The 57,671-nt window shown below is 41.8% G+C and carries 52 protein-coding genes and 2 pseudogenes (2 of these 54 running past the window's edge); 14 read left to right on the top strand and 40 right to left on the bottom strand.

What is annotated here, in order from left to right; genetic code table 11:
- Positions 1 to 1,565: the 3' portion of an SIS domain-containing protein gene (locus BLT94_RS01210; RefSeq protein ID WP_092229621.1), read on the top strand. It extends 2,146 nt beyond the left edge of the window; the window shows 1,565 of its 3,711 coding nt (coding positions 2,147-3,711); the start codon falls outside the window, past its left edge; it ends in the stop codon at positions 1,563 to 1,565.
- A gap of 22 nt (positions 1,566 to 1,587) precedes the next feature.
- On the opposite strand, the gene BLT94_RS01205 is transcribed toward BLT94_RS01210, so the two are convergent.
- On the bottom strand, positions 1,588 to 2,802 hold the full coding sequence (locus BLT94_RS01205; RefSeq protein WP_092229619.1) for a PAS domain-containing sensor histidine kinase: 1,215 nt from the start codon (positions 2,800 to 2,802) through the stop codon (positions 1,588 to 1,590).
- Between the two features lie 548 nt (positions 2,803 to 3,350).
- Here BLT94_RS01205 and BLT94_RS01200 point away from each other — a divergent pair.
- Both BLT94_RS01200 and BLT94_RS01195 read left to right on the top strand, forming a co-directional pair.
- The gene (locus BLT94_RS01200) at positions 3,351 to 4,292 is read left to right on the top strand and encodes a glycine cleavage system protein H (protein WP_092229617.1); all 942 of its coding nucleotides are present in this window, start codon (positions 3,351 to 3,353) and stop codon (positions 4,290 to 4,292) included.
- Positions 4,293 to 4,403: 111 nt separating this feature from the next.
- The gene (locus BLT94_RS01195; RefSeq protein WP_092229615.1) at positions 4,404 to 5,339 is read left to right on the top strand and encodes a glycine cleavage system protein H; all 936 of its coding nucleotides are present in this window, start codon (positions 4,404 to 4,406) and stop codon (positions 5,337 to 5,339) included.
- Here BLT94_RS01195 and BLT94_RS01190 read toward each other — a convergent pair.
- Together BLT94_RS01190 and BLT94_RS01185 are read right to left on the bottom strand one after the other, a co-directional pair.
- Positions 5,320 to 5,898: an archaemetzincin family Zn-dependent metalloprotease gene (locus BLT94_RS01190; protein WP_139168957.1), complete on the bottom strand. Its 579-nt coding sequence runs from the start codon at positions 5,896 to 5,898 to the stop codon at positions 5,320 to 5,322. The two genes, BLT94_RS01195 and BLT94_RS01190, sit on opposite strands and share 20 nt — an antisense overlap.
- Positions 5,899 to 5,939: 41 nt before the next feature.
- A complete protein-coding gene (locus tag BLT94_RS01185) occupies positions 5,940 to 7,283 on the bottom strand; it encodes a sigma-54-dependent transcriptional regulator (RefSeq protein ID WP_092229611.1) in 1,344 nt (447 codons plus the stop codon).
- 404 nt (positions 7,284 to 7,687) lie between these two features.
- Here BLT94_RS01185 and BLT94_RS01180 point away from each other — a divergent pair, with 404 nt between their 5' ends.
- Complete coding sequence (locus BLT94_RS01180; protein WP_014956827.1) at positions 7,688 to 8,290, top strand: PEP-CTERM sorting domain-containing protein; 603 nt, start codon at positions 7,688 to 7,690, stop codon at positions 8,288 to 8,290.
- Positions 8,291 to 8,445: 155 nt separating this feature from the next.
- Here the strand turns inward: BLT94_RS01180 and BLT94_RS01175 are convergent, their stop codons facing one another.
- Genes BLT94_RS01175 through modA form a run of 3 tightly spaced genes read right to left on the bottom strand, consistent with a single transcriptional unit; the run spans position 8,446 to position 11,035 of the window.
- Positions 8,446 to 9,510: an ABC transporter ATP-binding protein gene (locus BLT94_RS01175; RefSeq protein WP_092229609.1), complete on the bottom strand. Its 1,065-nt coding sequence runs from the start codon at positions 9,508 to 9,510 to the stop codon at positions 8,446 to 8,448.
- Entirely contained in the window at positions 9,507 to 10,229 is a 723-nt protein-coding gene (locus BLT94_RS01170; RefSeq protein WP_245742918.1) for an ABC transporter permease, read from the bottom strand. Before BLT94_RS01170 ends, BLT94_RS01175 begins: the two co-directional genes overlap by 4 nt.
- Before the next feature lie 47 nt (positions 10,230 to 10,276).
- Positions 10,277 to 11,035 carry a molybdate ABC transporter substrate-binding protein gene (modA, locus tag BLT94_RS01165; RefSeq protein WP_092229605.1) on the bottom strand — a complete coding sequence of 253 codons (759 nt, stop codon included), beginning with the start codon at positions 11,033 to 11,035 and terminating at the stop codon, positions 10,277 to 10,279.
- 613 nt (positions 11,036 to 11,648) lie between these two features.
- Here modA and BLT94_RS01160 point away from each other — a divergent pair.
- The 3 genes from BLT94_RS01160 to BLT94_RS01150 all read left to right on the top strand — a co-directional run bounded on the left by BLT94_RS01160 (position 11,649) and on the right by BLT94_RS01150 (position 14,760).
- A complete protein-coding gene (locus BLT94_RS01160; protein WP_092229604.1) occupies positions 11,649 to 12,278 on the top strand; it encodes a LysE family translocator in 630 nt (209 codons plus the stop codon).
- A 78-nt stretch (positions 12,279 to 12,356) separates the two neighbouring features.
- Positions 12,357 to 13,484 (top strand): pyruvate flavodoxin/ferredoxin oxidoreductase, encoded by a 1,128-nt coding sequence (locus BLT94_RS01155; protein WP_092229602.1) that lies wholly within the window; start codon positions 12,357 to 12,359, stop codon positions 13,482 to 13,484.
- Complete coding sequence (locus tag BLT94_RS01150) at positions 13,465 to 14,760, top strand: thiamine pyrophosphate-dependent enzyme (protein WP_092229600.1); 1,296 nt, start codon at positions 13,465 to 13,467, stop codon at positions 14,758 to 14,760. Before BLT94_RS01155 ends, BLT94_RS01150 begins: the two co-directional genes overlap by 20 nt.
- A gap of 89 nt (positions 14,761 to 14,849) precedes the next feature.
- Here the strand turns inward: BLT94_RS01150 and BLT94_RS01145 are convergent, their stop codons facing one another.
- Genes BLT94_RS01145 through BLT94_RS01135 form a run of 3 tightly spaced genes read right to left on the bottom strand, consistent with a single transcriptional unit; the run spans position 14,850 to position 16,512 of the window.
- The gene (locus tag BLT94_RS01145; RefSeq protein ID WP_245742891.1) at positions 14,850 to 15,071 is read right to left on the bottom strand and encodes a hypothetical protein; all 222 of its coding nucleotides are present in this window, start codon (positions 15,069 to 15,071) and stop codon (positions 14,850 to 14,852) included.
- Positions 15,072 to 15,109: 38 nt separating this feature from the next.
- Positions 15,110 to 16,198, bottom strand: coding sequence for a class I SAM-dependent methyltransferase (locus tag BLT94_RS01140; RefSeq protein WP_092229596.1), 1,089 nt, complete (start codon positions 16,196 to 16,198; stop codon positions 15,110 to 15,112).
- 56 nt (positions 16,199 to 16,254) lie between these two features.
- Positions 16,255 to 16,512 carry a hypothetical protein gene (locus BLT94_RS01135; protein WP_092229595.1) on the bottom strand — a complete coding sequence of 86 codons (258 nt, stop codon included), beginning with the start codon at positions 16,510 to 16,512 and terminating at the stop codon, positions 16,255 to 16,257.
- 394 nt (positions 16,513 to 16,906) lie between these two features.
- Here BLT94_RS01135 and arfB point away from each other — a divergent pair, with 394 nt between their 5' ends.
- From arfB to BLT94_RS01120, 3 genes are all read left to right on the top strand, one after another.
- Positions 16,907 to 17,320 carry an alternative ribosome rescue aminoacyl-tRNA hydrolase ArfB gene (gene arfB / locus BLT94_RS01130; protein ID WP_092229593.1) on the top strand — a complete coding sequence of 138 codons (414 nt, stop codon included), beginning with the start codon at positions 16,907 to 16,909 and terminating at the stop codon, positions 17,318 to 17,320.
- A gap of 24 nt (positions 17,321 to 17,344) precedes the next feature.
- Positions 17,345 to 18,097 carry a 5'/3'-nucleotidase SurE gene (surE, locus tag BLT94_RS01125; protein WP_092229592.1) on the top strand — a complete coding sequence of 251 codons (753 nt, stop codon included), beginning with the start codon at positions 17,345 to 17,347 and terminating at the stop codon, positions 18,095 to 18,097.
- A gap of 228 nt (positions 18,098 to 18,325) precedes the next feature.
- Positions 18,326 to 19,240 (top strand): response regulator, encoded by a 915-nt coding sequence (locus BLT94_RS01120; RefSeq protein ID WP_092229591.1) that lies wholly within the window; start codon positions 18,326 to 18,328, stop codon positions 19,238 to 19,240.
- A 174-nt stretch (positions 19,241 to 19,414) separates the two neighbouring features.
- Here BLT94_RS01120 and BLT94_RS01115 read toward each other — a convergent pair whose 3' ends face one another.
- From BLT94_RS01115 to BLT94_RS01100, 5 genes and pseudogenes are all read right to left on the bottom strand, one after another.
- Positions 19,415 to 20,059 carry a peptidylprolyl isomerase gene (locus tag BLT94_RS01115; RefSeq protein ID WP_245742890.1) on the bottom strand — a complete coding sequence of 215 codons (645 nt, stop codon included), beginning with the start codon at positions 20,057 to 20,059 and terminating at the stop codon, positions 19,415 to 19,417.
- A gap of 21 nt (positions 20,060 to 20,080) precedes the next feature.
- Positions 20,081 to 20,185, bottom strand: a pseudogene (locus BLT94_RS22615) (hypothetical protein); the annotation flags it as partial.
- A 67-nt stretch (positions 20,186 to 20,252) separates the two neighbouring features.
- The gene (locus BLT94_RS01110) at positions 20,253 to 21,140 is read right to left on the bottom strand and encodes a diguanylate cyclase (protein ID WP_092229588.1); all 888 of its coding nucleotides are present in this window, start codon (positions 21,138 to 21,140) and stop codon (positions 20,253 to 20,255) included.
- Positions 21,140 to 24,592, bottom strand: coding sequence for a response regulator (locus BLT94_RS01105; protein WP_092229586.1), 3,453 nt, complete (start codon positions 24,590 to 24,592; stop codon positions 21,140 to 21,142). Before BLT94_RS01105 ends, BLT94_RS01110 begins: the two co-directional genes overlap by 1 nt.
- A 38-nt stretch (positions 24,593 to 24,630) precedes the next feature.
- Positions 24,631 to 25,251, bottom strand: a complete 621-nt coding sequence (locus BLT94_RS01100) for a response regulator (protein WP_092229585.1) — start codon at positions 25,249 to 25,251, stop codon at positions 24,631 to 24,633.
- Positions 25,252 to 25,577: 326 nt separating this feature from the next.
- Between BLT94_RS01100 and BLT94_RS01095 the strand changes: the two genes are divergently transcribed.
- On the top strand, positions 25,578 to 26,063 hold the full coding sequence (locus BLT94_RS01095; RefSeq protein ID WP_014956814.1) for a DUF2058 family protein: 486 nt from the start codon (positions 25,578 to 25,580) through the stop codon (positions 26,061 to 26,063).
- Positions 26,064 to 26,250: 187 nt separating this feature from the next.
- On the opposite strand, the gene thiD is transcribed toward BLT94_RS01095, so the two are convergent.
- From thiD to BLT94_RS01080, 3 genes are read right to left on the bottom strand one after another with little or no spacing between them, the layout of a single operon-like run.
- A complete protein-coding gene (gene thiD / locus BLT94_RS01090; protein WP_092229583.1) occupies positions 26,251 to 27,066 on the bottom strand; it encodes a bifunctional hydroxymethylpyrimidine kinase/phosphomethylpyrimidine kinase in 816 nt (271 codons plus the stop codon).
- A gap of 45 nt (positions 27,067 to 27,111) precedes the next feature.
- Complete coding sequence (thiM, locus tag BLT94_RS01085) at positions 27,112 to 27,909, bottom strand: hydroxyethylthiazole kinase (RefSeq protein WP_092229581.1); 798 nt, start codon at positions 27,907 to 27,909, stop codon at positions 27,112 to 27,114.
- 28 nt (positions 27,910 to 27,937) lie between these two features.
- Complete coding sequence (locus BLT94_RS01080) at positions 27,938 to 28,243, bottom strand: putative quinol monooxygenase (protein ID WP_014956811.1); 306 nt, start codon at positions 28,241 to 28,243, stop codon at positions 27,938 to 27,940.
- A gap of 325 nt (positions 28,244 to 28,568) precedes the next feature.
- Here BLT94_RS01080 and efpL point away from each other — a divergent pair, with 325 nt between their 5' ends.
- The gene (gene efpL, locus BLT94_RS01075) at positions 28,569 to 29,135 is read left to right on the top strand and encodes an elongation factor P-like protein EfpL (protein WP_014956810.1); all 567 of its coding nucleotides are present in this window, start codon (positions 28,569 to 28,571) and stop codon (positions 29,133 to 29,135) included.
- Between the two features lie 158 nt (positions 29,136 to 29,293).
- Positions 29,294 to 31,648 carry a peptidase U32 family protein gene (locus tag BLT94_RS01070; RefSeq protein ID WP_092230076.1) on the top strand — a complete coding sequence of 785 codons (2,355 nt, stop codon included), beginning with the start codon at positions 29,294 to 29,296 and terminating at the stop codon, positions 31,646 to 31,648.
- Between the two features lie 18 nt (positions 31,649 to 31,666).
- Here the strand turns inward: BLT94_RS01070 and BLT94_RS01065 are convergent, their stop codons facing one another.
- From BLT94_RS01065 to BLT94_RS01000, 14 genes are all read right to left on the bottom strand, one after another.
- A complete protein-coding gene (locus BLT94_RS01065) occupies positions 31,667 to 31,861 on the bottom strand; it encodes a hypothetical protein (RefSeq protein ID WP_092229577.1) in 195 nt (64 codons plus the stop codon).
- Between the two features lie 11 nt (positions 31,862 to 31,872).
- On the bottom strand, positions 31,873 to 32,886 hold the full coding sequence (locus BLT94_RS01060; RefSeq protein WP_092229575.1) for a peptidylprolyl isomerase: 1,014 nt from the start codon (positions 32,884 to 32,886) through the stop codon (positions 31,873 to 31,875).
- A gap of 160 nt (positions 32,887 to 33,046) precedes the next feature.
- Positions 33,047 to 33,367, bottom strand: coding sequence for a 4Fe-4S dicluster domain-containing protein (locus tag BLT94_RS01055; RefSeq protein ID WP_092229573.1), 321 nt, complete (start codon positions 33,365 to 33,367; stop codon positions 33,047 to 33,049).
- A complete protein-coding gene (locus BLT94_RS01050) occupies positions 33,367 to 34,086 on the bottom strand; it encodes a 4Fe-4S dicluster domain-containing protein (protein ID WP_092229571.1) in 720 nt (239 codons plus the stop codon). Before BLT94_RS01050 ends, BLT94_RS01055 begins: the two co-directional genes overlap by 1 nt.
- Positions 34,073 to 34,549: a hypothetical protein gene (locus tag BLT94_RS01045; protein ID WP_014956805.1), complete on the bottom strand. Its 477-nt coding sequence runs from the start codon at positions 34,547 to 34,549 to the stop codon at positions 34,073 to 34,075. Before BLT94_RS01045 ends, BLT94_RS01050 begins: the two co-directional genes overlap by 14 nt.
- Before the next feature lie 17 nt (positions 34,550 to 34,566).
- A complete protein-coding gene (locus BLT94_RS01040) occupies positions 34,567 to 36,021 on the bottom strand; it encodes a hypothetical protein (protein WP_014956804.1) in 1,455 nt (484 codons plus the stop codon).
- Positions 36,018 to 36,374 carry a hypothetical protein gene (locus BLT94_RS01035; protein ID WP_041279341.1) on the bottom strand — a complete coding sequence of 119 codons (357 nt, stop codon included), beginning with the start codon at positions 36,372 to 36,374 and terminating at the stop codon, positions 36,018 to 36,020. The genes BLT94_RS01040 and BLT94_RS01035 overlap by 4 nt, the downstream gene beginning before the upstream one ends.
- A 101-nt stretch (positions 36,375 to 36,475) precedes the next feature.
- Positions 36,476 to 36,673 (bottom strand): hypothetical protein, encoded by a 198-nt coding sequence (locus tag BLT94_RS01030; RefSeq protein ID WP_092229569.1) that lies wholly within the window; start codon positions 36,671 to 36,673, stop codon positions 36,476 to 36,478.
- Between the two features lie 3 nt (positions 36,674 to 36,676).
- Entirely contained in the window at positions 36,677 to 38,080 is a 1,404-nt protein-coding gene (locus BLT94_RS01025; protein WP_092229567.1) for a reductive dehalogenase, read from the bottom strand.
- A 236-nt stretch (positions 38,081 to 38,316) separates the two neighbouring features.
- Positions 38,317 to 38,538 (bottom strand): hypothetical protein, encoded by a 222-nt coding sequence (locus BLT94_RS01020; RefSeq protein ID WP_014956801.1) that lies wholly within the window; start codon positions 38,536 to 38,538, stop codon positions 38,317 to 38,319.
- 27 nt (positions 38,539 to 38,565) lie between these two features.
- The gene (locus tag BLT94_RS01015) at positions 38,566 to 40,485 is read right to left on the bottom strand and encodes a 4Fe-4S dicluster domain-containing protein (protein WP_014956800.1); all 1,920 of its coding nucleotides are present in this window, start codon (positions 40,483 to 40,485) and stop codon (positions 38,566 to 38,568) included.
- A 123-nt stretch (positions 40,486 to 40,608) separates the two neighbouring features.
- Positions 40,609 to 40,977, bottom strand: a complete 369-nt coding sequence (locus tag BLT94_RS01010) for a hypothetical protein (protein ID WP_014956799.1) — start codon at positions 40,975 to 40,977, stop codon at positions 40,609 to 40,611.
- 65 nt (positions 40,978 to 41,042) lie between these two features.
- Positions 41,043 to 41,681, bottom strand: coding sequence for a sulfite exporter TauE/SafE family protein (locus tag BLT94_RS01005; RefSeq protein ID WP_092229565.1), 639 nt, complete (start codon positions 41,679 to 41,681; stop codon positions 41,043 to 41,045).
- Between the two features lie 6 nt (positions 41,682 to 41,687).
- Entirely contained in the window at positions 41,688 to 42,182 is a 495-nt protein-coding gene (locus BLT94_RS01000) for a metal-sulfur cluster assembly factor (protein ID WP_051012303.1), read from the bottom strand.
- A gap of 342 nt (positions 42,183 to 42,524) precedes the next feature.
- On the opposite strand from BLT94_RS01000, the gene BLT94_RS00995 reads away from it, so the two are divergent.
- A complete protein-coding gene (locus BLT94_RS00995; protein WP_092229563.1) occupies positions 42,525 to 44,207 on the top strand; it encodes a sigma-54 interaction domain-containing protein in 1,683 nt (560 codons plus the stop codon).
- 90 nt (positions 44,208 to 44,297) lie between these two features.
- On the opposite strand, the gene BLT94_RS00990 is transcribed toward BLT94_RS00995, so the two are convergent.
- The 9 genes and pseudogenes from BLT94_RS00990 to BLT94_RS22475 all read right to left on the bottom strand — a co-directional run.
- Entirely contained in the window at positions 44,298 to 46,745 is a 2,448-nt protein-coding gene (locus BLT94_RS00990) for a hypothetical protein (RefSeq protein WP_092229562.1), read from the bottom strand.
- Positions 46,742 to 51,292: a hypothetical protein gene (locus BLT94_RS00985; RefSeq protein ID WP_092229559.1), complete on the bottom strand. Its 4,551-nt coding sequence runs from the start codon at positions 51,290 to 51,292 to the stop codon at positions 46,742 to 46,744. Before BLT94_RS00985 ends, BLT94_RS00990 begins: the two co-directional genes overlap by 4 nt.
- 72 nt (positions 51,293 to 51,364) lie before the next feature.
- Positions 51,365 to 52,666: a tetratricopeptide repeat protein gene (locus BLT94_RS00980; protein WP_245742889.1), complete on the bottom strand. Its 1,302-nt coding sequence runs from the start codon at positions 52,664 to 52,666 to the stop codon at positions 51,365 to 51,367.
- Between the two features lie 224 nt (positions 52,667 to 52,890).
- Positions 52,891 to 54,216: a cell envelope integrity protein CreD gene (gene creD, locus BLT94_RS00975; protein ID WP_092229556.1), complete on the bottom strand. Its 1,326-nt coding sequence runs from the start codon at positions 54,214 to 54,216 to the stop codon at positions 52,891 to 52,893.
- Between the two features lie 222 nt (positions 54,217 to 54,438).
- A complete protein-coding gene (locus BLT94_RS00970) occupies positions 54,439 to 54,861 on the bottom strand; it encodes a virulence RhuM family protein (RefSeq protein WP_092229554.1) in 423 nt (140 codons plus the stop codon).
- A complete protein-coding gene (locus BLT94_RS00965) occupies positions 54,858 to 55,082 on the bottom strand; it encodes a restriction endonuclease subunit S domain-containing protein (RefSeq protein ID WP_014956790.1) in 225 nt (74 codons plus the stop codon). Before BLT94_RS00965 ends, BLT94_RS00970 begins: the two co-directional genes overlap by 4 nt.
- A gap of 99 nt (positions 55,083 to 55,181) precedes the next feature.
- Positions 55,182 to 56,500: pseudogene (locus tag BLT94_RS22610) on the bottom strand (type II toxin-antitoxin system HipA family toxin).
- Positions 56,494 to 56,832 carry a helix-turn-helix transcriptional regulator gene (locus BLT94_RS00955; protein ID WP_014956788.1) on the bottom strand — a complete coding sequence of 113 codons (339 nt, stop codon included), beginning with the start codon at positions 56,830 to 56,832 and terminating at the stop codon, positions 56,494 to 56,496. Before BLT94_RS00955 ends, BLT94_RS22610 begins: the two are co-directional and overlap by 7 nt.
- 418 nt (positions 56,833 to 57,250) lie before the next feature.
- Positions 57,251 to 57,671: the final stretch of a sigma-54-dependent Fis family transcriptional regulator gene (locus tag BLT94_RS22475; protein WP_092229550.1), read on the bottom strand. Its footprint extends 1,253 nt past the window's final position; the window shows 421 of its 1,674 coding nt (coding positions 1,254-1,674); the start codon falls outside the window, past its right edge — the gene reads right to left on this strand; its stop codon occupies positions 57,251 to 57,253.

The raw sequence follows: 57,671 nt of genomic DNA, 5'->3' as shown, positions 1-57,671 counted from the left end.
ATTCACAACTTGCCGCAGGTGCTGTTTTAGGCCTTCACATTGCCGGTATGACAAAAACCAGGTCAAATAAATTTATTACCGAACAGATCAACGACATCATGGATCTGCCGGATAAAATGAGAACCATACTGGCAATGAAAGATCAAATAAAAGAGTCGGCTTACCGGTGTGCCGTCTCTAAAAACTATTGGGCAACTGTCGGGTCCGGTTCAAACAAAACTTCTGCCGACGAGATCCGGATTAAACTCAGCGAGCTTTGCTATAAAACCATTTCATCGGATTTCATTGAAGATAAAAAACACATTGACCTGTCCAGCGAACCCTTGATCATCATCTGTGCTGCCGGCACAAGGGAAAGCGTACTGGGTGATATCATAAAAGATACGGCAATCTTCCATGCGCACAAAGCAACGCCTGTGGTCATCACCACCATTGGAGAAGACCGGTTTGACCTTTATGCCAGGGATGTATTTAAAATCCCGGAAATAAAAGAACACTTTGCACCTGTCCTGAACACGCTTGTGGGACACATATGGGGATATTATGCAGCCCTTGCCATCAATGAAGGCTCCAGGTTCATGTATAAAGGAAGAGCTCAAGTGCAAAATCTTCTGGAAGAATATACAGCCATGGGACATGATGTGTATGAAGTACTCCTGGAAAAAAAATTCAGGGAAACCATTGCCCGATTCTATAATGATTTTTCAAAAAAACGACGTCAAGGCGGATTTCCTGATGCCATGGGACTTGATAATGTTGCCAATCTAACACTGCTGTTAAAATACCTGTCCGGCAGATTACCGGTATCTGATTTTGAAATTGATTTTGAGACAAAAGGCACCCCTTCCAACATGTTACACACCTTTTTTGAAACCATGGGTCAGGCCATCAACACCCTTGCAAGGCCGGTTGATGCCATCAAGCACCAGGCAAAAACCGTGACCGTGGGAACCAGCAGAATAAGGGAAAAATTTGAAGGCCTTGTCTTTGATGAACTTGCAGCCAATCATATTCAAATTTCCCAGGTTACCAACACGAATGTTCTGGTGATCAAAAATCTCCAGGAGGTTATTTCCAGGATCAATGGTGCCCTGCTCTATCAGATCTCCGGCTTAAGCCTTTTAGGTGAGGTTAACCATGAAACAAAAATTAAAATAGTGAATAAAACAGGATCACTGAAAGACAAACCGTCTCGTGTGGAAACAGACCCCAGGCTTAAAGGAACTAAAAATATCATTGTCAGGGAAGGAAATGTTTATATAGGAAAAGGCAGAAAAGACAAGAAAAACATACTGGTGATACCAATCATTTCTTCAAATCCGGCCACGCCCAATATCATTGAATATATTCTGTCTTTAAATATCAATTTCAAACCGTCCCATGACGTGTCACTCCTGAAAAAAATCAAAGCCCTGGGCGGCAAATACAACAGGCTCAAAGACTGGATTCTTGAAAGTGATAATTTCAAATGGGATGATAAATATCTTAATCTGGTGGAAGTTGAAACCCTGTTTGGAGATACCGCAGAAAAAGTAGTTGAAAAAATTGTGAATCAAATCAACTAAAAGCGATTTTATGCGTTTATAATTAACCCGGCTGATCCGGCGCGGATAATGTTGAACCACTTTTTTTTTGATCCAGTTCCTGGAAAAGGGTAATGGAAAACAAAGTCCCTTTTTCCGGTGTTGAATCCACAAACAACCGGCCGCCATGTTCCTTTATGATCCCGTATACCACGGACAAGCCAAGCCCAACGCCTTTGCCTTTTTGTTTGGTTGTAAAAAAAGGCTCAAATATCTTTGAAATCATTTCTTGAGAAATACCGGCACCTGTATCACCGACCTCAATCCCCACGGCTTTTTTTTCAGGTTTGCTGAAAGTTCTGATGGTCAACCGTTTTTTTGAAACCCTGGACATGCTTTCCACAGCATTTGAAATCAGATTCATGATCACCTGCTTGAGCTGATCTTCCGAACCGCAGATCAAAGGCAGGTTATGTTCAAGCTCTTCTATAACCCTGATCTTATTGATTTTCAACAGATTTGAATTAAGAATCAAGGTCTGTTCAATCAATTCGTTCACATCAAATTTGACCACCTCTATTTTGGAATGCCGGGCAAAAACCAGAAGATTGCTCACAATCCTGCCGATCCTGCGTATTTCAGTTTCCATGAGATCCAGGTATTGACCAAACAGGTCCAGTTCATCGTGTTTGATATCATCTTCCTTTAAAATCCTTTTGCACAGCATGATCAGATTCAAAATCCCGGCCACAGGGTTGTTGATCTCATGTACAACAGAAGAAGACAGTTTTCCAAGAGATGCCATTTTATCCTGGTGAAGCATCCGTTCATGGGTCTCTTTGAGCTGCCGGGTGCGCTCGTCAACCATTTTCAGCAGATGATCCTGGTTCTGCTTTTCATTGGTTTTGCGTTTGGTGATATCCCGGCTGATTTCAATGAATTTGGAAATTTTTCCCTTTTTCTCCCAGATGGGAAAAATCGTCAATTCCGTATACTTGATTTTGCCATCAGAGCCCAGCCGGGTCAATTCCGCCTGGCAGTGACGCTTTTCGCGGACCACCTTTTCCAGGGGGCATTTTGAATGACAATTGCTGCTTTTACGCGTGACCTCTTTAAACACCTCATAGCATTTGCGGCCAATAACATCCTCCCTGGCATAATTCATATGCTTTAAGAACGCGTCATTGACTTCCAGGATCTCACGGTCAGGGGATATGATCAGAATAAAATCCCGAATACCATTCAAAATGGTATCCATTTCATTTTGAGGAAAGTTCACGACAGGTTCCTTTAATAATGAATGAATTAAGTTGGAATCATCTTAATTTTTAACACATGCGCTTCCACGGAAGCAAGAAATAGTTATTTCAAGTTTTGAACAGATGGAAAAATGCCATAATATATGGGGAGGGTCAGGCTTTCATTATTGGTTCTGTTGTTGAAATTCCCCTTTTATGATCAAAATATTGGTAAAAGCACAATACCCCATTAGCCTACTGGGTGGCCGACATTGTGATCAAGCCCTTTCTTTGGGACGGTTGGAAATATCCATACCCCTGTAGAAAAATACAACAAGAGTCTATATGTCTGCCTGTCAAAGGATTTCACCGGAATTACCGGTTCAGGATGAACACAGGTGTAGTAAAATACAACACATAGTCCATTGTCTCGTTTTTTTAAAAAAAACTCAAATGGCCTGAAAAAGCCCGTGTCAAAAGGAACTATCCATAACCGGCCCAGTCAAAACACCGATTGGTATCCTTTTTGCTCTGTTGTATCCATAGAGAAACACAAAACAACAAACCAGACTTCCAAAGGAGACACCAAATGAACGAGACCCTGAAAACCCAATCAAAAAAACAGCCATATTCAAGACCCCAAACCTTGTGGCAATCCGGAAAAAATAAAATCCAACGGCCCTGTATCTGGATGCAGGCAGGCGTAGGGTCCAAGAAAGGTTGCAACCACTATCACGACTGTACTACCTGCAAATATGATGCAGCAATGACAAAACTTGCTGCCGCAGGAAAACACATTTCCTGGCAGGATGCCATGAGAAAAAAAGACAGCCGGGACAGAACCTGCCGTCATACCCTGACCCAAAGAGCCGATCACAGGATCTGCCCCATGAATTACAATTGTTCAAGGTGTGATTTTGATCAATTGTTTGAAGATTCCCTGTCACCGAACACAGGTCATGCCATGGTGAAGATGACGGATATAAAAGGATTCAAACTGCCCAACGGGTATTATTTTCATTCCGGACACACCTGGGCCTGTATCGACAGCGGCGGCATCATCCGGATAGGCATGGATGATTTTGCATTCAAGGTATTGGGTAATCCTGATAATTTCGATCTTCCCTTGACCGGACAGGAACTGAACCAAAACAAGCCGGGATGGGGTATAAAACGCAATAGGAACCTTGCCGATATTCTCTCCCCTGTCAACGGAGTGATTACCAAAGTTAACCCTTCGGTAAAAACCACCCCGAACCTTTCAGGCAAACTGCCTTACCAGGACGGGTGGCTGTTTACGGTTCATAATTCCGATATCAAAAGGGCAGTCAAACACCTGATGGCAGATGAAGATAGTGTGGAATGGCTGAACCGTGAAATCACCACCCTGGAAGACATGATAGAGGATGTGGCAGGCCCCCTGGCTGCTGATGGAGGGGTTCTGACCCATGATATCTACGGAAATCTTCCCGGCCTGGGATGGGGGAACCTGACCCGTACATTTCTCAAAACCGGATCAAGATTCAAATAAATGCCATGAGCAAACCTGGTGTTTCATCCTGAGTGGTACACAACAAAAATTTAAAGTCGCTGTATTAATTTTTCAGGACTTTCTCATAAAAACAAATAATGGGTGGTATCCATGAAGATTGCATTAAAACAAGCAAGCCTACCGGACTGCCTCTGGATGCAGGCAGGTGTGGTTCCTAAAAAACACTGTTATAAAAATTTTTGCTGTATTACCTGCCAATTTGACCGGGCAATGACCAGAGTCTGCCGTAAAAATAAAATCAGGCAAAATAAAACCAGTCCCCAAAAAATCAAAACCATTAAAAGCAAACGGGAAAACTTTATTTTCTGGAAAGACCGGCTCAGACAGATGCCCCTTGCCGGACGGCCCTGTGTCCATCACATGAAAGGTCATATTGAATTTAAAACCTGTCCCAAGTCCTATCACTGTACGGATTGTGAATTTGACCAGTATTTTCATGACCAGTTCACGGTACATACTGTCTTAAAACCGGTGGCATTTGATGATATCAACGGAATTTGTCTGCCGACAGGATACTATCTTCACTCTGGACACACCTGGATTAAACTGGAAGGACAGGGCATGGTTCGCGCAGGCATTGATGATTTTGCCTGCAGGCTGTTGGGAAAATTTGACACATTTGCCGATCCCTTGATGGGAAAGCAGCTTAAACAGGGGCTGCCGGCTGTCACCCTGTCAAGGCAGAAACACAAGGTCGATTTTCTTTCTCCTGTCAACGGGGTTATCACACAAGTGAATGCAAAGGTCAAAAAAAAACCTGGTCTGATCAACCAGTCACCCTATACGGACGGCTGGCTGTTTATGCTTTATTGCCCCGATTTGAAACAAGATTTGAAACAATTGATGTTCATGAAGTCTTCAAAGGGATTCATGGGACAAGAAGTCAAACGGCTGACCGCATTTATTGAGGAAGAAACCCAGGCCAAGGCGGCTGACGGCGGCAGTTTTGTGTCGGATCTTTTTGGCAATCTTCCCGGCGTATCCTGGGAAGATTTGCTGAAACGATTCATACCCCAAGGGACTTGATAGAATCGGACAGAAAAATTTTGCAATACCGGCAGAAACGATCTGATTTATGATCCACATCCTCAAGCTTGCGGCAATAGTGCATCATACAATGCTCATCTTCACAATGCCGGAGATCAAAAGTATGTCCCAGTTCATGAACCGCTTCCTTGACAATTCTGCAGCGGCTCTTTTCCCTGGACCCGGAATTTGGATATTCCATAAGCCTGGAAAGGGATATAATGCTGGTTCTCCCCCCCAGTTGAGCTTCCCCATATACATGAGTTAAAATGGGGATAAACAGATCCTCTTGTGTCACTGCCAGAAGCTTTATGCAATCCTCCGGCATCCTGGTCGCCAGTTCCTCTAAAATCCGGGTAGAATAATACTGGTCCCTATCCCGGTCATAGGCAAAAAAAATATCCTCCAGCAGGACAGATACCCGCGTCTCAAACCTGAAGATCTCCTTGACCCTTTCGGCAATGACAGCAGTGATCCATGAGGGGATATCCCCCACTGGTGAAATTATAATGACCCCATATGAATTCATATGATCTGAGTTAATATGATCTGGTTTCATAAAATCTGGATTTATATCATATGGGTTTAAACTCACGCGGTTCAATCCGGTTTCAATTCGTATCGTTTGATTTTATTGTAAAGAGTCGACCTGTCAATACCAAGAATGACAGCGCTTTTGGAAATATTCCAGCCGGTCTGTTCCAGAATTTTATGAATATGCTGTTTTTCCATATCATTCAAAGAAAAATACCTGGTTTTAAGTTCATCTTCCAGCGACGCACCAATGGGAAGATCACGAGGGGTTATAGTTCCGGTCCTGCAAACCACAACTGCCCGTTCAATGGCATTGGACAATTCCCGGACATTTCCAGGCCATTCATAAAGCATCAGCTCGTCCATGGCATCCCGACTGATCCGTTCCACCCCCCGGTTGACCTCCCGTGTAAACTGGTGTAAAAAATGCTCTGCCAGAAGAGGGATGTCTTCTTTCCGATCCCGGAGGGGCGGCATGGTAAAACAGATCACATTAAGGCGGTAATAAAGATCTTCCCGAAAAGTCCGGTTTCGGATGGCCTGCTCAAGATCTGCGTTGGTTGCGGCAATCACCCTGAAACTTGCCGTAATAGGCTGGGTTCCCCCTACTTTGTAAAAAATCTTATCCTCCAGCACCTGAAGCAAATCAATCTGCATACGCATGCTGATTTCACCGATTTCATCCAGAAAAAGAGTTCCCCCGGCTGCCAGCTCCAGCCGTCCCTTCCTAGTTTCCTTGGCATCTGTAAATGCGCCCCTGCGGTGGCCGAACAACTCACTTTCCATGATATGCTTAGGGATGGCACCGCAATTCACACTCACAAAAGGACCATCCTTGACAGGGCTGTTGCAGTGAATGGCCTTGGCAGCCAGGCCTTTGCCTGAACCTGTTTCACCGGTAATCAGAACCGAAGACTCAACGTCCCGTATATCCTGAATAAGCCTGAAAACTTCCTGCATTGGTTTTGACTGGCCGATCATGCTCTCAAACCGGGTAAGGTTTTCGTATTCCTCTTTTAAGAAAATATTTTCCTTTTTCTGTGCCCGGTGAGCCACCAGTTTTTCGATCAAAACCCCCAGTTCATTCGGATCAAAAGGCTTTAAAATATAATCAAAGGCATGAGATTTCATGGCCTGAACCGCAGATGGAACAGTTCCAAATGCCGTGATCATGATCACGTCAATATCCTCATATTCTTCTTTAACATGGGTAAGAACTTCCAGGCCGCTGATCCCGTCCAGCTGAATATCTAAAAGCAGGATATCAAAACTTTGGTTTTTTAATATATCAAGAGCCTGTTCCCCGCTTTCAACGGTACAAACATGGTGCCCGTCTCTTTTCAGCCAGCCGGCAAGAGATTCGCGGATCACCAGTTCATCATCCACCACCAGAATCCTGACCTGTTCCATTAGATTGTCTCCGGATTAATTCTTTTTGTAAGGGATGTTCGAATTATAAAGAATTTTTCACAGAAACAAAAGTTATTACGAAAATATTGACAATTCCTTTTATGCTGCTTGATTTTTAAAGTATGTAAAAAAAATTCTTAACTTGGATAAAAATTGTATTAAAATCATGTAAAAATAGTATCAACTCTATTCAGGCAAGCTTATTAAAATATTTGATCTTCCATTAACCAACATATTGAAATAGTGATATAATTCATACAAAAAATCTTTGTTTTACCATATGGTACAAAGATTGCTTTTTTGGATGGACAAAGACATACGTATTTCACGAAATTGCAAATAAAATAATCAATTAAGGTATTCCGGAAATAATTTAATCTGTTTTAAAACAAAAAGGATAGATCATGAAAAATTTTTTATTGTTATTATTAACAGGACTGACATTTATTTTAACCACTTCAGCATCTGCATCCCCGTATGCTGCCCCTTACCTCTCTTATCTTGATCTTGACTCCCAGGATGTAATTTTTAACGCAGGGGGAAATGAGTCAAAATCCCATACATGGAACTTTGATTTGATCAATGACACATTGTCCGAAGGAGACGTTGACGGCAACGATGTAATTAGTTCTGCGTTTTTATGTTGGACAATAAGCGAAGATTTAAAGGATAATAACCCAAACTTCTATGAATATATAGATATATACATAAATGATAACCTACTGTTTGGTGACTGGGAGATGGACAATGGTTCTTGGGTGATAGACACAAACCTTCTTGATCTTGTCACAACACCGTCCATATTCAAAGTAGAATTCAAGGACTTCAACGATGGACATAAAAACAAGGATTGGGATATTATGGTTTCAGATGTTAAAATATTTGGTGTGTATACCGACATGCATGGGAACCATGCGCCTGAACCGTCAACACTGATGCTCTTCGGTTTTGGTCTTTTAGCCCTTGCAGGTATCAGCAGAAAAAAAAGTACACATAAAGTCTCGTAAATATCAAAATATAAATGGGCAAAACCGCATCAAAAAATTTTTGCCCTTAATTTTTTTATACGTCCAATACCTGCATCAACCCAAGCCGCCAACTTATATCGTTAAAAAAATAAATTCCTTATTTCATTTAATCTTTTCGATCAATGTCCTGTGCTTCAGGACTCAGGAATAATCCTGACATCATCCTGCCGGACAATTGCGTATGCATCGTTGCCTTCACAAAAAGCATTCATTTCCAAGGCGTTATGGGTAACCAGAACCTTGATAAAGGTCTCTTGGGATTTCAAATGCAGCAGACAGGTATTTCCCTGATTGACAACCTGCGTCAGGGTTGTTTTCAGTATGTTCTTTGCATACTCCAGGCCGGGAGGGGCTTTGAGAACAACGATATTCTCGGGCCTGATAGCCACTTTCACCCGTGATCCGACAGGGGCCTCGTCCCGGGACATCAACTCAAAGCCGTTCACACGGACGGTACTCATCCCTAATGAGCTTTGAATGACTTGCCCGTCAAGGATGTTTACCCCTACAAAATCCGCAATAAACTGTGAGTTCGGCCGATGAAAGATTTCTTCCATCGCACCAAACTGGATCAAATGACCGTTCTTTATGACAGCGATCTTGTTGGCCAGGGCCCAGGCATCTTCAAGATCGTGGGTAATGTGTATGACTGTTGTCCCCCGATCTTGAATCGCCTGTTTCAGAAGACGCCGGGCCTCGTTCCGGGTCTGAAGATCCAGGGCGGAAAACGGTTCGTCCATAAGCAGAAGCCTTGGCTCCACTGCAAGCGCTCTTGCAAGTGCGACCCGCTGCTGTTCCCCGCCTGAAAGCGTATCTGGTTTGCGGTGAAGAAGATGACCTATATTCAGGGAGGTCGCCAGATCCTTTATTTTTTCTTTGATCCCATGCTTTTGAATCTTTTTCAGGCCATAAGCAATATTCTTAAACACCGTAAAATGCGGAAGCAGTGCATAATCCTGATATACGATACCGATCCGCCTTCGTTCCGGCAATTCATGAGTCAGATCCTCTCCTTCAACGATAATCCGGCCTTTATCCGTTGCCCAGAAACCAACAATGCTTTCCAGCAAAATGGTCTTGCCCGAACCTGTCGGGCCTATGATACTCAGATAATCTCCTTTTTCCAGTGAAAAGGAGATCCCCTGAAGATAAAATTCCCCCAGATGAATATGCAGATTTTCAATCTCAAGTAATGTCAAAACCCTACCTCTGCTCTTTCAAAAATATAAATCGCTGCAAAAGAGACCACCATCAAAACAATTCCGCTTGTAAGCGCCATACCCATATTGCCGTAAGAAATATTCAGGTAAAGGGTAACGGGAAGAACTTCTGTCTTCATGTAGGAGCCTCCGGCCAGAATCAGAACCGTGCCAAAGGTTCCGATGCATCTGGCAAAAGAAATCACTGTGGCGGCAAGACATCCGTTTTTTGCAAGAGGAAGAGAAACATTGATAAAAGTTTGAAACATGGAATACCCCAGAGAACGGGAAACAAATTCCAGACGCGGATCAATATAGTCAAACGTTGATTTCATGATACGGCTGGCATAAGGAAGGGCTGTGAAAAACTGTGCCGCCACAACTCCCTGTTTGGTAAAAACAAATTTCAACCCGATCATTTCCATACACCTGCTGACAAAGCTGTTGCCAAAAAGCAGAAGCAGGCAAAGTCCCAAAACAAGTTCCGGGAATGCCACGGGCAGATCAATGATAGTCTTGACAAACCCTTTGCCGAAAAACTCAAACCGGGACAAGGTATAACCAATGGGAAGAGCAAAACCCATGACCATAATCGTTGATATCAAACCCGTTCCCATGGAAAGCTTCAGGGAAAACATCATCTCCTCACTCCACAGATTTTGCCAGATGTCTTTGAATTCAGGCACGACAAACAGTGATCCGATTGCCAAAACCAGCACCAGGGTAATAAATTGGGTAAGAAAAATAAACGAAATCCGGAAATAATTTATTCTTCGCAAGGTTTGAAACCCCAATTTTGCCAAATCTGACCGCCCTGTTTTGATGCCACATAGGCATTAAAGGCCATGGCTTTTTCCATGTGAGCCGTCTTTGAGCAAACCGCTGTGGGAATGGTTTTAATCATATTGTATTTTGTTTCAATGGGTATGACTTCAAGTTTGCCTTTACCCTCGGCCCAAGCGGTCAGATCTCCCCATATAACAGCCGCATCGACCTGTTTCAAGGCCACATAGATCAGCAACTGGTTAACAGTAGGAGCATACACCTCAATATTGGGTTGAACCTTTTCCCATAATCCGGCCTTTGTCAGCATCTTTTTGGCCACCCGCCCTATGGCCGGGGCCTTTGGATCACCAATGGCAACCTTGATGCCCGGCCTGGCCAGGTCTTCAAAACCCCTTATATCTGCTGGATTTCCCTTGGGCACGGCAATAACCGGCACATGAAGAACCAGATTATGAATGGTTTCCTTGATTACCCAGCCGTTTTTCAGGGCATCATCAGTATATTTGGCTGCACCTGGAATCAACACATCGCAAGGCTGACCCGCCGCAAGCATTCCAAATATTTCACCTGAACTGCCGTAATGGATATCCACCTGTATATTATTTTGTTTTTCAAAATTCTTTCTCATCTCTTCCATGGGTTTTATGAGTCCCGCACCACTGAAAACAACAAGATCAGCAGCATAGCTGTTTCCCGCAAAAACCAGCAGAATTACAAAAATGAAAATGAGTTTGCGCATTTCAACCTCCTGAATTCAAATTGCTTTTTATTTTATTCCATACCTTTTGCAAAAAAAGCAAAACAGCCGTACCAGAATCAACCTCCCCCGAGGCAGACGCTCCTTGCTTTTTTAAGACTATCTTATCCAAATCCCATGTCTTTGCTTACTCTTGAAAGCATGCAAAGTTTATATTGGTTTGTATTTGGCATGTCAAGGCAATTACAAAAAAGCAAATAAAATCAAGGCCAATCCAAACCAATACCCACCTTAATCAACAAAAGCTTAGGATCGGCTCTCCTTATAAACCAGCAAACCCTTGACGATCCATTCACAACCATCAAATAAAAACATCCTTAATACTTTGAATCCTTCAACCGATAAAACGACAAATAGAGGCGGCATTTTTTGCAACTTGCCGAACAACAGTATGGCTTAATAATAAGGCAATACATAAAAGTCTGAAAAAATCATATAAGCAATTTTCATTTCTTTAATACAAACAATAATCAACACTTTCCTTGCTTAGTGGTTGTTAAATCAAGAAAAACATTCTACGATCATACAAAGAGATGTTTGTATTATATGTATAAGATGATCAAAATAATAATCACCATGAACAAGGATTTATAATATGTCTTTTAATTTCATAATGATGTTTTCAATGACTGTATTTATTGCGTCAATAATACCAGGTCCAAGCATGTTGCTGGCTTTAACTCACGGCATACATTACGGAGCCAAAAAAAGCATGGCGTCAGCCATGGGCAATGTAACAATTACATTCATTCAAGCATCTATTTCCATTGCAGGTCTGGGAACAATTTTAATGGCTTCCGAAACTGCGTTTCAACTCATCAAATGGGCAGGGGCAGCATACCTTCTCTATATGGGAATCAGCATATTATGCTCATCAGAAATGTCATTATCTACAAGAAACCTCAACCGTTCCACGAAAAAAAATTCTTTGACCGGGATGTATCTGCAAGCCGCCTTTGTGACCGCTGGCAATCCCAAAGCAATTGTATTTTTCACTGCAGTCTTTCCTCAATTTATTGATCCTGGTATGGCCTATTTCTATCAATTCTGCGTGCTTATGACTATTTGCACTTTTATAGCATTTTCCTGTTTTATGATTTATGCAATATGCGGTCAAAAAATTGTATCACTATTTTCCAAAGATATGGCGGGAAAACATATAAAAAGAATTATTGGCAGCACTTTTATTGGGGCAGCAATTGGTCTTGCTGCAAGCAACAAATAAATCCCATGGCAATTGTGAATCAGAGTGGCTGACCTCGAACATTGAAGAACAGCTATATTAAAACCTGTGGAGGACAATATGGCAATATCATTTATGGACGGAAATGAAACTCTTGCAAGGGGAGCCATTGCAGCCGGATGTAATTTTTTTGCCGGGTATCCGATCACACCGGCAACGACAATCTTAAACAACATGCTGAAAATGCTGCCCCCCAAAGGAGGTATCTGTGTACAGGCAGAAGACGAAATCGCCTCAATGGGATATTGCATTGGTGCGGCCATGGCAGGTAAAAAGGCACTCACCGCAACATCCGGCCCCGGCATCAGTCTTTACAGCGAGCAGATTTCATTTGCCATTGGCAGTGAAATTCCCCTGGTGATTGCAGATGTGCAGCGACTTGGCCCGTCAACAGGTTCGGCAACCAGAGGGGCTGACGGTGACATTCAATTTTTAAGGTGGGGAAACTCAGGCGGTGTTCCAATGATCGTTCTTGTGCCCGCAGATGCCAAGGACTGCTATATTCTTGTCGTCCATGCATTTAATTATGCCGAAGAATTCCGGTGTCCTGTTTTTATTGCCTCCAACAAGGAAATCGGCATGACAAAGCAAAGTATTGATCTTGAGTCGATAACCCTTCCGAAGATTGTGGAACGAAACCTATTTTCAGAAAGCACCTATCTGCCTTTTGAGGCTAAACCAGATGCAGCCCCACCATTTCTTCCAATTGGAGGCAAAATCATTGTCAGGCAGACATCCTCAACCCATGGCCCTGACGGCTATCTCACCATTGACCCGGATGTAATTGCTCAAAACCAGGCGCGGCTGAGAAAAAAAATTCACAAAGCCCGGAACAGAATCACACTGTTTGAAGAGAATATCAAAAAAACATCAGACACACTGGTCATCAGCTACGGCATTACGTCACGTTCGGTGAAAAATGCTGCAAAACGCCTTGAAAAAAAAGACAAAGCCGTCTCAACACTTACTTTAAAAAGCCTTTGGCCGGTGCCCGAAGATCTTTTGATAAAAAAAGCCAAACCCTTTACCCGCATTGCAGTCATTGAGATGAACCTGGGCCAATATGTAAAGGAAATCCAGCGGGTGCTTTGTGACAAAAAGATAGGATTTTACGGCCAGATGAACGGCCAACTGATCACGCCGTCAAAAATCATGGAGGTCATTGAAAATGAGTCGCTTTTTAAATAAAAACCGTCCCCCTGTCTATTGCCCCGGATGCACGCATGAAAAAATCACCAAAGGACTTGATAAAGCCCTGACCGATTTAAACCTTCCGGCAAACCAAACCGTTATTGTTTCTGATATCGGCTGTTCCGGTCTTTTTGATACTTTTTTTAACACACACGCTCTTCACGGCATTCACGGTCGTGCCCTGACCTATGCGACCGGTCTTAAACTTGCCGACCCCGACCTTAACGTTATTGTCACAATGGGAGACGGCGGTCTTATAATCGGAGGTACCCATGTTCTGGCAGCATGCAGACGGAACCTGGATCTGACCCTGATCATTCTCAACAATTTCAACTTTGGCATGACCGGCGGGCAATATTCCGTCACTACCCCGACAGAAGCAGTGGTGGGATCGGAATTTCTCAATCAAGCTGAAATTCCACTGGATATCTGCACAATTGCCCAAAGTGCAGGTGCCACTTATGTTGACAGATGTTCGGGGTATGATGCAGACTTGTCCGGGAAAATCTGTAAAGCCATTGAACACCATGGGTTTTCCATCATTGAAACTCTTGGAATATGTACGGGCCGTTATACAAAAAAAAATCCGCTGACCCCAGCCTCACTTGATCAGATGATCAAAGAGTTTCCTGAACCATCCGGCAGGATTGAAAAAAACCAAAGACCTGAATATGGAGACCGCTACCGGGAACTTGCCAAAGAAAAAACCATTTTCCCCGAGGCAGCAACCATAGAAAAAAAAATCCATCTTGGAAATTATCAACACCAGGAAGTGGTTATTCTGGGCAGTGCCGGCATGCGGATCGTAACTGCAGGAGATATTGTCGGTCATGCAGGGCTTTGTGCAGGCATGAACGTGTCAATAAAAAACGACCATAATGTCACCGTTCTCAGGGGGCCGTCTGTCAGTGAGATCATTATTTCACCCGATAAAATAGACTACCCAGGCATTGAATCGCCTTGTGTTGTCCTTGCATTGAGTGATGAAGGGGTACAGCGAAGAAACAAAATATTTGCATCCCTGAAACCGGATACTTTTGTATTAAAAGAAAAAAAGGTCTCAATTCCCCAAACCCATGGGGAAATTGTTGAAATCGACTTCAGGAAACTGAAAATAAAAAAACAGGACTGGGCTATTGCCTCCCTTGGAGTAATGGCAAAAAAAGAAAAAGCCGTCAACAAAGAGATGCTGATTCACGCATTAAAGTTCTGTTTCAATAAAAACCGATATCTGACCGCAATGGAAACCATTGAAAAAATATTCAATGCATAACAGGGCCTTGCCTTAACAAAAAAACTGATAAAAAGCTGTCAAAAAAACAAAAAGACAAGGCCCTGTTTATTCAAATTCACATCATAAATTTATGAATTTAAGATCTTTTTTGCACTTTCATTATTGACATCAGACACATGGGGAATACCGGTTTCACGAGCTGTTTCCCTATTGCCTGCAAAAATTTCATCCGCTGTCTTTCCAACTTGCAGAACGGTTTTTGACAATTCATTCCAGTTACCGTTTATAGCAGCCCGGCGCTCAGGATAGATGGCACCTTTGATATTGGCACCTAAAAATCCAGGAATCATAATGGCTCTTCCCATGCAGATCAGTTTTGTGTAATGAATTACTTATTAGCAAAATAATGCACATTAAAAGGATCATGTTCCATCTCAATCACATCAACCTTTTCAAACCCTGCCCTATTCAACATCTGAACGGCCTTTTGCCTTCCCCACATCATGCCAAGGCCCGTACCGCCATCAACAAGCCCCACCGGCATGCAATGCATCAAGCTTACCGTATACAAAAAAGGCCCCATGGGATGATTTAAATTTTTGGCATGGTCGCTGCCCGCATCAATGTCCACCATGGAAAACCTGCCGTTGCCGGAAAGCATATACCGAACTCCTTTCAAGGCATCCAATGGTTTTGTCTGATCATGTATGGAATCAAAGGCCGTGATATAATCAAAGCGTTCTTGAAATTCAGAATTTCCTTCAATCCGGGCGGCATCCTGTATCAGATACGTCACATTTTTCAATCCCTGCTCAACAGCAGTTGTCCGGGCTGTTTCAATGGCAGCTTCATGGGTATCGATTCCAATAAAATCTGATTTAGGAAAATGTTGTGCCATCAGGTTCAGTGCAACCCCTTCACCACAGCCTATGTCACATACAGCTATACCTCTTTCAAGGTCATCCACAAGCCTTCCATTATCCACTCCAGGTAAAAACTTATCCACCAGAACCTGTTCATGTTTGGCATTGGAAAGCTCTGCCATGAATGACTGGAACTTTGGATAACATGAAAAAGGCACGCCTTCACCGGATGAGAACCCCTTTTCAACTTGCTCCAAAGCGCATTGGGTCAGCAATGGAATTTCCTGAGAATACACGCCTAAATTTGCATCACCTGCGCGCCTTGTAAGGCAGGCGGCATGTTCTGCCGGCAAAGAATATGCCGTTTCCCCGGATGCTTGTGAAACAATATGCACAATCTGTCCGGTCACCATCACTCCCAGCCATTCTGAAACATATCGTTCATTCAGATTTGCACTGCCGGCAATTTGCTTTACTGATGCAGGAGCCCCCATAGTGTCCATCACATCAAACAGCCCTGTTTTATATCCGATTCCCATGGCCAGGTTAAGTGCCCCATAGTTTAAAATATCCACCATTTTCCGATTGAAATCCTGCTTTTTTTTATCCGGCATCCTTCCTCTCTGTTGGCTTTTTCATGTGTCAAAACAACAACACACTTTTATTTGTTTTATGAATCGCGCATCTGTTTTATATTGTCCCTGAGCTGGTATATCTGCATCCCCAAACCTATACATTGTTTGCCCTCCATGCAGACATTTGCATCTTCCGGTTCAAGATAGGTCTTCAAGGTCTGGTTATCTTTGTTCAGTTGTACAACCCATACCTTTTTATCCTGATCATACTCTACATTCAGATCTATCCCGCACTCACCAATATCCGGATATACGGATCTTATTTTTTCGCAAAGTTGATTTTTAGTATACATTTTTTCCCTCCTTGCGGCCTTTATGATCTTTATATAAAACCAAACATACTGTAATAATATAAAGTTTAGTTTTTTATTGCGGCAGACAAATCAGCCATGTGTATTATATGAAAATCTTAAAAAATTCACACCAAAACTTTCATACTTTTTTGTAGGCAAATCCTAAACGAAATATCAGGTCTGCCCGTAGCAGTTATTCAAACAAAACCACCAATGTCTGTCATTAAAAAATAATTCTTTTTCAGGCAATGTAAATACTTTTCAAATAAAACCGACAACCCGGAAAGTATCCGGTCTGTCTTTAAAGATGGCCTTTCTACGCATTGACAGGATCACAAAATTTTTATACCGTATTAACCATCTAATATTTTTTTCAACCAAATGAGAACCTGCAATGCTGAAAATAAACGACAACATAAGTATTCCGGAAGCGCAAATTCAGTTCCAGGCCATACGGGCACAGGGATCAGGCGGCCAGAATGTCAACAAAGTTTCCACTGCGATTCACCTTCGCTTTGACATTCAAGCCTCCAGTCTGCCGGATCAGGTTAAAGACAAGCTATTATCTCTCAGCGACCAGAGAATTTCAAAAACCGGTGTTCTGGTAATCAAGGCCCAGACTTTTCGGACCCAGGAAAAAAACAAGGAAGATGCACTGAACCGCTTACAAAAAATTGTGCAAAGCGTTCTGGTCAAAAAAAAGAAGCGACAAAAAACAAGACCGAAAAAAGGAGCAGTTGAAAAGCGCCTGGATAGCAAGACAAAAAACGGCAGGGTCAAAAAATTGAGAAAAAAAGTGGATTATTAATCTTCTTTAGGCAGAGGAAAATCAATGAAAATTCTTCTTACAAATGACGACGGCTACGCTGCTCCTGGAATTCAGGTGTTGTACGAATCACTCCGGCCGTATCACAAGGTTGTTCTGATTGCACCCGACAGAGAAAAAAGTGCCGTGAGCCACGGTATCACCCTTAATGACCCCATACGAATGAGCCCGGTCCGCTTAAATGACGGAGATGATGGATATGCGGTTACAGGAACACCTGCTGACTGTGTTAAACTGGGGTTATTTGACCTTTTCACCACGCCACCGGACCTGATTATTTCAGGGATCAATCCTGGCTGCAATACAGGGGTTGATATCAATTATTCAGGAACGGTTTCAGCTGCCAGGGAAGGCGCTTTAAACGGTATATTAAGCATTGCGGTTTCCATAAAAACAGGAAAGACTCCTGATTTTCAAGGAATGTCCCGCTTCATCGCCAATATAGTTGACAAGGTGTATGATAACGGGCTTCCTTCAGGCACCTTTCTGAATATCAACGCACCTGATATTCCATTGGATGAGGTGAAAGGCGTAAAAATCACCCGGCAGGCATCTAATAATCTTTCCAAACAATTTGACAAGCGCGTTGATCCTAAAAACAGGTCTTATTACTGGTATGGCCGTATTGATCAGGTAGCAGATGAACCGGATTCAGATATCACTGCGGTATTGCAAGGCTATATCTCCATAACACCTGTTCAATGCGATATCACAAACTACAGTGTATTGGCTGAGTTGGAACCATTCCAATTGCCTTAAAAAAACGAAGACAGTGTTCCGACGCATAAAAAAATCACGGCCCCGGAGGGGGCCTGATATAAGCGGTTACTTTTGCTCAGCATTCTAATTCACAAAGTCATTCATGCAGTCATTCAACATAAACACGAATCAGGCCTGACAATATTAATTTATCTTGAACCACAACATAAAGTATACTATATCCTTACTCGAAATTTGGATTAGACTTTTTCAAGAAAGATAGACACTATGACACAATTTACTAACCATTTAAACATATTATCGGATTCATGCAAAGAAACAATCGAACAAATGACTCGATTGAAAATAAAAAATATCAATATAGAAAAAACGGAACAGCAAACAAAAGAATTGCCTTTTGCTCATGTGATAGCCTACACGGATTATGATAAGAATATGGATGGTAATTTCATTTTATCTTTTGAAAAGGAAGAAGCCGCCCTGAATCTTTCATCGGCCATATCCGAAAGGCTCGGTATCGGCAAATTTGAAGAAATTTGTGAAGACTCAATAGATCTTTTAAATGAATTTTTGAATATTGTTGTGGGCCGTACAATATCAGAGTGGGACAAAATTGGACTCAAAGTAAAATTCGGCATCCCTGTTTTAAAAAGAAAGCATAAAAGCGAGGATTCAAAAAACTTACAAGCTTATACAATCATAATGAATGTAATCGACACCTCTGAAAGTACTGACGATGGTAAAGATGTTGAACAGATTATTTTAAAAGTAGACCTTTCAATTGTTTTAAGAGTAGACCTTTCAAACAAGATTGAAAATAAAATAAAAGATAAAAAAATTTTGATTGTTGAAGATTCAAGGGTTATGAGGAAAATCATTGCAAAAATTCTTAAAAAAGAAGGTGCAACAGTCGAAGAAGCAGGCGACGGTGAAGAAGCGATTATGGTTCATAAAACATTCAACCCCGATCTAACGCTCATGGATATAAATATGCCGAAAATGAATGGGCTTGAATCCATCATCCACATCAAAGAATTCCATCCCAAGGCAAAATTTATCATTCTTTCTTCAAGCTCAAGAAAAGATGAGATTATAACTGCAAAAACACTTAATGTATCAGGGTATTTGATCAAACCTGTTGAAGCAGACCAACTTATAAAAAGGGTATCGAATATATTATAATCCTTGCAGCTCAATGAGCATACAGCCGCTGTCATAACCATAAAGTATTTAGGAGGTAAGGTTTATGTTATTGAGCTTCTGCCAATGCCTTGATCATAAAAAAATTCAATAAAAACGCCAACATGCGAACCTTTACCCCATTGGTCCAGCAAAACTGAAACCTATCAATTACACTTATTTTCTTGCTTTAATTTTATTTAAAGCCGCATCAAAGCTTGCCTGATCTGCTTTAAAGGCCTTGGCCTTTTCGCCGACCCTGATAATGGTCAAAGTATTGATCCTGTCACCTTTTTCAATTTTATTGACCACATCCTGACCGGTGATCACTTTTCCAAACACCGTATGTTTATTATCAAGCCAGGGCGTTGCCTTGTGGGTAATGAAAAACTGGCTGCCGTTGGTTCCGGGTCCTGCATTGGCCATTGACAGGATTCCGGGATAATCATGTCTCAAGCCGGCCACAAACTCGTCGGGAAATTGATATCCCGGACCGCCCCGGCCTGTTCCGGTAGGATCGCCGCCCTGAATCATAAAATCTTTGATCACCCGGTGAAAAATCAGGCCATCATAATATTTTTTTGAGGAACCCTGGTCGGAAGCGATTGTTCCTTGTGCAAGCCCGGCAAAATTAATTACGGTAAGGGGAACCCGGTCATAATAGAGAACTGCCAGAATTAGGCCTTTGTCGGTATCAAATTGTGCGTATAATCCGTTCTTGAGATCCCAGGTCTGAAGATCCTGGGAAAATACCGGGCAGGATATTAGAAACAAAAATAGAACAACGAATACACCAATAAATTTTTTTTTACCTGAAATCATTTTTTTCTCCATAATTTAAAATTATCCAATAATTAAACCATGCAACCAATCATAGTTAATATCGGCATAAAGATGTGTAATAATACCCCGCATCCCTTTTGATTTTATCCAATCAACATCTGGATATTGTGATAAAAACCAATAATGAAAGTCACTATTTGAGTTTTATAGGACTTTCATATAAATTTGCACCTTATCTAAAAATTGATCTGTTACGGCCTCCCCCTTTTGCTTGGTATAACGCAATGTCAGCCTCTTTGAGCAAATCGTCCAACGAAAGGGTGGCTTCTGTCCTCTGGGCCATGCCACAACTTATAGTACAAGAAATTGTGGTACTGTCTCCAATTAACACAATAAGCTGTGAGACAGTGATTCTGATTATTTCAACTAAATTTTTTACTTCGTCAGGTTTGGACGCAACAACTAATACGGCAAATTCCTCACCACCGACACGACCAAACACGGATTCTTCGGGTAAAAGATCACTTATGGCTTTTGTAATGCTTCTCAAAACAACATCACCTGACTGGTGCCCATAAAGATCATTAATGTTTTTGAAATGGTCAAGATCAATCATTATACTGAAAACACCTTCTTTGTTAAGCTCGTACATTGACTGAGCCAGTTCAAAAAATTTTCTTCGATTATAAACTCCGGTAAGACTGTCTCGAGTGGCAAGATAACCCAAGTTGTCAATAATTTCCTGCATGCAAAGATGCGTTTTTACCCGGGCCATCAGCTCTCTTGGCCTGAAAGGCTTGGTCACATAATCAACCCCTCCGAGTTCATAAGCCTTTTCAATGCTATCTTCATCGTTTTTAGCCGTTATAAAAATAACAGGGATATTTTTTGTTTCACCATCAGCTTTGAGCCCGTTACAAACCTCAAAGCCATCCATACCCGGCATGAGAATATCAAGTAAAATCATGTCAATTTTCTCTTCTTTTAAAACCAAAAGCGCGTCTTCTCCGGATGTCACAGGTATCACATCATACTCTTTTAAAATTGCGAGTATCATGTCAAGATTTGTTTCTGTATCATCAACTACAAGAATCGTTTTTTTTGTTTTTTTAACAGTCATTATTGGACATATTCCTCAAGTTTTTCAAAGGCATCTTTAAATTTATATTTTTGCACCAGAAATTTTATCTTTTCGATCAGATTTTCGTCAGCACAGTTAAACTGGAATTTTTCAAATTCAGCCAGAATAGAATTTACCGGTTGAGGTCTTCGTCGTTTGATTGCCGCAAGCAGTTCATGCATAAATATATCCCTTTGCTCCCGGCTAATCTCGTTTGGATCATTAAATTGTTTGTTTGTTTGTTTGTATATTGTGCTGCTCTTTATTTCACAGATAACATTTGCCATTTGCGTGTCAAGCTGATCAAAAAGAGACGGGACCAAATTTTCATCAAGCTTTATGGCGATTTCATGCAACATTTTCGCCCCGATATTTCCACTCAAACCTTTTATTGTATGAATAATGCGTTTTGCTTGATCCAAATCTTTTGAGATCATTGTTCTGAGTTTTGAAACAATACCGTCATAGTCTTCTGCAAATGAACGCAGGATCTTTGTATATAGAACAACATCACCCATCATGCGATCCAACCCGTTTTGAGTGTCTATATATTTAAAATCAGACAGGCTGATTTCTTTTTGCGACATTTCTTCACAAGTCATTATATCCGGCACCGGATTATTGATTTTTTTAGGAATGTATTTGAGCAGCAATGCAAAAAATTTTTCAACATCAAAGGGTTTGTTCAGATGATCGTTCATCTCATATTCTTTTGTCTTCTGAATATCTCTTGCCATGGCATTGGCCGTGATGGCAACAATCGGAATATCATTATTCAATTTGCGTATTGCCTGTGTTGCCGCATACCCATCCATTACAGGCATTTGAAGATCCATTAATATAAGTTCGAATTTTTCCGGGTTGTTCCGGTATGTTTTAACCGCTTCTTCGCCATTTAGAGCCTCATCAATAATTATTCCACTGTGAAGCAACATCCCTCGAATAATTTCCCGGTTTAAATCATTGTCTTCAACAAGCAGGATATTGCTTCCCCTTAGTGTTTTAAGCTCATCCTTAAGCGAGGTTTGCTTTATTTTACCCTGATCTTCCCTTACAATACCGGAGCCGAAAATATCAACGACAATATTGTATAAAAGAGACGGATTTATCGGTTTTTGCAAAAAAAGATCAATTCCCTGTTTTTTAGCAGCATGTTTAAGCGTTTCCTGCCGATATGCAGACACCATAATAATGGTTGGCGGAACAGCTTTATGGTGTTTCCGTATAATCCTGGTTGTTTCGATTCCGTCTATTCCAGGCAGATGCCAGTCCATAAGTATCAAATCATAATTTTTCTTATTTTGATCTATGATTGAGAGGGCTTCCTCGCCGCTTGCAGCCACATCCGTTTGAATGGAGAATTGATGCAATATTCCTTGTAATATGTTTTGCCATGAAGGTGTATCATCCACAATCAATACTCTTTTGTCACTGAAGCGTTTTGTTTTTTCAGGTTCGCTTTTCATGGTTTGGAGCATTACTTCAAAGACAAAAGAACTTCCCTTGCCGTATTCACTTTCCACCCAGATTCGGCCATCCATCATTTCGACCAAATACCTGCAAATGGCAAGTCCAAGACCGGTTCCCCCATATTTCCTAGTAATACTTGCATCCGCTTGAATAAAGGACTGGAACAGTTTTTCCTGTTGCTCCGCCGTAAGGCCTATTCCCGTATCCCGGACCTCGAAGTGGAAACGGTCAACAGCTGATTTTTTAATGTATATTCCAACCTCTCCTTTTTCAGTGAATTTTATGGCGTTATTAACCAGATTGGTCAGTATTTGACTAAGCCGCAACGGATCACCATAAAGCTCCATATTCAAACCATGCTCATAGGAAACTACAAAGTCGATATTTTTTTGTGCGACTTTGATTTCAATGAGTGTTATTACATTCTCAATAACCTTATGAAGGTTGAAATTGATAGCTTCAAGTTCAAGTTTTCCCGCTTCTATTTTGGAAATATCAAGGATATCGTTGATGATACCCAACAAGACGTGTGCAGAGTTCTCAATCTTTATAACATAGTCACTCTGCTGAGGGGCGAGGCCGGTCTGCTTCAAAAGATAGGTCATGCCGGTTATGGCATTCATCGGGGTGCGGATTTCATGGCTCATATTTGCCAGAAAATCACTTTTTGACAGATTGGCCTCTTCGGCTTCCAGTCTCGCCTTTTCGGCTCTGTCCATAGCCTCAAGCACCTGCGCCTCCATCTGTTTTCGAATGGATATGTCATCAAAAACCCAAAGAATACCCTTGGCCAGGTCCGGCGGTGTCTCATGGTCAAGAGCCTTTCCGGAAATGGTATTCCAAACGGGACTGCCGTCTTTTCTTTTCAGTTGATATTCAACCTGAATCAGTTTGCCCAGGCTGAGATTATGATAATATTTTTTACCAAATTCAATGAATTTTTTTTCTGACAAATGGATATCAAGCATGCTCATACCCGCCATATCTTCGGGTGTATCATACCCTAAAATATCTGCAAACCGCTGATTGCATTTGCCAATTTTGCGACCTTCAAGCAATAGAACCAGGCCAACCTGAGTGTTTGTAAAAATGGACTCCAGTTCTTTTTGCGAAGTTAAAAGCTCCTCTGTCCTTTCTTTAACATTCTCTTCCAAATGTGCATTCAGATGTTTTTGTTCTTCAATAAGCGACTTTATTTTTTTTGCAGCATGGGAAAATGCCTCTTCAAGATCCCCGATTTCATCATTTGCATTTTTTTCAAGTTCTATATTGTATTCATTATTGGAAAGTTTTTTGGCAGCACCCTCAAGATGTCTGATTCTATTGATAATATATCGGGACAAAAAAACCGGCAGTGCCGCCAGAATGACAAGCAATATTGTGGCAATCACCTTCAATTGATCGAGTAAGGCATTATATGTTTTCAGAATATCGTCTTTATTGACAATGGTTGAAATAACCCACTCATACTGTGAAAGATATGTATAGTACATAAGTTTGTTAACAGGCTTGTTGCTTTTGCCGCCACGCGGTGTAAATGTATATTCCAGCCAACCGTTGACATCCTGCCCGGATTTTCTTTCTCGGATTGATTCCAGTAATTCTTTGATAAAATACTTTCCGTTTTTTTTGTCCTGATATGAAAGGATATTTTTTTCTGAGAAAGCAGGGTGATAGATAAGATTGCCTTGGATGTCACATACTGAAATATAACTGCCTTCGAATTCAGACACGTTTGCTTTATCAAGGCTTGTTTTAAGCTGATCAAGGTCCATAACGCTGATGAAATCATCCAGCAAAGACTCTATCATAATTGCGGTAAGTGTTGTCCTTGCTACCAGATCCTTTTTGCTCTGCTCAATAACAGCCCTTCCAGCCTGTGGCAAGTACATCATGAATGACAGCAGAATAAAAATAATTGCCACGGCAAATATAGCAAATATTTTGCTTCGAAGTTTAAAATTATAAAAACATGCCCGCACCAGTCATATCTCCTGTCAAATCCTTTATGAACAAGCCTTTAACCCGCATTAAGTTCAATATTTATTTTTTCCTTCATGCTGTTGATAAGCTTCTTGCTCTTTGAAAATATCAATTTAATATCCCGGCTATGATCCACATTATTGTCATTCTTGTTCGCTGTTTTAAGGCCTGTGGTGTTAAGATCACTCAAATTTGATATTGCATTGCTGATATTTTGCAAAACACCTATCAGTCGATCTCTGTCGGGTTCCATTTTTTCCAACTTCTTACACACATTCACCCGGCATGCTATCAATGCCAGATGAGTTTGGACACGGGACAAAAGTTCAATAGCGTTAAAAGGCTTGGACACATAATCAACTCCGCCGAATTCAAAACATTGCTTAATATCCTGCTCGGAATTTTTAACGGTAACAAAAATTATCGGAATAGCCTTTGTCTTTGGATTTTGTTTTATTTTTTTACATATTTCAAAGCCATCCATATCAGGCATGACAACGTCAAGAAGAATTAAATCCACATCCTCTTCTGCTAGTATCTGCAACGCATCTTCACCTGAGACAGAAGGGATTACATCGTAATTTTTCAGTATATGAACCATAATATCCAGATTCAATTCAGTATCGTCTACCGCCAGGATTGTGGGTTTTTGTTTCATTATGAATCTCCTAAGCCGTAAAATAAATTTATAACTATAAGATAGAAAAATAAGCTTTGTCAATGCCCCAACAATGCCCACAAATCAACCGGCTAAGTTAAAATTTTAAAGACTTTCATATAACTGCCACGGGCAGACCTGGTCTTTCGCTCAGATTTGCCCACAACAAAACATGAAAGTCGCTGTTTGGATTTTTGAAGACTTTCATATGAAAATTTTACAGACAGGGGATTGTCAAGAATTGAATAATCATTAATTTTTAAATATTTGATGTCTGTGCCTGGATATATTATTGTAGCAAAAACAAATAAGATGAGGATAACACCATGGGAAAATCATTTCAGGACCAACTGCTTAAAGCAGGACTTGTTAATAAAAAACAGGTTAAAAAGGTCAAGCATGAGAAACATGTCGGCCGCAAGAAAAACAAAGCAAAAGGCTCCCCTACTGAAATAAACAAAGCACGGCAAGAACAATTGGCCAAAGAAAAGCTCAGCCAAGAACTCAACCGGCAACTCAACAAAAAAAAGCAGGAACGTGAAAACCTGGCACAGGTAAGGCAACTCATTGAAACAAACCGATTAAATCTGGATGATTATGATGAGTCCTACTACTTTACCGTAGGAAAAAAAATCAAACGATTATTTGTAAACGAAAAAATATCCCAAAAGCTCTGTCATGGACAATTAGCCATTGTCAAATTTGATGATTGTTTCGAGATTGTTCCTGCAAAGGTGGCTGAACAGATCACAAGCCGCAATCATGGTGATATGGTTGTATTATATAACGACCATGACGAATCAAGCTGCTAAAACAAATAATGGGAAACACATAATTCCAACCGGTTGAATGCTCTTTCATATTGTTCAAAGAACCTGAAAAATAATAGCCCCAAGATTCAAGCTGATCAACAAACAGGCCCCCGGAATGATCCAGAGGCCTATTGTTGTTTAAAAGTTTGCTTCAAGCATCCCAAAAGCAACAGTTTCCAGTTATTTTTTATTTCTCCGGCCAAATATTATAAAAATGATTGACAGGGCCGTGGCCCTTGCCTGTTTTATAGTCGATCCCGGCCAAAAGGGCTCCGGTGATATAAGATTTGGCATTCTGCACGGCTGTTTCAATATCCATACCCCTGGCAAGGCCGGCGCAGAGAGCTGAAGACAATGTGCAGCCGGTCCCGTGCGAGTTAATGGTGTTAATGCGTGACCCCGGCAGTGTGGTTAAGGTATCCGTACTTTTTTGATACAAAAGATCGCTGCTGTCTTCATGGTCAAGATGTCCGCCCTTGAGCAACACATTGTCACACCCCAGCGTGGCAAGTTCCATGGCGGCCCGGTCCATGTCTTCCCGTGTTGTAACCTCCCAACCCAGAAGAACGGACGCTTCAGGCAGATTGGGAGTGATGATTGTCACCCCTGGAATCAAAACATTTTTCAACGCCTTAACTGCGTCATCACGAAGCAGCTTGTCCCCGCTTTTGGAAATCATGACAGGGTCCAGTACGATATTGGAAGTTTTCCAATGGACCAGTTTTCGGGCAACAATTTCAATAACCTCGGGTGAATGAAGCATGCCGATTTTAACGGCATTGGTTCCAATGTCTTCCATAACCGCATCTATCTGCCGGCCGATAAATTCCGGAGGAACCGGGAAAATACCGGTCACTGTCCGGGTGTTCTGGGCTGTCAGGGCTGTAATGGCCGACATTCCAAAACAGCCCAGAGCTGAAAATGTCTTCAGATCAGCCTGGATACCAGCACCTCCTCCGCTGTCCGATCCGGCTATGGTCAAGGCTCTATAATAAGATTTCATAATCTTTTCTCCTTTTTTTACAGGGATTGGCTCCGTGATTGTTTTCTATGCTTTTAAGCGCTTTTTGATATCAGTTTCAGACAATTGGTAAAGCGCATCAATAAAATTGACCTGAAGCGTTCCAGGACCCGATGAAATTTCAGCAGCAATTTCCCCGGCAATCCCCATAACTGCCATTGCATGGGCAGCAGCTTTGTCGAATTCAGGATTGACTGCGGCAAAAGCACCGCAAATGGCCGTGGCAGTGCATCCCAAACCGGTTACCCTTGGCATTAAGGCATGGCCGTTTTTAACTTCGTATAAAGCTTGAGCAGAGACAATATAATCAGTTTCCCCGGTAACACACACGGTGCAGCCGATTTCACGGGCCAGGATTTTTGCGGCGTCAACAGCCAGATTCGATTCACTGGTGCTGTCAACTCCTTTTGTGGATTGGCTTTGACCGCACAAGGCCATAATTTCCGATCCGTTCCCCCGGATGATGGATGGGGCCGATGCCCGGATCAGATCCTTTGCCGTTTGGGTACGATAGGGTGTGGCACCCGCCCCTACCGGGTCCAGGACAATGGGAACCTGTTTTGATTTTGCTGTTTTTGCCGCCCTGAACATTGCATCAATCCATCCATCGTTCAAGGTACCGATATTCAGAACCAGGGCTCCGGCAATCCCTGCCAGATCTTCAACTTCCTGCACAGCATGGGCCATGACCGGGGACGCACCTATGGCTAACAGGGCATTGGCCGTGGTGTTCATCACCACATAATTGGTTATATTGTGAACAAGAGGGGCATTTTCTCTTATTTTTTCAACATCTTTAAATATATTTGCGGGTTGCAGGGTCATGGGTATACTCTCTTTATTTTTAATCAAATCAAACTTGTTCCAGCACTTTGACGGACATATTATCAACAAGATGCTCTGTTTTTTTTCTATATGAAAGCATATGTGATGATGACAGATGAGCTTTTAAATCCTCCAGCCTGTCCCATTTCTCAATTATTGTGACACCGTTTGGATTCAACTGCTGAGGGGGTAAATCTGCATGAACATCAATGGTTGGAACATACTCTATACATCCTTTCTCTTCAAGAACTCTTGGAATGTTTGATTTAAAAATCTCAATAAATTCTGACAATCGGCCTTCTTTAATTTGTATTGATGCAATTACATTTATCATTTAATAATCTCCTCAGCTTTGCAAAGCTTTTATCCGATAAAATCAACTTTTACATACGCCCAATGGTCTCAATCTATCACTCTGAAGTTAAAACATACAAGTCTTTTCATATTGTTAATATCCACTCACAAAATCATTTTGTCATGGCCAGTCAGGTTATTGTTGGGGCATCATAAATATTTGTTTAAAAAGCTGTTTTTCCATCACAGGTTCAAGTTTCTGCGGTATTTTTTTTGTTCTTGTGCTTTTAAATTTTTCTCTTGAATGGTATTTATACTTTTTTAAAAATAAACAGACAAAAAAACAGTATGCAGGAGAATAAAAAATGCCCAAGGCTTGTGAGTTGAAAAAAGGGAATGTTGTTGAGATAAATAATGACGCTTACATGGTTAAACATATTGATGTTAAAACTCCATCGGCAAGAGGAGCTGTAACCCTTTACAAGATAAGATTCAACAACATTAAGACCAAACAAAAATATGAAGAAAGCTACAAGGGAAATGATATGCTCAATGAAGTTGCTCTCTTGAAACGACCTGTACAATATCTATATCCAGACGGCGCTTTGCATGTATTCATGGACAGCCAGGAGTATTCCCAGTACATGATAGAAAACGATGCAATAGAAGATGAGCTTGTCTGGATCACGGATGGCATGGAAGGCCTTGTTGCCCTTATCATTGATGAGAATATGGTTTCCATTGAAATTCCAAATGCCCTTGTTTTTGAAATATCTGAAACTGCTCCCGGCATCAAAGGTGCGAGTGCATCAGCAAGAACCAAACCCGCAACCCTTTCAAACGGCGTTGAGATTCAGATCCCGGAATATCTTGAAGCAGGAGACATGATCAAGGTCAATACAGAAACAAAAAAATTCATGTCCAAGGCCTGATCCCAAACTTATCAGACGCAAATCTAAAAAACGGTTTTCCCACGGAACACACCTCTTTTTCTGAATACTTGTCAGACAAAATATCTGATGCATCCTTCTGTAATCGTTCAAACAAACGGCTGGATTATTGCGTTATTACAAAAGAATTTGAAAAAAATATGAAAAACAAGTTTGAATTACTGGCACCTGGCGGAGACATTGATTCCATAAAGGCCGCCATCCTGGCAGGAGCGGATGCAGTATACTGTGGGCTGATTAAATTTAATGCCAGAAACAGGGCGGCAAATATAAATTTTGAAGATTTAAACGGAATTTTAAATCTTGCTCATAAGCACAACTGCAAAGTTTTTCTAACCCTGAATATAATCATACTGGAAAGTGAAATTCCAGCTCTTGTAAGATTGCTTAACAAAGTTGTAAACACAAAGATTGACGGCGTAATTGTTCAGGATTCAGGATTGTTTTATTTGTTGTCCAAATATTTTAAAGACCTTGAAATACATGCATCCACACAATGCACCACACATAATAAAGGCCAGATACTTTTTTTAAATAAACTTGCTGCTGCCCGGGTTAATCTGTCACGAGAGTTGAATATTGATGAGATAAAAGAGTTGACCCCAATTGCCCGTGAAAACAATATCTCAATCGAAGTGTTTGTCCATGGGTCCTATTGCATCTCTTTTTCAGGACTTTGTTACATAAGTTCCATTCTCGGAGGCAATTCAGGAAATCGAGGCCGCTGCAGTCAACCTTGCAGAGACAGATATATGACCACCCCTGCGGGCAAGGATTTTCCTCTTAATCTTAAGGATAATTCAGCATACTTTGATCTCAAAGGCCTGTATGATGCAGGGGTTGATTCCCTTAAAATAGAAGGAAGAATAAAAAAATTTCATTATGTATATACCGTGGTGAACTGCTGGAAAAAACAAATCCTGAATTTTTATGACCATGGCGGAGTCGATAATGCTTACAATGCAGATAACACAGATGATGCAGCAACTAATACAGACAATACAAAAAATTTAACAAGTGACAACATTGACCTTTATAAAGTTTTTAACCGGGATTTTTCAAATGCCTATTTAAAGGGAGATATTAATAAACATATGTTTATTGATAATCCCCGGGATAATTCAGCAAAGCATCTTTTTGAGATAAAAAAAAAGAGCAAAAGCTGTTCGGCAACCAACAGCATGGAAAAAATCAAACAAGAACTTTATGATGAAAAAACAAAAATTATAACAACAGTTAAAGACAGAATCAAAGATTTAAGCATAGCAAAAACTCCTTTAACCATAAGCATCTCAGGAAAAACAAATGCCCCTTTGAAAATATCGGCAAAAACACCTGAAACTTCATTTGCTGTATTTTCAAAAAACAATCTTATCAATGCAGACAAACACACCATTGAACATAGCGCCATAGAAAAAAGATTTAAGAGCTTGAATAATACAAAATTTTACATTGAGCAGATAGACTTAAAAAATCTGCAAAAAGATCTTTTTATACCGTTTCAAGAACTCACTTCAATGAAAAATGAAATTGCATTCCTCTTAAACGGCTCAAAACCTATTGTTGCACCGATTAAAGTTCCCGTCTTAAACAAACAAAGCAAATTAAAAACCAAACCCTCTCTTTGTGTATTGATATCCTCCCCAAAGGATCTGTACCTGTGCAATACAACTTCAGCCGATATCTATTATAAGCTCCCTGATTGCCTTGAAAATAAAATTGCCGAACTCATAGAACTTTTCCAAAAAAATAAAAATTTAATTGCCTGGTTCCCGCCTGTTTTGATAGGAAAAAGCTATACTGCGGCAGTGGAATTTCTCAAGCAGGTGCAACCAAAACTCATTGTAACAAACAACACCGGAATCGCTTACAAAGCCTATGAAAACAAAATTGCCTGGATCGCAGGGCCTTATCTTAACAATACCAATTCCTTCAGTCTTTTATGCATAAAAGAAAAGTTTAATTGTTGCGGCTCATTTATTTCAAATGAAATCAATAAAAATCAAATAAAAAGGATTGTCAGTCCTGATGATTTCAAACTGTACTATAGTATATATCACCCTATTTTGCTTCTAACCAGCAGGCAATGCTTATTTCATCAGACCATTGGGTGCAAAAAAAACAAGATTGATGATGAATGTATTCAAGAGTGTAATAAATCCTGCTCAATCACAAATTTAAAAAAGGTTTGCTTTTTGATTGATAAAAAAAAGGGGGACTATCATTGCATGTATAATAATATTAATTTCCTGAATACAGATATCATAACTGATTTGCCGGATCTTTTTTCCGGTTTTTTCATTGACTTAAGGGATATAAAAACCGGAACGAAAATTGATACAATGGATATGGATAAATCCGGAATCGTACGGCTTTTTGAGAATCTTATAAATGGAAGTCCTGATTCAAGACCTGACTCAAAACCTGATTCAAAAAAAGAACTCAAACAAATTATTCATCCATCCACCAACGCCCAATATAAAACAGGAATCTGAAAACACATAAAATAAGAATCATAACGCGGCTAAAATACCTGCCGTGCATTTGACACCTATATTTTCCAACAGATCAAGGATCATGCCTGCATTGTCGGCACTCTTTTTTGAAGGCCTCCTTATGATCAAGGTGTTAGCAAAAGCTAACAATAACACAAGCCTGATCCCATTGAGCCTATGCCCCCCACTTGCCTTAAAAATATTAAAACTCATTAACCAGCAAATTATGCCTCCGGCTGTTTCTCAATATCAATGGTTGCCGATTGCCTCTGCAGGTCTACAAATTTATCTAAAAGCGCCTTGGATCGATGGAGGGTCAAATGCCGCTGGATTCTTTTTTCAGCTTTTTCAAAAGGAACCGTGCTTTCAAGCTTTTTGCCGGTGACAGTGATAATGTGATATCCAAAACTTGTTAAGACAATACCGCTTGATTGGCCGGGTTCAAGTGAAAAAGCGGCATCTTCAAAGCTTTTTTCCATGACTCCTCTTTTAAAATAGCCAAGATCTCCCCCATCGCTGTTGCTGGGGCATTGGGACAGGGCTTTTGCAAGGGTGGCAAAATCTTTGCCTGCCTTGATCTGGGCCAGGATGGTTTCAATTTCTTTTTTTGCATTTATTTTCTGTGCAGGTGTGGCGTTTTCATCCAGCTTGATAAGAATATGGCTGGCCTTAACTTCTTCCGGCCGGTTGAATTTTTCAGGATGATCAGTGTAATATTGCCGGATATCCCGGGGAGTTACGATCACTTTTTTTTCAAATTCCTGCTCCACAAAATTTTTAACAACCAGGCCTTTTTTAAAATGTCGTCTCAATTGATTTTCAGTAAAATGGATGCTTTCAAGCATTTTTTGATAATCAGCGGGTGTTTCAAATTGATCTTTAACCTGTTGAATTTCCTGGTCAATTAATGCTGCATCAATATCATATCCGGCTTTCAGGCCTGCCGTATATAGGATTTCGGCATTAATAAGGCTTTCCAGGGCTTTTTTTCTTATTTCAGGTTCATCTGACTTGGGCACTGGATCACCCAGGCTCAGAAGATGGGCGGTAAGGCTTTTAACCTCAAGATCCAGAGCTGCCCTGTAAATTTTTGATCCGTTGATCACGGCAACAACAACACCTTCTTTTTCATCTGACTGTACCTCATCGTTTAACGAAGAAGCTGCAGCTGTGATGCCGTAAAACAGCCCAATAAACAGAGCCGGTATTAAACAAATAATAAGAGGTATTTTTTTCATTTTTTTTATCCTTTTTCAATTAATATTCTTTCCAAGAAAATCTTTAAAAGTTCAAACAGCGACTTTCAATCTTTGTTGTGGGCAAACCAAGGTGAAAGACCAAGTCTGCCCGTGACAGTTATAGGCAAACCAGAAAGAACTACCAGGTATGCCGTGGCAGTTATTCCAGGTTAAGGCTTTTCCATTTTTCAACTTCCTCAAAGGGTGCAAGTCCCCTGGGACAAGCCTTTTGGCATTTTTTGCAGCTCACGCACAAAGCCCCGCCCTGCCCCATGACCTGGTCAAGCTGATCAATTTTAGCACCCAGCATGATTTCCATTGGGTTGCACCCCTTGGACAGTAGCGGACAGACTGCCATGCATTGACGGCATTCCGTACAGAGCATAACCTGGAGACGTTTGTTGATGATTTGAAAAACAATCGAATAGATCAAAAGCCCCACGCAGATAATCACGCAGGAAGTGTACAGGGCCAGAAACATTATTGCTGTCTTCCTTTTTTTGTATCAAAATATGACCAGTCCTCATTGCCTTTATCAAGATATTCCGGTTTTATGCTCAGCCGCAAATCCGTCTTATAGATAACCCCCATTTTACACAAAGAAAAACATTTGCCGGATCGCGGACACCCGCCATGTTTAATAACGGGGTGTATGCGCCCATCTTCCAGGCGCGGCATGGTGATCACCCCGTTTGCAATGACCGGGCAGACAGATACACACATGGAACACGCAGGATAAAGGCATTCTTGAACCCCGAATTTTAAATTTCCGGCTTTTGCAGCAATCATGAGGTCAAAGAAATTCACCTCTTCCATAAGATTATTGGCTTTTTTAAAAACCTCGAATCCAGGGTTTTTTCCTTTTGTAAAATCAACACGAAAGTCGGCAAGATCACCCGGCATAACTTTCACCACCCGGTCATATATGGGTTTTAAGATTGTCACCTGGCGGCCCGCATCATCATAGGCAAAAATAACAATCCGGTCTGATGACGGCTCCCTGGACAGCCTTATTTCAATCATGTCTCGTAAAAAAAAGAACTTTGCCTGAATGGGAGGCACAACACCTGGATAGGTGCCGGGAAATATTTTTTTCAGATCGGTTTGAATCACATATACCCCTCCGGCAATACCAAGAAACAAAATCAGCATCAAAAGCCCTGCATAGGACCGTTTTTTTTCACGGTTAGAATTTTCCATCGTCTTTTAAGTCCTCAATTATTTTTAAAACCGGCAGATTAATGGGACACACCCTGTCACAATTGCCGCAAAGAGGACAGAAAGTTGCGGCATCCTTAACCTTTATTTTGTGTGTGGTAACTTCATAATCCAAATCCTTTTGGGTCAAAGATAATGTTTGAGCAGTCACCAGAGACTTGTCCGGAAGGATCAGGGTCATATTCGGATCAATATCCAAGGCTTTTCCAAGTTTCATCCGTATGTTGGTTGCACTCACATAAATTTCAGGATCATTGGTGATGGCAGCCGATATAAAGCCATAGGGATCAATTCCCAGAGGACAGATCTGCCGTCCCAGCACGCAGTTATAACAGGTCATGGCCCATGGATATCCTGATTTCAAGGATGTACCGATGGTGGCGGCAAGAAAAGCGGCAATACACAGATAACAAAAAACATTTATGTATAAAAATTTTTTTTTCATTATAGCACCATAGATTATTAAAGCACCATTATCAGCACACCCACGAGAATGCCGCCGAGAATCCCCCCAGGCTTGCAGGGTTTATAGCCGGAAAGAATATTGGTAAGTATCCCGCAGATGACGGCAATTCCGATTGAAACCGCCATCTCATCGAGCATGAACATACGGTTCGTCAACCCGATACCGGCGACAATCAGTCCTGCAACAGGCGCACCCAGCAGGATACTGATTTGAAGGGCATTTGCAGTTATGCCGCTTTTCAGTCTCAGGTTCCCTTCACCAATGCCGCCGATACCACCCAGGGGAGACGGAGCGCAGGAGGCGGCACAGCAGACCACAAAACCCACCAGCATGACCGGAAGGCAATGGTCTATCCCTGTGCTTTTGCTCACTTCCATGCCAAACATCAAAACACCGGGCAGCAGAGCCGCCGCCGTAATTCTGCCGCAGGGCATGGGGAAGATAACCGGGATGTAGATCAATACCACACCCACCCCGACAAACCCCAGGGGAGTGTGTGTGGCAAGCCAGACAAGCAGGGTTGTCAATGCCTCAAACCCGCCTGTAACCATAAGGGCTCCGGCCATCATGAATCCAGCCACCATGGCCGTTACCGGGTGAATGATAATGCCGGCAACAAGGCTTTTAAAGCCCACATTTCCCACAGCCATGACAAAGATGGTCATGACCAGCAGTACGGTCTGAATTGGTACGGGGGGCTCAAAGATAAAAACCGCTCCCAGACCGGCCATATACAAAAAAAATGCAAAATAGGCGGAATCAGGCAGCGTTTTGACCTCCCGGTTTTCCGGCCCGGCCTCGTCCATGGGAACAGTGATCTTTGAAAAAAAAGCCACCAGAAACATGGTCAAAATGGTTATAACCATGATGGAAATCTGCTGGGAATTGGAAAAGGCGTGAAGGGCATATCCTGCTGTTCCCTCAACAATCATGCCGATGCCTCCCAGCGGAGACGGGCCGCAGGATGCCGCAGCATTCACGATCAGGCCAAAGACAATTGCCGGCACAAGAGACGGCCGGTTCTGTAGGCGTGCCACTGTCATGCCGAACATGATGGTGGCGGGGATAAGGGCGGCTGCCCAGACTCTGCCGCAGGGCATGGCAAATATGGTGGGTACGTTCACCAGCAAAAAGATCGTGCCGGAAAGCCCCAGAATCCTGCCTTGGGAGATGCGGGTTAAAATTTTTGCCGCAGCCTTGAACCCGCCTGCTGCGTCCACGGCACCTGCCAGCAAAAAACCGGCAATGGTCGCGGTAATGGGATGAAGGGTTGCTGCCGAAAAAATCTGGGACACCCTGAATTCAACGTTAAAAACCATGGCCATGACAACAAGCACCAGAGACCCCAGCACCAGGATGGACTGAAGAGGCAGCACATCCTGCCTTATCCATTGCCTGAAGGATGCAAGAAGAAGAAAAAGAAAAAAAAAGAGTGCGGCCATGCCCATCATGATGTTCTTCCTGCCATGTTTTTTTTTGCGGTCATGATTTTTTTTGCGGTCAAACAGTCCCCGCTTGTGTCAAGACAGACCCGGTCACCTTGCTTAACGCTATTCATGCACATGTTGCAGGCGCTGATATATGCGGTGGTAACCGAGTTGTCATCCAAAATCACCCTTAACGGCAGATGCATTGCAAAACAGGCGTTGCCGCCCATGTCAGGATCAAACTGTCCGGGTGCCGTAAGCACTGTAGCGGTTTGATTACCGGGTATAAGATCCTTTAACAATGCCGTTATGATGATGTAGACACCAATGCCTGCAAGGATTGCATTGGGAATAATATTCAAAAACAAATCTGTCATATCACTGCCTTTTTTTGTACAAAACAATTTTTAACATCTTGAAATCAAATCTTTTTTGTTTTTTGTTGCACCATTTTGATCTGCCATGGCCGTTAGTTAATTTATGAAATCGCATGGATCAGAACCCCGCTGATTGCACCGCCTAAAAGGCCCTGCATATCCAGAAAAAAAGTGCCGAATGCAATATTGAATCCGCAACCTGCAAGGCTGCCGGCCAGGACAAGCCAGACAAGACCGGCATATCTGCTGCTGTTCAGTCTTACCAACAAAGTCTTTGCGTGATTGTGTGTATCGTTCAAAATTCAACCCTGATTCAATTGTTCAAGAAATTTGGGATCAGGCGCAGCCATTTGACCGTATCCCAGAAGATCGTCTATTTTTACCATCAGCCAGTTGGTCAGCCTGGATCTTTTTGAAACCATAAAGTTTGCTGCGTCATGCAGTATATTATCGGGTTTGTTATAAGGACATGAACCGATGCAGGCCAGGCATTTTGGATTGGAAACCAGGTAGTCGCCGCATCTTTTCCCGTCAACAGACCATTTCAAAGCGCCTCTGACCCAATTGGGAGAACCAAAAGGGATGGCTTTTACAGGGCAATAATCAGCACATTTTTTACAGGTATTGCAGAACTCTTTGATACCAAGCCTGATTGGCCGGTCAAACACAAGGGGCAGATCAGTTGTAACAACGGCAAACGACCCCCTGGGCCCCATTTCTTTGTTAATGATCATGCCGTTTCGCGCCAGCTCTCCAAGCCCTGCCTTTATGGCAAGGGGAATGATCTGAACCTCGCTCCACCTGGTATAATGGGCTCTTGCCGAATACCCCATCCCCCGGATAAACCTTGCCAGTTCAACTGCGGTTTTTCCGCCTTCGGAAAAAAATCTCATGGCTTGTTTCAACTCTTCCAGATCTTTGTCTGATATCTTTTCTGCCGACTTAACCACCCGGCCGGACAGGGCTGCGGCAAGTTCCTCTGGAATGGAAGAATACATCTCTTCCCAGGGAAGTGGAGCTGTCGGGCTGGCCAGTGTATATTTAAGATCCTTTCCCACGACAATTGCATTGGGATGAGAAAGCCTGATGGGATTGCCTGCATGATCATTTGTAAACACATAGGTTGAATCAAGTTCAGTAACGCCCACCACCCTTGCACCCAGTGCTTTTGCCTGATCCTTGATATGATCTGTCAGGACTTGGGGATTTGTTACCTCTATTCTGGGGGATGCAGGTGTTCCATCCCTGTGTACTTTATAAGAAACTTTTCCCACACAGATATCATAGATGGAAAGAGTCAACTGATCTGTTGGAACCGCATCGTTCATATCAGTATACAGCTCCGCCCCCGGCTGTTCCCTTGCATCATACCGCTGCTGTTCCCCCTTGATATCAGTTGAGCCAAGAACGTCTGAACGGCTGCTTTGCTCGGTCGGAACAAAAAGGGCCAGAGTAAACAGGCCGGCAGCACACAGGGCCGCAATGATCTGTTTTTTTGCTTTTTTGCTTTCAAAACAGCCCTTGCTTTTTAATTTTACAAAGAAAAAAGTGACGCCCGACATAAAGATGAATGCACTCAAACTGATAATCAGCCCCCTGCCCATTTTTTCCGAAAAAAGTATGGTGCTGAGAACAAACAGCAAGGCATCCAGGGTGATAAGAAACAGAAGGCTTGATATCTCAAACCATTTCCATCCCGATTTCATATTACAATCCTTTACTGATCAGTATAGTTAGAAAAATCACTGCATAACCGCCTGTTTTCGTAAAATATACTGAAGTATAAAAATATTTGCGTATCATAAATGATCCATGGTATTTTAAAAAGCTCCCCGGGTTTGGAAACTGCAACACAAGCGTATGCAGGACTTTTTTGCAACGCTTTTTTGCACGGTCGCGGGTGCCCTTCTCGGGGAGCTTTTAATCATGAATTTTTACATAATTATTCTTTTGGCTTGAAAAAAACCATGGTCACAAAGCCCGGAGCCGTGAAGATCAGAAACATGGCAATAAACCGCCATCCCGCCCTGAGACTTCCCACTTCAATGCCGTCATAAAAACCCCACAATCCGAACAGGAGCATTCCGATCACCACTGACCAGCCCCACATCTCAATCCATGTGAGGCTGAGTGACAACTCTTTTGAACCTATTTTTAAAGACATAAACAACTCCTTTATCAATTTTTCTTATTACAGAGCCCAGTCATCCGCAGCCTTTTCATAGGACCAGGTGCCTTTTTCATATTTTGACCGCCTCGGATAAACATCTTCGTCTTTTTTATACCATCCGCCGGAAAAGGCCTTTCCTTCCTTGAGCATGGCATCGGCTTCCTCTTTGGTCAGCACTTTTCCAATGGCCTTGACATCCTTGTCAAGCTCTCCTTTGGGGTTGTCCCAATGCACATTTTTGCTTCTTCCGTTTTCATCAAGTAAACGGGCTGGAATTTCACCCCATTGAATGCCTTTGTAAGTCACGCCTACCTTACCCATTTTGGCACCTACACCCGTGGCCCACTCTTCATCCGGGCTTCTGTCTTCTTCCGTATAGATGTAACGTCCGACTTTTCGGGGAAATTCGGTTTTAAATCCCGGATTTTCAAGTATCCACCGTGCAGGACGGTTTACTCCGAATTGTTTTGATTCCGTGCCGTATTGATAGTCGAGCCAGTCTTCAAGGCCCACACCATTGACGTTTCCGAAAAGAAAGGGTGCAAGATACGAATGCTTGAGCATGTAATTGCCCATAAGATGGAAAGCTGTGGCCGGTTTGTTGTAAGGACAGGATTTCAGGCACTCGTTGCAGCAGTTGCCGTTTAGGTTTCCGGTTCTGAACCGGACACATTTATCTTTGTCCACATGCCACATTTCAATTCCGTTCTCAATGGTTCTTTTTCCCATGGGAATGGCATTCACCGGGCAGGAACGGGCACACCGGTCACAATGACTGCAAAACCGGGTAACCCCGTAGGACTGACGGGGAGGATCTACGGCCATGGGAAAATCCGTCAGGATGGTGGCGGATTTAAACCGCAATCCTCCAACAGACGGCACAACAGCATCGCTCAACCGGCCATATTCACCCAGCCCGCAATAAACGGAAAACGGAGTTTCAATGGTTTCATAATTGATACCGCCATGACCAACCCTTGCCGCATATCCCATATCCCTGAGTGTCTGGGCAAGGCGCACGGCAATAAAAGCACTGGTGCTGTATGCCTGGCCGCTTTTTGTGATGCTCCACCAGGACCAGCCCGGATCATTTAAAACTCTTCGCCATCTCTGATCCGTGAAAACCTGGATGCCGTATTTGAGTTCCTCAACTTTTTCAAGGGGCAGAGGGGTGCCCGCTGTCATGATATCATGAGAAAAGAACCATCTCGGGTCGACCCTGCAAATTCCCACATCTTCAGAACCCAGCCACAGTCCGATTTCCTTGACCATGAGGGCGTTTTCTTCAGGCGTGTATTTGGCTGTTTTATAGCCCAGTTTTCCGGCAACATTGCCCAGAAGAACATCTCCTTTGTTCCACCCGATTTTTTTATCCCGGTGGGCGCCTTCAAATGTAGTCCAGGGGTATTTGAGAACCTTTACTGGCTCGCCCTGTACCTGGTCCGGTGCCCGAAGCCCGTCCAGCAGCGTAGTGGCACCAAACAATGCCCGTGACAGGGGAAGTGTTGTTGTAAAGCTTGGTTTTTTACCGCCACGTGCCTTGGCAAGGGGTTCAATCATTTCCTTGTCTGTGTAGACATATCCGTGGTTGTTGATCTGAGGCCCTAAAACCCCCATATATGCCCTTCCGAATCCATGGTTCATTTCGCTGAACCGGTGAACCTCGCCCTGGATATACTGAGGTGCTTCAGGTGCGGGAAAAGGAAAGAACATGAAAAATGCGATGATTGTCCAGAAACTCGACATGGAAATAATTCCAATGTTCCGCATTTTTTCAGTAATTTTAAACATCATGCTCCACCAGCCCATGGCAGCGGCAACACACAGCATGATTGCAAAAAGAGCGTTGATGTTCAGCTCAGATGCAAAAAACCATACCAAAGATGCTGCTGCGGCCACCCATAGACCGATCAGTATGTATTTTTTCAGTTTTTCATCCATAAAATTTTTCTCCAAAAATATTTAAGCCAATAATGTTTTGCTGTGCCTGATATTCCATGCACATGTTTTTGTTTGGTTGACCAGACCGTTGCGGGTCATCTCCTCCTTTTTGTATTTTTATGATCAGGTGGATATGCGTGCGATGGTTGAAATACCAAGGCCGATGTGACAAAAAACAATACCGGCAAGTTCCGGCCAGGAGGGCTTTATTCCACTGATGATCCACAAAGTGGCAATGGATACCCATGAGGTGGCAAGCCAGATGATGGATATCTCGTAATAAGAAAGATGAAAATGAAATTTTCCGATCTGTACCAGGATGCCGCTCAAAATAAAAATAACAAGTGTAAGCAGAATAATGACGGGTTTGTTCAACAAAATTAACCGCAAATATTCCATAACTCCGTTTGCTTCATTCCATTGAGTGCCGGAAAGTACGGCGGATATTGCCATGAACAGGCAGGCAACAAGATAAAAAGCAGCGATTTCCATTACACTCCTCCTGTGTTTGGTCTTCTGATCGTATGAGATGGGCTGGTTTACTGAACCAAGGGTTTTCATGATATCAGCCTCAAAATTGACAATGCTTTCCAGCAAAAAAAGATACCCACGCCAACCGATGCGGCCCGGCCCAGAAGAATCAGTTTCTTTTGACCCGTAAACCTTCCCATAAATCCCATGGGAAGGATGTAAATGGTGGTGGCCAGAAAAAATGCCAGAAAAAAAAGAATCCCGAACAATGGGTTGGCGGATTTTTGAAGACAATATGAAATTGCCAGAAGAAAAGGCGGACAGACATTAAGGCCGGTTAATATCCCCAACACATAAGGAAAATAAGGAGAACTGCCAATCTTATTGGCCCGCGCGCACATTCCAAAATGGGGAAGTTTGATGCCCATGCCATAGGCTACAAGAAGTATGGACAGCACTATAGTGGCCCATGCACCTATCTTGAATCCATAGACACCCAATACGTCACCCACAAGCCCGATGGCAAGGCCAAAAACAAGATAAGCCATAAACCTGCCGCCAATGAATTTAAAAAGAAAATTCCAGTTGGATGAGCGTGAAGCGATCTGCCCCCTGGCAAGACTTACGGAAAAAAGTACAGGCACACAGCTGCTGAAGCAGGCAGGGCCCGTGGCAATACCCAGCAAAAAACCGTTTATTGCAGGTTCCAGAGACGGTAACATCATGCATCCTTAATTTTGAAGGTGATCTGGTGCCTGATCGACGCCAATGAGTTGATCTCTTATTTCAGGTGCAAGCCTGTTGATTGTCCATGGAGGATCAAAAGTCAAACTCAGCTTGATGGTTTCAATCTCAGGAATGGCCAGCAATTCCTTTTTAATACTCTGGATAAAGGTCTTGGAAAAAGGACAATTGGGCGTGGTCAATGTCATGATTATATTTACGGCCCTTTTGACAATGCTCATCTCATAAATCAACCCAAGTTCATGGATATTAAGCTGAAGTTCAGGATCTTTAACATTTGCCAGAGCCGAATAGACTTTTTCTTGTGTCAAGGCAGGCAACGCATTCAGCTCGTCGGGATTGCTGTTGTTTGTCCATAAATGTTCGGTTTTAAGGCGCGAAGGCCCTTGTGACTGGAAAAAAACAGCCACTGCCGTTAAAACAAGAAAACCGTACAATAAAATGAGCTTTGATCTGTTGCTCATTGGTTTTTTAAAAAACATGAAGTTGTATCCTTATCAAATTACAAATTACCGTACCGGTGTCTTCCCTGAAGGTTGAACCGGTTTATTTCATTTATCAGACAAGTATTCCGAATTTCAGACTTATTCCGGCCTTTACCCTTATTCCAGGGTACAGCCGCATTCCGGGTTCCATTCTCTGATAAAAAACAATACTCAAATATTGGTCTTAAACAAAAACCATGCCACATCATAAAACAACCATAAGTTAATGAAATGGTAATGTTTTTTTATCCTGCCGGGCCAAGCCTTTTGCCAACTCATTTTCGTGGCCAACGAAAATGAGTTGGAATTTCCTGCTTTTTCGTGGTAGATTATGCACCTATGGAAATTTCACAAAATTATGAGCCGGAATTTGATTCGCTTCAGGATCTCATGTTGCATATGGGAAGAAAGTGTTCGGCAGAAGAGATACCTCATTTGGTTGCAAAAACCTTTGCAGCAAGACCCCATGTAGGGCTTGTCAGAATATGGACAGTGCAGCCGGGCAAGGATTGCAATGCATGCCACAGAAAACATCTGTGCCGGGAAACATCCTGCCTTCACATGGTGGCAAGCGTTACAAAACACAAGGAAAACACCGCATGGAACTGCACCACCGGAGCGGACAGCCGTATTCCAATAGGATTTTCCGAAATAGGCAGTGTGGCCCTGACAGGGGTGGGAATTCGAATTCATAACTTTGATGAAAACCAGAAAAAATTATTTCAGGACATACAGGATACAACCCCGGAAATCGTTGGCGTCGGGATTCAGCCCCTTGCCTTGAAAAATGATATTCTCGGCATCATAGCGGTTTATGCCCTGATTGATCTTAAGCGGGTCAGAAGAGGAGACCGTTGGCTGGGAAATGTTGCCGGATTTGTTGCCTTTGCCCTTTCCAATGCACGGGCGTTTGAAGAAATTGAATCATTAAGAGCCCAGCTTGAATTGGAAAATGAATACCTGAGAAACGAGATTCATCACATCCAGTCACCCGGGGGGATTATTGGAAAAAGCCCTCCTGTAATCAGCATGCTTGACCAGATCGCCCAGGTTGCGCCAACCGAGGCCAGTGTCCTGATTCTCGGAGAATCGGGAACAGGCAAGGAGCTTGTGGCAAGAGAGATCCACAAGCGCAGCCTTCGCGGGAAAAAACCCATGATAAGCGTTAATTGCGCCTCCATTCCAGGAGAACTGTATGAAAGCGAGTTCTTCGGCCACAAAAAAGGGGCGTTTACCGGAGCCATATCCGACAGAGGGGGGAGATTCCAGGCAGCAGACGGAGGAACCCTGTTTTTGGATGAAGTCGGGGAAATACCGCTTTTAATCCAGGGAAAACTGCTTCGAGTTCTTCAAGAAGGTATGTATGAACGTATCGGAGAAGAAAAGACCCGGAAAGTGGATGTCAGAATCATTGCCGCCACCAACAGAAACATTGAACAGGAAATTGCAGCCGGTAATTTTCGGCAGGATTTGTATTACAGGCTCAATGTTTTTCCCATTGAAGTTGTCCCATTGCGCAAACGAAAAAAGGATATCCCCATTCTTGCCAGGCATTTTTTAAAATCCGTGTCAAAAAAAATGAATCATGCCGTGCCACAGCTGACCGATTCAAACATAAGAGAACTCATGGATTACGAGTGGCCAGGAAATGTGCGGGAACTGCAAAATATTATTGAACGAGCCGTTATCACATCACGATCCGGCCGTTTTTTTTTCCATTTGCCAGTGGCATCCACGCAGGTTGAATCATCCAAAGAACTGTCCAAAGAACCGGCTGAAAATCCATGGGATACCACCAAAGAGACTGTAATTTTTACAGAACAGCAGATCAGGGCAAAAACCAGGAAAAACATGATCGCTGCCCTGAAAAAATGCAAAGGAACAATATATGGCGATCATGGTGCAGCAATGCTTCTGGGAATATCTCCCACCACACTTTCCTCACGAATCAGCCGCCTGAAAATAACAAAACAAGAGATATTCAACGAAAAAAAAATCAGCGCAGATATTGATCCGGAATAGATTCCGGTAAAAAATCTGTTTATGACTTACAATCTGTTTATGACTTACAATAAGTTGCAATCAGTGATCTCTTCCCATTTACATATGTTCCTATTCCCATGTCTCTAATTCACTTGCAATCTGATGGTATCGGTCAATCACCTGCTGACGTTTCATCTGGAAAAACAGAAAGCTTGCCGTAAACAAAATACCGGCAACCAAAAACAGAATGCCAATGGAAAGCGTAATGTTTTCTGCTGGCTGATTAATAATAATATGGGCAATCACACCAATGGCATTAACAATAAAAAACAGGGTTCCAAGATACAAAAATATCCTGACTTTCAGCGGAATGCCAGCCACAACAAAAAACGAAGACATAAAGGTCGCAATGACCGGATACCAGATAGAACTGCCAAAATCCATAATATTGTAAAAAGAACATGTTCCGCAAAGGATCAGGGAAACAATCAGTCTGAAATTTTTTGTATTTTCTGCCCCCAGTTTATCTTTGAACATCTGAATCAGGATCAGCGCACTATACATGGATGGAAATATATAAAACATAAGGTTTGTACAGTCCTGATTGAAAAAATAGAGCAATAGTGAGGCATTAATAAAAATAACAGTATAAATGGAGTGAACATTTTTCCCGGCCTTTGAAAGCCACAGATTTAATGCAGCCATGAGAATGGAAGACAGTTCGGCATGATGAAATGTGCCTGTCAGGTTGCCGGCCCAGAAAAACTGAATCGCCTGAAGATACAGCCAGCCAATGACACCATAGAACAGAATGGTTTTTTGAAAATACCCGGAAAATTCCGGGATCTTTTTTCTGAGAACATCCCGGATGCCTGCAATGATAACGGATATGGCAATAAGAAGATATCCGTCAACAGGCGAGCCAAAATCCAGGGTTTCCTGAACATCCAGTTTCCAGCGGATCAGCGCCAGGAGTGCCCAGAAAAAGCATTCAGTCCGGATGACAAAACCAAGTTTTTTACGGATCAATGCATATGCAAGAAAGATACCTGAAATGATCATAAAAACAAAACCCGTGAGCAAAACCGGCATCCAACTGTCCATATACCACTGCAAGTTGAACACTATGCTTGTGATACTGATCCCGGCAGAAATATATGCAAGAATAAAAAGTGCCTGTTGACTGTTATCTTCCCAGTCATTGATGAAATGCAAGTTTAGCCTGACAGCCTGGGTTTTAAAAGTTTTTGTGCGAATGATCAGGTGAAGGCAAAGGGGTGGGAAAAGATTAATTAATGCCCAGTAAAGGAAAAATCCCTGTGTAATTCCCCGGAGCAGACAAATCAGAACAATAAAAGTGATCACCGGCCAGAATGCAAAATGATATGTTCTGGGAACGGCAAAAGGCCGACCGGATAGCATCACCCAGCACATGAAAGGAAACAGAATAAACAGGATGCCCAAAGGATGAAGCAGGTTGAATTGGAAAATTAACAAATAATACAGAACAAACAAAACATTGATAACCGCATTGGAGACAGGATAAAGAAACTGTTTTTTCAAGCGGGAAATTACTGATAATAATATTATGATACCAATGGGAATGCTCCATATCAATCCGTATGATCTGAAATAAAATGTTCCGGCAACAAAAAACAACAGGGCCATTTCAATCATCACCATGGAAATGGTAACTTGCCTGTACCTGTACAACAAACCGCCCGCAGCAAGAATAACAGCAGAAATAATCCTGTGGTCAAGGCCATGATAACCGATAAGCTGCACAATGCAGGCCTGCATAATAAAGGCACTCATGAAATACAAAATAGTGTTGAGTTGTTTGAGGTCGGTTTCGTTTATATTGGTGAATCTGATAAACAAGGCCCTGCCGTTATGCGGAAGGATAAAATATATCTGAACCAGGTGAAGACAAAGAATCGCACACAAAACTTCGGGAAAATAGGGCCAGAAAGGTTTAATCAAATAACCGGATAATAGTATTGAGCCAGTGGTGATCAATAGCGTTCCCAGAATGCTCAAGCCTTTCCAGTCAGAATGTTTGCTCAAGCGCAAAAAACCTGTTCCCATGAGAATCACCACGGGTGAATGGATGTAATAATTTATCCAGTCAAAAGGCTGATCCGGAAATAAAACAGCCTGCAACGGACGTTGCTGAATGTATAAAAAGGTCCCCATTGCCATAAGAATGCCTGCTGCCAGAGCATCTTCCACTCTTTTGGCCTCCTTTGTTTCAATGCGGAATAAAAAATAAAAACCGGGCAGCGGTATCAGATAAAGCACCATATTGGGAAAGGGAAAAAGAAAAAAACAAAATGACCAGAAAGCCATCACCACCGAAATCCTGTAAAGGGACCGTATCAGCGGTGTTACCGCCGTCAGACAGAACCGAAAGAAAAAACAGACAAGCAGAAGGATAACACTGCTGACCACAAACCTGATTTCAAAGGGTTCGGACAGGTGATGGGATTTAAAAAAGTTAACGGTTAACAGGCACATGACAATGATGGACAGGAATACAGCGGTTTTTTCTCTCTGGACAGACAGATGTTTATTCATATCTCCACCTCCCTTCTTTGTGCTGCGGCCACTTTATTGTAAACCAGGAAAACAAAAATTGTGAACATGGCGGATATGCTCAAAAGATGACTGGTATTTAAATTGTTTTTAATAAAAAAATCATGAAATCCCATTGCAACAAATCCGTTTGCATAGGCGAAAATACCGACTGCCAGATACCCGAGATATGGCTTGTAAAGCCTTCTGTAACAAAACACCGTATAGGGGATAATCAGATATAATAAAACACCGGGCGGTGCTTGAAATAAGCGCATAAACTGGATGAGATGAAAAACAAGGGCGATATGGACAAAGACCTCGGCAGACTTAGCCAGCCGGTTTAAATAATTGATATGAATATCTCCGGTATTGGATTCCATCGGTCTTGTTACCTTATGTTTAATTCCAAGGCACAGCAATGCTTCCAGCAGCGCAAACACCGTGAATCCAAAAATCAATCCCGCTAACGGCTCAAACATCAGGAGAAGTCCTGCATAAACGCACACAAATGCTTTTGCAATATACAAAAAAGCGGTTTTAAAATACCGGTTGCCTGCGTGAATCAAGAAATATCCGGCTATGACAATATAGAGCAGACTGTTCAAAAAAACAGGGCTTAATGATCCATAAAATCCGTAGAAAAACGGCACTGAAACACAAAAACTGAAAACACAGGCCACACCAAATAGCCATGTGTGAAAAACATCTGAATAATATTTGGCAATTTTATTTTTTGATCTTTCAAAGCTGAATCCCGGGATAAAAAATATCAGGCCGGCAAGTATGAGCAGTTTTAGAAAATCAGATCCCGCTTGATATAAAAACATTCCTGATGATTGCTGAACCGCATTTACGATGGCGTCCTGCTTAAACAAAACATATCCAAATGTTATTAATATTATCAGATGAAGCAAAATCAAGTGAGAATATCTTTTGTATTTCCTCACAATGAGCGTTTTGTGCATATATGCGCAAACCATTGTTACAGAGGCAAAAAGCAGATGTTTATTCCAAAAAGATTCAGGTACAAATGCTGTGTAATACACATAAAATAAAAACCCGAGAACTGCACCTGCATGGTTGAAAAATGTATTCATATACACGATGGGGCTTTTCAAAGAGGCCTCATGATCAACTTTGATTTTAACCGTTCGTGACCAGATGTCATATATAAACAGACATAGGACCAGCCAGAGCGGCTGTAAAATTGCGGGAACATAGGATGAAGCACTGCAGAAAATCAGAATCGCCGGCAAAAAAACAATAAACCCGGTCTGTTTGAAATTGTATTTGATAACAAAATAATAAAACACAAAAGACACAATCAAAAGAGTTAAAACAATTTTAAGCGCAAAGAATGAAAAATGATGAGGCCCGGAATTTAAAAGGGTATAATGAGAACAAACCTTAATACAGGCGATCAGGGCCATGGCCCATCCGGCCAACTCAAAAGGAAAGCTTAAAAATTGTTTGGACCGCAAGGGCAGTTCCCGGTTGAATATCGTATCAAATGATTTGCTTTGCCAGATGCCGTGTTTTTTGAACAAGTGGGAGGCATATAAAAAACCAAGTGAGGCCACGCCTGTTCCCAGGCCGGTTTTCATCTGAATTCCCGTTGCTTTATAAGCTACCATACCAAACACGCAGGACACTGAAAAAATCAGATACACAGGAAGCTGGGACATGGTATTCTTTGCTGACAGGCTCAAAGATACCAGCAAAGAGATAAACGCAAGAACCATGATCATAGTCAAATTTGGGGGCTCAAAATAAAACACCAGACAGGCAAAGATAAATACCGCCATTGCAATCATGGAAATGATCAGGGATACTGCTGTTTTATGAACATGGGCCAGGGCGTCTTTCAGCTTTATTGATGCCAGGGTCCAGACCAATCCCATAAAAGCAAACGACATCAGGGCCGCATCAAACCGGTGCATAAACAGCAATCCCAAACAGGGTACAATCAGCATGGCCCCCAAATTAAGGAACCATAAGGTTCTTAAATAGTGTTTTGCATAACGGATATAGCCGTAAACAAAGACAAAAAAAGACAGAATCATCATGATTAAAAATCCTGCCCAACCGTTAAAGAATTTCAGAAAAAGGGTTGCCTGAAAAGACAAAAGAACCGGAAAAATCAAATACGAAATGGATTGAATCGCTGTTTTTGAATATTTTTTTTCGTACAAAACAGCACATACCAGGGAAACCGCAGCGGAAAGAATCATGCTGGAGATGAACAACCTGCCTGAGGGCAAAAATACATCTTTGATTTCAAACACGATTGAAGCAAAAAAGCAAAAAATATGGGCTGTAATAATATTATCCAGCAAGGCTGCTCGAAGATACTTCTTATACAGCAACCATAAAGCCGCACTTAAGAGCAGACAAAAAGGCGTCACTGGCAGAACCGATTTAAAGCTGAGCAGAATACCAAGAACAGACAATACCGATGTCAGGATAAGCTGTTTATAGATTCTTTCCTGTTGCCCGAAAAAAATTATGCCAAGAGCAATCAGCTGAAGAAGAATCGCCATACTGCCTGCATCCGGTATAATTCTGTAGTATACACAGCAGATAAACAGGGTTAACAGGTAATTCACTCCGAAAAGCAGGGTTCTGAACCAGTGCTTTGATTGATCTTTTTTTAAAACAGCATGAATCGTATATCCATATACAAAAAATGTGGCAAACATGATGATCGTGATGGCAGCCGGCAGCATATGGGCACCGGCATACAATGAAAAACCGGGTAAAAATAAAATGGTATTGATGATGATTAAATACAGGCCTGGATTAAACCCGATGGAATCTTTAATCCACCTGCCTATCAGGGCAAACAAGGTGATGGCGTAAAGTATGCCAAGCCCTGTCCCCGCAACAGGACCAATGGTTTTGTCCAGGTAAAACATGGACAGAGCGATCAGATAATTAAACGGGATGGATAATACGCAAATCGTGGCAAAAAGTGCAGGAGCTTTGGGTGACACACCTTTATGAAGATTTTTGTAGAAAAAACGGCTGATGTATGCCAGCGCAACAGAGGTAAAATACATGGGCAATGCACCGGTTAAAAGCCGGTAATATTGTCCTTTGTTCCATACCCAGATTGAAATGCAAAGCCAGGCAAGCATGAGCAGGGCGGCTCCAAGAATTCCCAAAAGATTTTCAGACAAAAACGGTTTTAGATATTTATTCCAGGTGCTGTGTTCCTGGACAATTTGATCCTCAAAGGAGGTTTTTTTATCCATGGCCGACAGTTCGTCCATTGCTGACAGGTCATCAATATCCATGTCGGATGATTCATCAGGAATATATGAAACCGTCTCATCCATAATACTTGCAGTGGAAAGAGGTTGTTGTTTTGAGAGATGAGTATTTGACAATGCAGTATCGCAAACAGGATGCAATGGTTTTTGGGCCGGTTTGGAAAGTTTTTGGGCCGGTTTGCAAGACTGTTCTGCCGGCTCCGGCACAAGAATTTCTTTGTCTGATTTGATTTTTTCAAAAACAGCCTTCCACCCTTTACTTATAGGTGTTTCAAGAGATCCTTCAAAATTGATGACATATAAAAATTCATAAACAAATCGGTTTTCTTCGATCAGTTTCATCGTTTCTCTGAAACCTTTCAGATCTTTTTCAATCTCAAGATCCGCCATCAAAAGCCAATTTCTTTGAGACTTTTCCGGGTGGACACCGGTACAGGCCATACACAACTCAAGGTTTTTCTCAACAGGTGCCATTTCAGCAAACTTTTTCAGAAACCGGGCTTTTCCAGGTCCGTCCCATAAAATAAGATAGCTGCAAACATCGATGTTTTTTTTCAAATGACTGGAAACCCGGTATTCTTCAAGAAACTGGTATGCATCATGCCCCATTTTTAAGAATGAATCCACAGGCAGATCTCCTGAAAAAATTTTTTCACGGTTTTGTCTGCTCTGCATGGCGGTAAACTGCCTGATCCGGTTGATGTCATCAATTAAATCCGCAGCATTCATGGAGGATACCAGTCCCCTGGTGATCAACTCACGGATGATGGTGTCTGTAAGATCCGGGAACAATGGGGGCCTGAATCCTTTATGGGCATTGCCGAAAAAGTCCCGGCTTAAATGAGTTAAGTATTCATAACTTGATTCAGCAGCATCAAATTCATCAATCATCCGGCTGAATTGTGAAATGACAGATTGCCAGGAGTAAAGCTTGATCGGCACCTGACTTAACCCGTCATGATATTCGGAAAGATCCAGGGGCTTATTTGCGGTGATGGCCTGTTTTCTCAGCTGCCCAATGGTTTTTAATCGTTTTTCAACCAGAAGCACATCAAACATGGAAACAGCGTCTTGTCCTGAAAATGTCCTGAATTCTTCCAGCAACACCCGAATGGGTTTGAGTTCAAGTCCGGCAACGGTCTCATTCATCAAAGGATGAATGGTTTTGTTGATCTTTTCGCACAACTCATAAAGGTGAGGCTCTTTTGAAAACTCTGATAAGTATGCCTGCAGTCGTGCAATAATAATAATTTTTTCTTTCTGGGTAAATGCCACTTTTTTAGTTGCTCCTAACCCGGAAATCCGGAAAATTTAATTAAGTATGATATCTCCTGATCTGTTCACCTCTTATTTTTTTTGTGCCACAATCAACAACCCCTTGACCGGATTTCCAGACTGCTTCCTGACATCAGCTTTGTTTATTTCTATTAATTGTAATCCATTCCGATTCAGGCACTCCTGAATATATTTTTGTGAATGTGCATAGCGGCCGCTGGGAAAAAGTTGATACTCCGCACTATCATCTTTCAGGCTCTCTACTGAAAATGCAATTTTCCCTCCGTTAACAAGGTATGAAGATGCGGATCTGATGATCGTATCCAAATTCCCAAAATATACAAACACATCAGAGCTGTATATCAGATCAAATTTTTCAGGGAAAACCCAATCCTGAAGGATGTCAAAAATTTCAAGTCGGTTGTAAATTTTCTTTTCAGATGCCTTTTCAAGCATCTTTGCCGATACATCAACACCTGTCAGACTGTTCGCAAAAGGCTGATAAAGCTGAGCGCCAAGACCTGTGCCGCAGCCAAGGTCCAGAATAGTCATCTGTTCAGTCAAATAGGGGCGCACGATATTAAAAAGGAGTTCAGGTGTTTTATATTCCAGTTCTTCAACCAGGATGGCTTCAAAATTTTGGGCACACTGATCAAAAATACTGCGTACATGTTCTACCGGTGCAGCATCAGGTGTTTCTATGCCCCCGATGCTTTGGAGCATGAATTTTGCTGTTTTATTTTCCGGCTGTATTTTAAGCACCTTGTTGTAGTGTTCTTCAGCTTCTTTTAACTGATCAGACTTTTGAAGAGAAATTCCGAGATTTAAGTGGGGGGATGCATAATCCGGCTGTATTTCAATGGCCTTTTTGTATGAATTCAAAGCATTTTGTGTCAGATTATGCTCATCTTGTGTCACGCCAAGGTTGTTCCAGGCTTCTGCCATTTGTGGAGCAAACCTTACTGCCGCCTGAAAACTGGATAAAGCATCATTTGGCCTCCCTATTTCCCGGTATGCGATACCCAGATTATTCCATACAATACCGGCATTCGGCTGCTGATCCAGCATAACCTTGTAAATAGCTATGGCTCCTTGATGATCATTCTCCAGTTGTTTCAGCCTTGCCAAACTATAGCATGCCGACAAATCAGGAGGGTTGAGATTGGCAGCTTTTTCAAATATTGGTTTTGCCTTATCCGGCCGATCTTGGTCCAGGTATAGTGATCCAAGCGCAGTTAGCGCCTGACCCCAGTCAGGCCTTTTTTTCAATATTTCCTGATAGCCTTTTTCCGCTTCAAAAAGCTTGCCTTCTCTATGGGCTGAATAATATTTTTTAAAAATTTGTTCGAGATCATCTTTTGTGTTCTTTTCCATATGTGGATTCTCTTTTGAATTATGCACAGTCATATGTTCATTTATCATTTTTTTCAAAGAGTTATACCAAACCGTTTAACCGCCGTGACCCCCTAAATCACCGAAGCGTCCGGTGTTTTTTGATGGTTTGAATTAACTTTAAATACCCGATAAGGCCGCTACGCTTCTTAGCAGCCCTCCCCACCCCTTTTTTAGATTATTATTGGATTTGATTATTATTAAATTTAATCTTTATCCAAAGAATACCAGTCAATTTTTCTTGTTATATACATTATTGTTGTTAATACGACAAATAGTCCAATGCTGCCCATAATTAAGGCAAAGTCTTCTAATTGAAGAACAATGTACAAATATGCATATAAGATTATTAATATGCCGCAGACTGTTAATGTGAAATGATTGTTCTTAATAATCCCTTTAGAATAAGCAGTTATGGTAGTGGTTATTGCAAAAGCCGATAATATATAAGCAATATCAAAATTCAGATGCTCAGAAATTGAAAGCAGCAGAACGTAAAATAATATAACGGCAAGTCCAATTAAAATATACTGAATGGGATGAACTCTCTTTTTGTTGATAATTTCTGACAAGAAAAAAGCTGAAAATGTAAAGACTATAAACATTATTGCATATTTCGATATCCTAATGGATTTTTGATATATGTCTGCAGTAATGAGTAACTTCAAACCAAAAGATGTGTCACTAACTTTATATTGATTGCCTATCCATAATTGAGGAAAATTTCTGTTCAGGTGCAAAACATTCCAGTCAGCGGAAAAGCCTTTGTCTGAAACCTCTCTGTTTGTTGGAAGATAAGCCCCGTTAAAGCTTGGTGACGGCCAATTTGATTTTAGTTTCAAGCTCGTTGTTTCACCTAACGGCACAAATTGAATTACTTCGCTGCCGTTTAAATTGAGTTGAAAGGAAAAGGAGTTGGTGTCTTTAGTTTCTAAAAGAGGAATATAGCAATGAACGCCTGATGATGCAATGTCAGTTGTTTTTAATCCTGGATTTGCTTTGTAATTGTCTTGGTTAAAAACTATCTTTATATTGTCTTGAATGCCTCTCATGTCGGTTATACCAATAGAAAAAATTGCTTTTTCCCAAAGTACATTTTCTACGTCAATGTTAGACTGGCTCAGTACAGGAATCGTGAAATTACCATTTACTTGGATTTTAGCATTATACAAGACAGCTTCATAAATGCTTCTGTATCTGATTTGCGGATATAGTTTCCCAGAAATATTAAGGTTTTCAGGCAGAATATGAAGATAATGCATGTTGAATTTTATCTTATCTTTTTCGTCTTTATAGAAAGATTTATATGGTATTGTGAAAAACGGTCCGGTAACAATCTGGCTATTTCCCCATTTTTGGTTTATTTCCTGGACAACAGAATCTCTTCTTGATTCCCTCTCTCTCATCATAGATGAGATCATTGATGTTGGAATTAGAAGAATCATGATTAGCAGTCCGATGGAGAATATTTTGATTGTCGCAGAATTTTTAATAAAACCCCCTGTTTTCTTAATAGTTTCTTGTGTTGTCATAGTTTTATTCCTAATCTAATATTAAGCTCACAAGCTTGTCTAAATGCAGCGGGCTGTTAACAGCCCTGCGCTCGCTGTCCTGGTTAACGCTTTAAAAAGTCCCTCTCAATTTTATTCATTGGGGTTGAAATCATTTCTCTAATATCGTATTTTCTGCTGCCCTTATGTATGTATTTGATTGATGTTTCATGCCGTTTGAAATTTATCCATCTACAATTTCTCTCAAGCTTTGCTGCATTGAAGACTTGAATGCAGCATCGCTTGCCGCCAGAAGGATTTAATCCGCTGCTGGTTGATGGTATAGCCCTGGACGAGATAATCCCTAAGCCGTTGCGTGGCCCAGATACGGAACTGCACCCCCCGTTTTGAATTCACCCGATACTCAACTGAAATCACGGCATCCAGATTGTAATGCTTGAGCTTTCGTTTGACCTGTCGTGTGCCTTCCGTGCGAACCACTAAGAAATCCTTAGCAGTTGACTTTTGCTCAAGCTCCCCGATCTTGTAAATATTTTTCAGATGCATCAGCACATTTTCCGGCGTGGTGTCAAACACCTCACCCATCTGGCGCTGGGTCAGCCAGACCGTCTCTTGTTCAAACCATACATCCACCCGGTAGATCTGTATGCGGCTGTCATCTGTCATAAGCTTATCTCTCTGTCATGCCACGGCCCTTGCTTTTCCTGTTTGTGGCACCTTGATTTTCCGGTCACGGCGGAGTTGATCAGCGTGGCTTTGTATTCCTTGAGTTTTTCAATCATCTGCTCCTGTATGGCAATGGCCTTATCGATTTTGATGAATTGGGCTTGGATGTAAGATACAATGATTTTTTGTTCTTTTTTAGGAGGATAAGGATTTTCCATCATGCCAGATTTATCGAAGTAAAACCTCAACCTCATATCCATTATACCTTTTGAATACCTTTTCATTTCTGGGAAAATATAGACTTGACCTGTCGACCCATTCTAAAATTTTAACCGCAAGTTGCTGCTTATTGATTTGATTAATGATTGTGGAACACCCTGTGCAACGGCCAGGTCATCCCATTGTGAAACATGCTCTATGATTTCTTCAATGATATGATTAATTTTACGTTTGGTAAATATAGGGCTTATTTTTTTCAGGCTATAAAAATCTTTGCGGATAAAATTGTCTCTCTTTCCATTGAGCTTCATCCAATGACTGCTTACCCAAGGGCTTCCCGGCTTGTAGCTGTAGGCCAAATCATAGGCTGGTGCCAATTGCCATTTGTTTTGGTTGTCAAGCATGAATCCAAAATTTTTAGAATGGTCGTCATGATTGCGTGCAACAATATTAAAAACCATTCGTTTGAATATTTGTATTGCATCATCCGGAGTTAACTTGAGTTCTCTTGCAAGTGAAAACAATTCTTCATATGAAAACGAGCCGACCTTTTTGTAATCAACATGTGCAATGCCGTTTAATGTTTGTACATGTATTTTCCGATTGCCTTTCCTGTCAAACCGCTGAGTAATGAAATGACGTCGATTCCCTTCATTGAGCAACCGGCAGGGATCATGTCTATTCCACAAGCTTTGGCCATGAGATGATAAACATACTCCATTGTGCCGTATCCCAATGGATCACCAAATGTTTCTTTATTTTTATGAATTTCGCTGACACCGTCAAACTTCATCACGCAATGAGTAAAACCTTCAGGCGCATTGGTTTGCCCCGACCTCACCTGAGTAAAATCACTGTTAAATGCAAGCACTGCTTTAGGTCTGGCACCACCGGCACTCGTACCGACAGATAACAGTGCCGTCATAGCTTCTTTATCTTCCCGGCCTTGTGGTCCAAGCGTTACCTGGAATTGTTCCCGTTTGTCCAAGATTTCCTGGGCAATGAAAATTAAAGACTGAATGTCAACATGTTGTGACCTGTTCAGATTTTTCCGCTGGATTGCCGGAGAATAAGTTAATGCTCCCATGCCACGCTTTCCTGTATATTGAAGACGCTGCAATGGGGTGATGTCTGTTGTAGATTTCCCCTGACCGGCTATCCAGGCATTCATCACTGCATTACCAAAATCATCAGGCAAAGAATCTGCAATCATCCCGGGTAATCCTTTGAAAGTTTCGTTATTATTCTCCGGAAACGAATAAATCTTTTTAGACAAAGGCATTTTTACAGGTGAAAGCTCAATACCCGACTTAATAAAGCGAGATTCAAATTCAAATGCGCCAACACCTGTTTTGGTATTAAAACTTATGGCACCGACATCCTGTTCTCTATATTTTACTTTTACGATTTCGATTACCATAAAGATTTATCTTCACTTATTTGGGATTTTCTTTTTTGAGATCTTGAAGCTCGCTGCCGTTTTTTCCCTTTTAGTTTAGCCAACTGTAAAGGAGAGATTTCCTGTACCGGTAAAAACACATTGATTTGCTCAACCATGCCAAGACTTATCAGAATTGCGATCAGGTTTTTTAATTGGACGTTACCTTTCTCAGCATTCAAAATAGTCCTCCTGTTTAAACCGGTTCTTGATGCCAGTTCAGCCTGTGTTAAATCGGCATTCAGCCTGGCTTGTTTTAGTCTCTCCCCTAATTGACCGGCAATTGCGACTGGCGACATTTTTTCAAACATCATAAAGCTACCTATTGTACACATTAAATGGTTTTATCAAATTAAAGTACCAATTAAGTAACACTATAACCTACTGCTTATTCTAAGACAATACGTTTTTATACAGTACAAATATTGTAACATTAATTGCTTTTAGGCATCAAAGATGCAATTTAACACACATTAACAATGTAATCTGATATCGTAAATTGAAAAATATTATCATTTCTGAACTAGTACGGTATCTATTTTGCTTCGGACATTACATACTTTTCCCTAACCCTTGAGCAAGACCAGGACTTGAAAAAAGTCCCGCTGTCCATTGTCATAATCCGGGCTGCCCGACAGAAAAAGGCTGGAGAGACAACGTTCCGTATACCCTCATCTTTCTGCCTTTGACCAGGACAAACCGACCTAAAAAACCTCCAAGTTCCTGCTGGATTCATTTATGTTTTTTTCCTTGAGACATAACTCTTTGGTCCAAGCAAAGTTCATCTTTTTTTATTTTAAAACGGCTGATCCTTGATGTCAGGGTTGTGGGTCTTAAGCCCAAAAGACTTGCTGCTCCATTTGGTCCATATATTTTTCCGTTACATTGTTCCAGGGCAAATATTATATTTTGTCTGATCTTTGTATTTATCTGTTTTTCTGTAAAAACCGTCTTACTTTCCTGTGCTTCTCTTAAAGATCTTAGTCCGCCTTCATCATGCTTAACTTTTGAAGAGTTCCCAGGCAAATAAAAAAGAATACAACCGGATTTGGACGTGATGACGGCTCTTTCAACTACATTCTGCAGTTCCCGTACATTTCCCGGCCAGTCATAATTCATGAGCTCCCTGATATTTAACTCAGTCAAATAGGGT

It is taken from the genome of Desulfobacula phenolica, from assembly GCF_900105645.1.
Taxonomy (GTDB): domain Bacteria; phylum Desulfobacterota; class Desulfobacteria; order Desulfobacterales; family Desulfobacteraceae; genus Desulfobacula; species Desulfobacula toluolica.
The sequence above is the reverse complement of the archived record's forward strand: the minus strand, read 5'-3'. Positions and strand labels throughout refer to the sequence as shown.

What these genes read in the sequence shown, in the direction of transcription:
- BLT94_RS00990 (WP_092229562.1), bottom strand. Translation starts at nt 46,745, where the DNA reads ATGAATAAACATCTGTCTGTCCAGAGAGAAAAAACCGCTGTATTCCTG.
- BLT94_RS01040 (WP_014956804.1), bottom strand. Translation starts at nt 36,021, where the DNA reads ATGATGGGCATGGCCGCACTCTTTTTTTTTCTTTTTCTTCTTCTTGCA.
- BLT94_RS01110 (WP_092229588.1), bottom strand. Translation starts at nt 21,140, where the DNA reads ATGACTGTTAAAAAAACAAAAAAAACGATTCTTGTAGTTGATGATACA.
- BLT94_RS01055 (WP_092229573.1), bottom strand. Translation starts at nt 33,367, where the DNA reads ATGTTTCTGGCCCTGTACACTTCCTGCGTGATTATCTGCGTGGGGCTT.
- BLT94_RS01195 (WP_092229615.1), top strand. Translation starts at nt 4,404, where the DNA reads ATGAAGATTGCATTAAAACAAGCAAGCCTACCGGACTGCCTCTGGATG.
- BLT94_RS01100 (WP_092229585.1), bottom strand. Translation starts at nt 25,251, where the DNA reads ATGAAACAAAAACCCACAATCCTGGCGGTAGACGATACTGAATTGAAT.
- BLT94_RS01180 (WP_014956827.1), top strand. Translation starts at nt 7,688, where the DNA reads ATGAAAAATTTTTTATTGTTATTATTAACAGGACTGACATTTATTTTA.
- BLT94_RS01065 (WP_092229577.1), bottom strand. Translation starts at nt 31,861, where the DNA reads ATGAGTTTTAATATTTTTAAGGCAAGTGGGGGGCATAGGCTCAATGGG.
- BLT94_RS01010 (WP_014956799.1), bottom strand. Translation starts at nt 40,977, where the DNA reads ATGGAAATCGCTGCTTTTTATCTTGTTGCCTGCCTGTTCATGGCAATA.
- BLT94_RS01160 (WP_092229604.1), top strand. Translation starts at nt 11,649, where the DNA reads ATGTCTTTTAATTTCATAATGATGTTTTCAATGACTGTATTTATTGCG.
- BLT94_RS01200 (WP_092229617.1), top strand. Translation starts at nt 3,351, where the DNA reads ATGAACGAGACCCTGAAAACCCAATCAAAAAAACAGCCATATTCAAGA.
- BLT94_RS01140 (WP_092229596.1), bottom strand. Translation starts at nt 16,198, where the DNA reads ATGCCGGATAAAAAAAAGCAGGATTTCAATCGGAAAATGGTGGATATT.
- BLT94_RS01050 (WP_092229571.1), bottom strand. Translation starts at nt 34,086, where the DNA reads ATGGAAAATTCTAACCGTGAAAAAAAACGGTCCTATGCAGGGCTTTTG.
- BLT94_RS01120 (WP_092229591.1), top strand. Translation starts at nt 18,326, where the DNA reads ATGACACAATTTACTAACCATTTAAACATATTATCGGATTCATGCAAA.
- thiM (WP_092229581.1), bottom strand. Translation starts at nt 27,909, where the DNA reads ATGACCCTGCAACCCGCAAATATATTTAAAGATGTTGAAAAAATAAGA.
- surE (WP_092229592.1), top strand. Translation starts at nt 17,345, where the DNA reads ATGAAAATTCTTCTTACAAATGACGACGGCTACGCTGCTCCTGGAATT.
- BLT94_RS00980 (WP_245742889.1), bottom strand. Translation starts at nt 52,666, where the DNA reads ATGGAAAAGAACACAAAAGATGATCTCGAACAAATTTTTAAAAAATAT.
- creD (WP_092229556.1), bottom strand. Translation starts at nt 54,216, where the DNA reads ATGACAACACAAGAAACTATTAAGAAAACAGGGGGTTTTATTAAAAAT.
- BLT94_RS01185 (WP_092229611.1), bottom strand. Translation starts at nt 7,283, where the DNA reads ATGGAACAGGTCAGGATTCTGGTGGTGGATGATGAACTGGTGATCCGC.
- thiD (WP_092229583.1), bottom strand. Translation starts at nt 27,066, where the DNA reads ATGAAATCTTATTATAGAGCCTTGACCATAGCCGGATCGGACAGCGGA.
- BLT94_RS01070 (WP_092230076.1), top strand. Translation starts at nt 29,294, where the DNA reads ATGAAAAACAAGTTTGAATTACTGGCACCTGGCGGAGACATTGATTCC.
- BLT94_RS01020 (WP_014956801.1), bottom strand. Translation starts at nt 38,538, where the DNA reads ATGTCTTTAAAAATAGGTTCAAAAGAGTTGTCACTCAGCCTCACATGG.
- BLT94_RS01005 (WP_092229565.1), bottom strand. Translation starts at nt 41,681, where the DNA reads ATGATGTTACCGTCTCTGGAACCTGCAATAAACGGTTTTTTGCTGGGT.
- BLT94_RS01115 (WP_245742890.1), bottom strand. Translation starts at nt 20,059, where the DNA reads ATGATTTCAGGTAAAAAAAAATTTATTGGTGTATTCGTTGTTCTATTT.
- BLT94_RS01190 (WP_139168957.1), bottom strand. Translation starts at nt 5,898, where the DNA reads ATGAAACCAGATCATATTAACTCAGATCATATGAATTCATATGGGGTC.
- BLT94_RS01045 (WP_014956805.1), bottom strand. Translation starts at nt 34,549, where the DNA reads ATGAAAAAAAAATTTTTATACATAAATGTTTTTTGTTATCTGTGTATT.
- BLT94_RS01080 (WP_014956811.1), bottom strand. Translation starts at nt 28,243, where the DNA reads ATGATAAATGTAATTGCATCAATACAAATTAAAGAAGGCCGATTGTCA.
- arfB (WP_092229593.1), top strand. Translation starts at nt 16,907, where the DNA reads ATGCTGAAAATAAACGACAACATAAGTATTCCGGAAGCGCAAATTCAG.
- BLT94_RS00995 (WP_092229563.1), top strand. Translation starts at nt 42,525, where the DNA reads ATGGAAATTTCACAAAATTATGAGCCGGAATTTGATTCGCTTCAGGAT.
- BLT94_RS01015 (WP_014956800.1), bottom strand. Translation starts at nt 40,485, where the DNA reads ATGGATGAAAAACTGAAAAAATACATACTGATCGGTCTATGGGTGGCC.
- BLT94_RS01060 (WP_092229575.1), bottom strand. Translation starts at nt 32,886, where the DNA reads ATGAAAAAAATACCTCTTATTATTTGTTTAATACCGGCTCTGTTTATT.
- BLT94_RS00955 (WP_014956788.1), bottom strand. Translation starts at nt 56,832, where the DNA reads ATGATGTTTGAAAAAATGTCGCCAGTCGCAATTGCCGGTCAATTAGGG.
- BLT94_RS01145 (WP_245742891.1), bottom strand. Translation starts at nt 15,071, where the DNA reads ATGATTCCTGGATTTTTAGGTGCCAATATCAAAGGTGCCATCTATCCT.
- BLT94_RS01150 (WP_092229600.1), top strand. Translation starts at nt 13,465, where the DNA reads ATGAGTCGCTTTTTAAATAAAAACCGTCCCCCTGTCTATTGCCCCGGA.
- BLT94_RS00965 (WP_014956790.1), bottom strand. Translation starts at nt 55,082, where the DNA reads ATGATGGAAAATCCTTATCCTCCTAAAAAAGAACAAAAAATCATTGTA.
- BLT94_RS01000 (WP_051012303.1), bottom strand. Translation starts at nt 42,182, where the DNA reads ATGTTTTTTAAAAAACCAATGAGCAACAGATCAAAGCTCATTTTATTG.
- BLT94_RS01025 (WP_092229567.1), bottom strand. Translation starts at nt 38,080, where the DNA reads ATGAAATCGGGATGGAAATGGTTTGAGATATCAAGCCTTCTGTTTCTT.
- BLT94_RS01095 (WP_014956814.1), top strand. Translation starts at nt 25,578, where the DNA reads ATGGGAAAATCATTTCAGGACCAACTGCTTAAAGCAGGACTTGTTAAT.
- BLT94_RS01155 (WP_092229602.1), top strand. Translation starts at nt 12,357, where the DNA reads ATGGCAATATCATTTATGGACGGAAATGAAACTCTTGCAAGGGGAGCC.
- BLT94_RS01035 (WP_041279341.1), bottom strand. Translation starts at nt 36,374, where the DNA reads ATGACAGATTTGTTTTTGAATATTATTCCCAATGCAATCCTTGCAGGC.
- BLT94_RS01135 (WP_092229595.1), bottom strand. Translation starts at nt 16,512, where the DNA reads ATGTATACTAAAAATCAACTTTGCGAAAAAATAAGATCCGTATATCCG.
- efpL (WP_014956810.1), top strand. Translation starts at nt 28,569, where the DNA reads ATGCCCAAGGCTTGTGAGTTGAAAAAAGGGAATGTTGTTGAGATAAAT.
- modA (WP_092229605.1), bottom strand. Translation starts at nt 11,035, where the DNA reads ATGCGCAAACTCATTTTCATTTTTGTAATTCTGCTGGTTTTTGCGGGA.
- BLT94_RS00970 (WP_092229554.1), bottom strand. Translation starts at nt 54,861, where the DNA reads ATGACAGATGACAGCCGCATACAGATCTACCGGGTGGATGTATGGTTT.